The 57,671-nt window shown below is 70.3% G+C and carries 48 protein-coding genes and 3 tRNA genes (2 of these 51 only partly in view); 23 read left to right on the top strand and 28 right to left on the bottom strand.

Annotation, left to right across the window (positions count from 1 at the left end):
- Window positions 1–340, bottom strand: the 5' portion of a protein-coding gene (locus tag SK854_RS01090; RefSeq protein ID WP_319973041.1) for a hypothetical protein. Its footprint begins 275 nt before the window's first position; the window shows 340 of its 615 coding nt (coding positions 1–340); it begins with the start codon at window positions 338–340; the stop codon falls past the left edge of the window.
- 19 nt (window positions 341–359) lie between these two features.
- Here SK854_RS01090 and SK854_RS01085 point away from each other — a divergent pair, with 19 nt between their 5' ends.
- Complete coding sequence (locus SK854_RS01085) at window positions 360–518, top strand: hypothetical protein (protein WP_319973040.1); 159 nt, start codon at window positions 360–362, stop codon at window positions 516–518.
- Here the strand turns inward: SK854_RS01085 and SK854_RS01080 are convergent.
- The gene (locus SK854_RS01080) at window positions 469–1,836 is read right to left on the bottom strand and encodes an MFS transporter (protein WP_319973039.1); all 1,368 of its coding nucleotides are present in this window, start codon (window positions 1,834–1,836) and stop codon (window positions 469–471) included. The two genes, SK854_RS01085 and SK854_RS01080, sit on opposite strands and share 50 nt — an antisense overlap.
- A gap of 82 nt (window positions 1,837–1,918) precedes the next feature.
- On the opposite strand from SK854_RS01080, the gene SK854_RS01075 reads away from it, so the two are divergent.
- From SK854_RS01075 to SK854_RS01065, 3 genes are all read left to right on the top strand, one after another.
- Complete coding sequence (locus tag SK854_RS01075) at window positions 1,919–2,473, top strand: TetR/AcrR family transcriptional regulator (protein ID WP_319973038.1); 555 nt, start codon at window positions 1,919–1,921, stop codon at window positions 2,471–2,473.
- 98 nt (window positions 2,474–2,571) lie between these two features.
- Complete coding sequence (locus tag SK854_RS01070; RefSeq protein WP_319973037.1) at window positions 2,572–3,492, top strand: ArsR/SmtB family transcription factor; 921 nt, start codon at window positions 2,572–2,574, stop codon at window positions 3,490–3,492.
- 17 nt (window positions 3,493–3,509) lie between these two features.
- Entirely contained in the window at window positions 3,510–4,820 is a 1,311-nt protein-coding gene (locus SK854_RS01065; protein ID WP_319973036.1) for a tetratricopeptide repeat protein, read from the top strand.
- Between the two features lie 46 nt (window positions 4,821–4,866).
- Here the strand turns inward: SK854_RS01065 and SK854_RS01060 are convergent, their stop codons facing one another.
- The 8 genes from SK854_RS01060 to SK854_RS01025 form a co-directional block, all read right to left on the bottom strand.
- The gene (locus tag SK854_RS01060) at window positions 4,867–6,672 is read right to left on the bottom strand and encodes an SWIM zinc finger family protein (RefSeq protein ID WP_319973035.1); all 1,806 of its coding nucleotides are present in this window, start codon (window positions 6,670–6,672) and stop codon (window positions 4,867–4,869) included.
- The gene (locus tag SK854_RS01055) at window positions 6,669–7,772 is read right to left on the bottom strand and encodes a VWA domain-containing protein (RefSeq protein WP_319973034.1); all 1,104 of its coding nucleotides are present in this window, start codon (window positions 7,770–7,772) and stop codon (window positions 6,669–6,671) included. The genes SK854_RS01060 and SK854_RS01055 overlap by 4 nt, the downstream gene beginning before the upstream one ends.
- Complete coding sequence (locus SK854_RS01050) at window positions 7,769–10,012, bottom strand: DUF5682 family protein (protein ID WP_319973033.1); 2,244 nt, start codon at window positions 10,010–10,012, stop codon at window positions 7,769–7,771. Before SK854_RS01050 ends, SK854_RS01055 begins: the two co-directional genes overlap by 4 nt.
- On the bottom strand, window positions 9,970–11,040 hold the full coding sequence (locus SK854_RS01045; RefSeq protein ID WP_319973032.1) for an ATP-binding protein: 1,071 nt from the start codon (window positions 11,038–11,040) through the stop codon (window positions 9,970–9,972). The genes SK854_RS01050 and SK854_RS01045 overlap by 43 nt, the downstream gene beginning before the upstream one ends.
- The gene (locus SK854_RS01040) at window positions 11,037–14,777 is read right to left on the bottom strand and encodes a DUF4132 domain-containing protein (protein ID WP_319973031.1); all 3,741 of its coding nucleotides are present in this window, start codon (window positions 14,775–14,777) and stop codon (window positions 11,037–11,039) included. Before SK854_RS01040 ends, SK854_RS01045 begins: the two co-directional genes overlap by 4 nt.
- 115 nt (window positions 14,778–14,892) lie before the next feature.
- Window positions 14,893–18,411 carry a WGR and DUF4132 domain-containing protein gene (locus tag SK854_RS01035; RefSeq protein ID WP_319973030.1) on the bottom strand — a complete coding sequence of 1,173 codons (3,519 nt, stop codon included), beginning with the start codon at window positions 18,409–18,411 and terminating at the stop codon, window positions 14,893–14,895.
- Between the two features lie 86 nt (window positions 18,412–18,497).
- A complete protein-coding gene (locus SK854_RS01030; RefSeq protein WP_319973029.1) occupies window positions 18,498–21,917 on the bottom strand; it encodes a DUF4132 domain-containing protein in 3,420 nt (1,139 codons plus the stop codon).
- A 91-nt stretch (window positions 21,918–22,008) separates the two neighbouring features.
- Window positions 22,009–23,550, bottom strand: a complete 1,542-nt coding sequence (locus SK854_RS01025) for a glycoside hydrolase family 13 protein (RefSeq protein ID WP_319973694.1) — start codon at window positions 23,548–23,550, stop codon at window positions 22,009–22,011.
- A 302-nt stretch (window positions 23,551–23,852) separates the two neighbouring features.
- Between SK854_RS01025 and SK854_RS01020 the strand changes: the two genes are divergently transcribed.
- From SK854_RS01020 to SK854_RS01010, 3 genes are all read left to right on the top strand, one after another.
- Window positions 23,853–23,925 (top strand) — tRNA-Gln (locus SK854_RS01020).
- A 2-nt stretch (window positions 23,926–23,927) separates the two neighbouring features.
- Window positions 23,928–24,004: transfer RNA gene (locus tag SK854_RS01015), tRNA-His, on the top strand.
- Window positions 24,005–24,076 (top strand) — tRNA-Ile (locus SK854_RS01010).
- Here the strand turns inward: SK854_RS01010 and SK854_RS48180 are convergent.
- Entirely contained in the window at window positions 24,033–24,761 is a 729-nt protein-coding gene (locus SK854_RS48180; RefSeq protein WP_406601724.1) for an inositol monophosphatase family protein, read from the bottom strand. The two genes, SK854_RS01010 and SK854_RS48180, sit on opposite strands and share 44 nt — an antisense overlap.
- A gap of 69 nt (window positions 24,762–24,830) precedes the next feature.
- On the opposite strand from SK854_RS48180, the gene SK854_RS01000 reads away from it, so the two are divergent.
- Both SK854_RS01000 and SK854_RS00995 read left to right on the top strand, forming a co-directional pair.
- Window positions 24,831–25,805, top strand: coding sequence for an ArsR/SmtB family transcription factor (locus tag SK854_RS01000; RefSeq protein WP_319973027.1), 975 nt, complete (start codon window positions 24,831–24,833; stop codon window positions 25,803–25,805).
- Window positions 25,802–26,542, top strand: a complete 741-nt coding sequence (locus SK854_RS00995; protein WP_319973026.1) for a DUF1684 domain-containing protein — start codon at window positions 25,802–25,804, stop codon at window positions 26,540–26,542. The genes SK854_RS01000 and SK854_RS00995 overlap by 4 nt, the downstream gene beginning before the upstream one ends.
- Here the strand turns inward: SK854_RS00995 and SK854_RS00990 are convergent.
- Together SK854_RS00990 and SK854_RS00985 are read right to left on the bottom strand one after the other, a co-directional pair.
- Window positions 26,539–27,237: an aminoglycoside 3'-phosphotransferase gene (locus SK854_RS00990; protein WP_319973025.1), complete on the bottom strand. Its 699-nt coding sequence runs from the start codon at window positions 27,235–27,237 to the stop codon at window positions 26,539–26,541. The two genes, SK854_RS00995 and SK854_RS00990, sit on opposite strands and share 4 nt — an antisense overlap.
- Entirely contained in the window at window positions 27,234–28,112 is an 879-nt protein-coding gene (locus SK854_RS00985) for a hypothetical protein (RefSeq protein WP_319973024.1), read from the bottom strand. The genes SK854_RS00990 and SK854_RS00985 overlap by 4 nt, the downstream gene beginning before the upstream one ends.
- A 334-nt stretch (window positions 28,113–28,446) precedes the next feature.
- Between SK854_RS00985 and SK854_RS00980 the strand changes: the two genes are divergently transcribed.
- On the top strand, window positions 28,447–29,787 hold the full coding sequence (locus SK854_RS00980) for a pyridoxal phosphate-dependent decarboxylase family protein (RefSeq protein WP_319973023.1): 1,341 nt from the start codon (window positions 28,447–28,449) through the stop codon (window positions 29,785–29,787).
- Here the strand turns inward: SK854_RS00980 and SK854_RS00975 are convergent.
- On the bottom strand, window positions 29,768–30,784 hold the full coding sequence (locus tag SK854_RS00975; protein WP_319973022.1) for a LacI family DNA-binding transcriptional regulator: 1,017 nt from the start codon (window positions 30,782–30,784) through the stop codon (window positions 29,768–29,770). The genes SK854_RS00980 and SK854_RS00975 overlap by 20 nt on opposite strands.
- A gap of 155 nt (window positions 30,785–30,939) precedes the next feature.
- On the opposite strand from SK854_RS00975, the gene SK854_RS00970 reads away from it, so the two are divergent.
- The gene (locus tag SK854_RS00970; RefSeq protein ID WP_319973021.1) at window positions 30,940–33,657 is read left to right on the top strand and encodes an AfsR/SARP family transcriptional regulator; all 2,718 of its coding nucleotides are present in this window, start codon (window positions 30,940–30,942) and stop codon (window positions 33,655–33,657) included.
- Here the strand turns inward: SK854_RS00970 and SK854_RS00965 are convergent.
- Together SK854_RS00965 and SK854_RS00960 are read right to left on the bottom strand one after the other, a co-directional pair.
- Window positions 33,643–34,116 (bottom strand): hypothetical protein, encoded by a 474-nt coding sequence (locus SK854_RS00965; RefSeq protein ID WP_319973020.1) that lies wholly within the window; start codon window positions 34,114–34,116, stop codon window positions 33,643–33,645. The genes SK854_RS00970 and SK854_RS00965 overlap by 15 nt on opposite strands.
- 53 nt (window positions 34,117–34,169) lie before the next feature.
- Window positions 34,170–35,642: a sigma-70 family RNA polymerase sigma factor gene (locus tag SK854_RS00960; RefSeq protein ID WP_319973019.1), complete on the bottom strand. Its 1,473-nt coding sequence runs from the start codon at window positions 35,640–35,642 to the stop codon at window positions 34,170–34,172.
- Window positions 35,643–35,981: 339 nt separating this feature from the next.
- On the opposite strand from SK854_RS00960, the gene SK854_RS00955 reads away from it, so the two are divergent.
- Together SK854_RS00955 and SK854_RS00950 are read left to right on the top strand one after the other, a co-directional pair.
- Window positions 35,982–36,278, top strand: coding sequence for a YiaA/YiaB family inner membrane protein (locus SK854_RS00955; RefSeq protein ID WP_319973018.1), 297 nt, complete (start codon window positions 35,982–35,984; stop codon window positions 36,276–36,278).
- A gap of 174 nt (window positions 36,279–36,452) precedes the next feature.
- Entirely contained in the window at window positions 36,453–39,032 is a 2,580-nt protein-coding gene (locus SK854_RS00950) for an ATP-binding protein (protein WP_319973017.1), read from the top strand.
- On the opposite strand, the gene SK854_RS00945 is transcribed toward SK854_RS00950, so the two are convergent.
- The 4 genes from SK854_RS00945 to SK854_RS00930 form a co-directional block, all read right to left on the bottom strand.
- The gene (locus SK854_RS00945) at window positions 39,025–40,254 is read right to left on the bottom strand and encodes an RNA polymerase sigma factor (protein WP_319973016.1); all 1,230 of its coding nucleotides are present in this window, start codon (window positions 40,252–40,254) and stop codon (window positions 39,025–39,027) included. The two genes, SK854_RS00950 and SK854_RS00945, sit on opposite strands and share 8 nt — an antisense overlap.
- Window positions 40,251–40,574 (bottom strand): YciI family protein, encoded by a 324-nt coding sequence (locus SK854_RS00940; protein ID WP_319973015.1) that lies wholly within the window; start codon window positions 40,572–40,574, stop codon window positions 40,251–40,253. The genes SK854_RS00945 and SK854_RS00940 overlap by 4 nt, the downstream gene beginning before the upstream one ends.
- A gap of 25 nt (window positions 40,575–40,599) precedes the next feature.
- Window positions 40,600–41,220, bottom strand: coding sequence for a dihydrofolate reductase family protein (locus SK854_RS00935; protein ID WP_319973014.1), 621 nt, complete (start codon window positions 41,218–41,220; stop codon window positions 40,600–40,602).
- Between the two features lie 103 nt (window positions 41,221–41,323).
- Window positions 41,324–41,797 (bottom strand): group II truncated hemoglobin, encoded by a 474-nt coding sequence (locus tag SK854_RS00930; RefSeq protein ID WP_319973013.1) that lies wholly within the window; start codon window positions 41,795–41,797, stop codon window positions 41,324–41,326.
- 63 nt (window positions 41,798–41,860) lie between these two features.
- On the opposite strand from SK854_RS00930, the gene SK854_RS00925 reads away from it, so the two are divergent.
- The 5 genes from SK854_RS00925 (at window position 41,861) to SK854_RS00905 (ending at window position 47,350) form a co-directional block, all read left to right on the top strand.
- Window positions 41,861–42,175: a winged helix-turn-helix transcriptional regulator gene (locus SK854_RS00925; RefSeq protein ID WP_319973012.1), complete on the top strand. Its 315-nt coding sequence runs from the start codon at window positions 41,861–41,863 to the stop codon at window positions 42,173–42,175.
- On the top strand, window positions 42,172–42,759 hold the full coding sequence (locus SK854_RS00920) for a hypothetical protein (protein ID WP_319973011.1): 588 nt from the start codon (window positions 42,172–42,174) through the stop codon (window positions 42,757–42,759). The genes SK854_RS00925 and SK854_RS00920 overlap by 4 nt, the downstream gene beginning before the upstream one ends.
- Before the next feature lie 121 nt (window positions 42,760–42,880).
- Window positions 42,881–43,873, top strand: coding sequence for an IS481 family transposase (locus SK854_RS00915; protein ID WP_319973693.1), 993 nt, complete (start codon window positions 42,881–42,883; stop codon window positions 43,871–43,873).
- Between the two features lie 99 nt (window positions 43,874–43,972).
- Window positions 43,973–44,524 (top strand): RICIN domain-containing protein, encoded by a 552-nt coding sequence (locus SK854_RS00910; RefSeq protein ID WP_319973010.1) that lies wholly within the window; start codon window positions 43,973–43,975, stop codon window positions 44,522–44,524.
- Window positions 44,525–44,593: 69 nt separating this feature from the next.
- Window positions 44,594–47,350, top strand: coding sequence for an AfsR/SARP family transcriptional regulator (locus SK854_RS00905; RefSeq protein WP_319973009.1), 2,757 nt, complete (start codon window positions 44,594–44,596; stop codon window positions 47,348–47,350).
- A 2-nt stretch (window positions 47,351–47,352) separates the two neighbouring features.
- Here the strand turns inward: SK854_RS00905 and SK854_RS00900 are convergent, their stop codons facing one another.
- Window positions 47,353–48,000 carry a MarR family winged helix-turn-helix transcriptional regulator gene (locus SK854_RS00900; protein WP_319973008.1) on the bottom strand — a complete coding sequence of 216 codons (648 nt, stop codon included), beginning with the start codon at window positions 47,998–48,000 and terminating at the stop codon, window positions 47,353–47,355.
- Window positions 48,001–48,113: 113 nt separating this feature from the next.
- On the opposite strand from SK854_RS00900, the gene SK854_RS00895 reads away from it, so the two are divergent.
- Genes SK854_RS00895 through SK854_RS00885 form a run of 3 tightly spaced genes read left to right on the top strand, consistent with a single transcriptional unit; the run spans window position 48,114 to window position 50,100 of the window.
- Window positions 48,114–48,641, top strand: coding sequence for a redoxin domain-containing protein (locus tag SK854_RS00895; RefSeq protein WP_319973007.1), 528 nt, complete (start codon window positions 48,114–48,116; stop codon window positions 48,639–48,641).
- Between the two features lie 30 nt (window positions 48,642–48,671).
- On the top strand, window positions 48,672–49,208 hold the full coding sequence (locus SK854_RS00890) for a carboxymuconolactone decarboxylase family protein (protein WP_319973006.1): 537 nt from the start codon (window positions 48,672–48,674) through the stop codon (window positions 49,206–49,208).
- Between the two features lie 49 nt (window positions 49,209–49,257).
- Window positions 49,258–50,100 carry an alpha/beta hydrolase gene (locus SK854_RS00885; RefSeq protein WP_319973005.1) on the top strand — a complete coding sequence of 281 codons (843 nt, stop codon included), beginning with the start codon at window positions 49,258–49,260 and terminating at the stop codon, window positions 50,098–50,100.
- Here SK854_RS00885 and SK854_RS00880 read toward each other — a convergent pair.
- From SK854_RS00880 to SK854_RS00860, 5 genes are all read right to left on the bottom strand, one after another.
- Window positions 50,097–50,963, bottom strand: a complete 867-nt coding sequence (locus SK854_RS00880) for a CU044_5270 family protein (protein ID WP_319973004.1) — start codon at window positions 50,961–50,963, stop codon at window positions 50,097–50,099. The genes SK854_RS00885 and SK854_RS00880 overlap by 4 nt on opposite strands.
- Complete coding sequence (locus tag SK854_RS00875; protein WP_319973003.1) at window positions 50,956–51,525, bottom strand: RNA polymerase sigma factor; 570 nt, start codon at window positions 51,523–51,525, stop codon at window positions 50,956–50,958. The genes SK854_RS00880 and SK854_RS00875 overlap by 8 nt, the downstream gene beginning before the upstream one ends.
- A gap of 93 nt (window positions 51,526–51,618) precedes the next feature.
- On the bottom strand, window positions 51,619–52,137 hold the full coding sequence (locus SK854_RS00870) for a DUF305 domain-containing protein (protein ID WP_319973002.1): 519 nt from the start codon (window positions 52,135–52,137) through the stop codon (window positions 51,619–51,621).
- On the bottom strand, window positions 52,137–53,171 hold the full coding sequence (locus SK854_RS00865; RefSeq protein WP_319973001.1) for a DUF1996 domain-containing protein: 1,035 nt from the start codon (window positions 53,169–53,171) through the stop codon (window positions 52,137–52,139). The genes SK854_RS00870 and SK854_RS00865 overlap by 1 nt, the downstream gene beginning before the upstream one ends.
- Before the next feature lie 76 nt (window positions 53,172–53,247).
- Window positions 53,248–53,871, bottom strand: a complete 624-nt coding sequence (locus SK854_RS00860; protein WP_319973000.1) for a TetR/AcrR family transcriptional regulator — start codon at window positions 53,869–53,871, stop codon at window positions 53,248–53,250.
- 30 nt (window positions 53,872–53,901) lie between these two features.
- Here SK854_RS00860 and SK854_RS00855 point away from each other — a divergent pair, with 30 nt between their 5' ends.
- The gene (locus SK854_RS00855) at window positions 53,902–54,597 is read left to right on the top strand and encodes a hypothetical protein (RefSeq protein ID WP_319972999.1); all 696 of its coding nucleotides are present in this window, start codon (window positions 53,902–53,904) and stop codon (window positions 54,595–54,597) included.
- Here SK854_RS00855 and SK854_RS00850 read toward each other — a convergent pair.
- On the bottom strand, window positions 54,563–55,798 hold the full coding sequence (locus tag SK854_RS00850; RefSeq protein ID WP_319972998.1) for an RNA polymerase sigma factor: 1,236 nt from the start codon (window positions 55,796–55,798) through the stop codon (window positions 54,563–54,565). The genes SK854_RS00855 and SK854_RS00850 overlap by 35 nt on opposite strands.
- Window positions 55,798–56,187: a YciI family protein gene (locus SK854_RS00845; protein WP_319972997.1), complete on the bottom strand. Its 390-nt coding sequence runs from the start codon at window positions 56,185–56,187 to the stop codon at window positions 55,798–55,800. The genes SK854_RS00850 and SK854_RS00845 overlap by 1 nt, the downstream gene beginning before the upstream one ends.
- A 365-nt stretch (window positions 56,188–56,552) precedes the next feature.
- Here SK854_RS00845 and SK854_RS00840 point away from each other — a divergent pair, with 365 nt between their 5' ends.
- A protein-coding gene (locus SK854_RS00840) for a hypothetical protein (RefSeq protein WP_319972996.1) crosses the window boundary here: on the top strand, window positions 56,553–57,671 show its 5' portion. The gene runs 66 nt beyond the window's last position; 1,119 of the gene's 1,185 nt are visible here — the first part of the coding sequence; its start codon is at window positions 56,553–56,555; the stop codon falls past the right edge of the window.

Below are 57,671 nucleotides of genomic sequence, written 5' to 3'. Positions count from 1 at the left end.
TGAGCGCCGCGTCCTCCATCTCGCGCGTCACCTCGTGGTCGAGCTGCCGCAACCAGGCCCGCTGCCCGTACTTGTCGTGCCACGTCACGACGGCGTCGCGCAGGTCGTGCAGCTGAGCGCCGCGCTGATGGGTGCCCGACCACATGTCCTTCAAGGACTTGCCGAGTTCGGCGTGCCACATCAGCGGCGGCATGTCGTCGATCACGATCGCCATGCCGACGTGGTTGACCGGGCTGTTGGTCATGGCCTGGATCGCCCGGTCCGCCGCGCTGCGCCCGCGGAACACCCACACGTCGCCGGTGCGGGTCATCTCGACGGCTTTGTCCAGTGTTGTCGCCATGACCGACTAGCCTAGGCACATGAAGCTCTGGAAGCTGCTCGGCATCGCCGCTTTCGCGGGAGTCGCGGCCAGCGGCGCGGTCGTCGCCCGGAACCAGCGCCGTCGCGAGGCCTACACGCCGGACCAGATCAGGGAACGGTTGCACGAACGGCTGGCCGAGGCGTCCCGCTCGGAATGAGCCGGTAGGCCACGAAGGCCGCCACCGCGAGCAGCGCCGCCGCCACCAGCGCCGTGCCCTGCATGGCCTCCGTGAACGTGCCGGTGGCGGCCCACGCCGACAGCATGGTCCCGAGCACCGCGATGCCCAGCGCCGCGCCCAGTTCGTACGCGGTCTCGGACACCGCGGATGCCGCGCCCGCCTTGTCCGCGGGGACCGCCGACACCACGGCGTCCGTGGTCAGGGTCAGCGCGAGCCCGACACCGGCGCCGATGACCACCAACGCCACCGCGATCGCGCCGTACCGCGCCGAGAAACCCACGATCGCCAGGCCCGCCGCGCTGACCAGCAGCCCGGCGGCGATCGCGCGGCCCACGCCGAGCCTGCGCACCACCGGCCCGATCACCGCGATCACGAGCATGCCCGCGACACCGAGCGGCAGCTCCCGCAACCCGGCTTCCAGCGGCGAGTAGCCCAGCACGTTCTGGAAGTACTGCGACAGGAAGAACACCAGCCCGGTCAGCGCGAACACCGCGATCATCGTCGCGCCCACGGCACCGCTGAACGCCGGGCTGCGGAACAGCGCCACGTCGATCATCGGATGCGCGGACGACTGCTGCCGCCGCACGAACAACCACAGCCCCGCCACGCCGACGAGTCCGGCCAGCAGGGCGATCCACGTCGGGCCGACCAGCGCGACCTCCTTGATCGCGTACACGAGCGGCACCACGCCGACAGCCGACAGCAGTGCGCTGACCAGGTCGAACGGTCCGGGGTTCGGGTCACGGGTCTCCGGCAGCCACCAGGCGCCGAACACGAGCAGCGCCGCCATCACCGGCAGGTTGATGATGAACACCGAGCCCCACCAGAAGTGCTCCAGCAGCACACCGCCGACCAACGGTCCGAGCGCCGCTCCGGCCGTGGCCGTCGCCGCCCACACCGCCACCGCCCGCCTGCGTTCGGCGGGGTCGGTGAACAGGTTGCGGATGATCGACAGCGTCGACGGCATGATCGTCGCGCCCGCCACGCCGAGCAGGGCGCGGGCCGCGATCAGCCACTCGGCCGACGGCGCGAACGCGGCCAGCAGCGACGCCGCCCCGAATCCTGCGGCACCCAGGAGCAGCAGTTTCTTGCGGCCGATGCGATCGCCGAGCGTGCCCATCGTGACCAGCAGACCGCCGAGCACGAACGAGTAGATGTCGCCGATCCACAGCACCTGTGCGGCGGTGGGCGCCAGTTCGTGCTGAAGCGCCGGGATCGCCAGTGCCAGCACCGTGCCGTCCACCGCGATCAACAACAACGCGAGCGCGAGCACGCCGAGCGCTGCCCACTTCCGCATGACGAACCCCCTTGGCCGACCATCTGGTCTGCAAATAACGTACCGTCTGGACGGTCGGCTAGGCAACCGCTAGGTTGATCACATGCCCGGAGAGCAGCGCAACGCGCCCCGCACCCGCCGTGAGGTGCTCGCCGCGGCCGCGCGCGCGTTGAGCGAGCAAGGCCCGAACATCAGCCTCGATGCCGTGGCGAAGGAAGCGGGCGTCTCGAAGGGCGGCCTGCTGCACCACTTCCGCACCAAGCAGGCGTTGATCGTCGGGTTGATCGAGGAGTGGTTCGACCACTACGACGCGACGGTCGAGAGCCTGCTCGAACCGGAGGACACGCCAGGCCGCTGGACCCGCGCGCACATCAGGGCGACCTTCGTGCCGGACGACCTGTGGTCTCACCCGTCTGTCGTAACGGCGTTGCTGGGTGTCCCGGAACTCCAGCAGCGCCTGGACGTCGCGGCGACCCGCTGGCGTCAGCAGACCGATTCGGACGGCCTGCACCCGCAACGGGCGGACCTCATTTCCCGTGCACTCGATGGAGTGACGCTGGCGGATCTCCTGTGGCGCGGCCAGGAGTCGGACGAAGAACGCGACCGCACCCGTGACCTGCTGCTCAAGCTCACCGAGCAGGCGGGGCCGCTCGTCTGAGAGTTTGTCCGCAGAACGTTGTCAAGTGGAACAACGCTGACACCGGACAACGAAGTCTGCGTACCGTCGGAGGTGGGGGGCACTCCGGGGGGAAGCACATGCCGATCGTGATGTCCGAATCCGTGCCCAAGGGGCGCGGACTGACAATTCTGTTCGAGTTGGAAGATCTGGCGCGCACGCGGTTCGCGTCGGCTCCACTGCCGATGTACGAACTGGTGTTCACCATGCACAGCGGCAACTGGGACCGCCTGCTGCTGCCGCAGATCCGCCCGCTCGCCGAACTGGTCAGGCCAGGCCGGTTCATTCCCGACTTCTTCAACTCCGCGCGGCCCGACTTCGACGACGCCGTGCGCCAGGTGCTCGAAGTGCCGTCGACACGGGTACGCGACCAGATCGCGAGCATGCTCGGCACGACGTCGCCGTGGCTGCGGTCGTTCGCGGCCGGCACCCCGACCTCGCGCCAGGACCTGAGGTCCGCGTTCCACTCCGGTTTCCGCGACCTGCTCGGCCCGAACTGGCCGCAGACGCGGCAGGGGTTCGACGCAGAGGTGCGCCTGCGGTCGTCGCAGGCCGTGACGCGCGGGCTGGGAGAGCTGCTCGGCCACCTGCACCCGTCGATCTCGTGGACCTCGCCCGCGTTGCACGTCGAACTGGGCTGGGACACCGAGATCTCGTTGCGCGGCACGGGGATGCTCATCGTGCCGGTGCTCAACGGGCTGACCCGCCCGGCGGTGTCGATGTTCGCCGAACCGCAGCCACTGCTGTTCTACCCCGTCACGGCACCTCAGCCGAGCGGCGCCAGCCTCGAACTGGCGCTGGGACGCACCCGGACGCTGGTGCTGCGGGCGCTCACCTCCGAACGCACCACCACCGAGCTCGCCAAGCACGTGGGCATCAGCCTGCCCACGGCGTCGCAGCACGCCACCGCGCTGCGCACGGCGGGTTTCGTGTCCACCCACCGCAACGGCAGGTCGGTCCGCCACCGCCTGACCCGGCGCGGCTGGGAACTGCTGAACTGACGATCAGGGAGGCCAGCATGACCGCGATGCCGCGGTACCGCACCGACCCGAGTCCCCGTGCGCTGGCGGTCCGGCTGCGCGCCCTGCGCACCGCCCAGGTGCCAGTCGCCTGCGGCGTCTACGCCGGACTGTCCGCTCCCGGCACGACTTCCGCGCTGCACGCCCGCATCACCCACGCCATGGCCCGTGCGTTCGTGACGGGCGTCTCGGCGGGCGTTCCGCGCTTCGACCAACCGCCGTCCGCCCAGCTGCGGCTGCTGACGGCCGCGAGCTGGGGCAGGCTCGACGGCGTCGGTTCGGACATGACGGAGTTCCCGGTCGACCTCGCCTCCGAACTGTGGTGGCGCGTGCACGAACGAGCGCTCGGCTCGTTGCGCACGGCCGAACGCCGCCTGGCCTGCGACCTGTTGCTGCGCCTGGGATATCCGCAGCGCGCGGCCTCGGTGATCGGCCTGAGCGTGATCGACCCGCGCAAGCACGTGTTCTCGCCCGAACTCGCGCTGGAACAGCTCGCCGTGCTCCGCTGCCACCTCCCGTCGTCCGCCGTGGAGGCGATGGCGTTGCGCGGCGCCAGGTCCGGGCTTCCTCCCGAGACGCGCCGCGACCTGGCGTTGTTCGTGGTGTTCCGCAACGCCGCCCGCGGCGCCGACTCCACGTCCCTGCAAGCCGGTGCCGCTTTGGCGACGAAGGCCGCGTCCGAGCTGCCGCAGAACGGCTTCACCGCCGCCCTGCACCGAGCGCGACTGCACCGTGCGATCGCCGCGGTTCCGTTCGTGCGGCACGACATCGTCGAGACGCACCGCCTTCTCGGCCGCGCACTGGAATCGCTGACCTCGGCGACGCCGGGCACGGCCGAGATGGACCGGCTGGCGTGGGCGGACGAGGCCTACGCCCTCTACTCCTTCCTCGTGCAGACCCACGTCGCCGTCGGCCTGGGACAGCGCGCCGTCGGCTACGCCGGCGAACTGGTCGAGCTCAGTCCCGGTGACCACCGGACGTGGGCATTGCAGGGCGACGCGCTGGCAGCGTGCGGTCAGCTGGAGGCTTCCTTGGAGGCCTACGGCCGTGGGATCGCACTCGGGGGTTGGGGCGCGGCTCGTGCGGCCTATCTGCGCGGCTTCGTGCTGGAACGGCTTGGGCGGGTGGCCGAGGCCGCCGAGGACTACGTGCTGTCCCAACGCATCGACCCGACCTCGTCGGTGGTGGCGGCTCCGGTTGTGCCGGTGGGCGGCCATGACCGGCGGCTGCCCGCCGAGGCGGGTGGCCGCGGACGGGGTGTTGGCGCACGCCGTGCTGCTGAACGGGTCCGTGCCGTGCAGGTGCGTTGAGACGGAACCGGCCACCTCGGTGGAGTTGGTCGCGGGTGCGGCCTCCTCAGCGAGAGTCGGCCGTGACCAGTAATCGCAGGTGCGCGGCGAGCCAGGTGGCCGAGGCCGGGCCGTCGGCGAACGCCGTGACGCTGGCCGCCGCCGTGCGCAGGCCCGTGCGGTGCAGGTGCGCGCCTACCTCGCGCACGCGGGTGAGCAGGCTGTCCGTCAGGTGGTCCAGGCCTCGATGAGAGGCCTCGGCCAGCACCGTCAGCGCGCTGTCGACCGCCGCGCTCAGCGGATCGGACGTCGTGACTCCCGGCGACAGGGGTTGTGGCGTCGTGTCCGTCGCGAGGTCCACGACCACCACCCCCGCCGGGGTGTGCACGGCCAGCGGGTCGACGACCAGGGTGCCTCGATGTCGCCGGACGCTGCCGGTGATCGTCGTGGGGTTGGCGCGCAACGCCGCTGTCAGGGCGTCCAAAGACTGTGGTGCGACGGCCCGGTGTGTTGCCTCCAGGAGGCACGACGTGCCCGTCGGGTCGTGCAGGGTGGCGGTGAGGCGTTGCGCGGCCGGGTCGTAGGCGAGGCCGGACACCTCGGTGACGCGGATCGCGCGGACCAGTTCGGCCTCCACCCTCGCGCGGACCTGGCGCGGCGGCAGTTCGGCCAGGTGTGCGGCGGCCTTGGCGTAGTCGTCGATCACCAGGGCCTGGGGCAGGTGGTCCCAGGCCGTGCCGACCGGAGTGAGCGAGGTTTTGGCCACCCTGCTCGTCTTCAGGGTCACCGCTCGGCTCGCGCTGCGCGTCGCCGACTCGGACACCACGTTCGACGCCGCCAGCCGCACGCCGGTGCGCAGGGGAGTGTCGCGCTGCACCAGGACGACGTCGCCCGAGGCGAAGTAGACGTCGGCCGCGTTCTCCGCCCGCAGGCGGGCGCCCAGCGCGGTCAGCCTGACTCGCTTGAGCGGTGTTTCCGCGGGCTCGTCCGGGCCCAGGATCTCGGCGCGGGGGCCCGTGGCGGTGGTTCGCGCGTGCAGTTCGGTCAGCAGTGCGGCGAACTGTTCGGCCTCGTAGTCGGCGCTGCGCCTGCGATATGCGGTGAGTTGCGCGAGCAGGTCGGTGATCACTGCGGCCGGCCAGTGCAGGCGTTGCGCGGTGAGGTCGCGGTGCAGGCGCTGCCACGCGACGTCGAGCACCTCGCTCGCGTTCGTGGCGCCGTCGAGCAGCAACTGGTCGAGCAGATCGGTGACGGCGGTCAGGTCCGTTGCGGTGGTGGGAGATCCACCGACGTCGACCGTGTCGGCTCCCTGTGCGTCCGCCTCGCGGAACGCCCACACCGCCAGTGCCGTCGCCTCGTCCTTGTTCACCGCGTCGGTGTGGACGTAGGACAGGTCGCCGGGGACCAGGAACGTGACCGTGCAGGTGGGGAGTTCCGCCTGTGCGGTGTGGTCTTCCGCGGCCGGGCGGCGGAGCTTGGCTCGGTAACCGGCCTGGAAGGCCCTGCGGGCGCGGCGCAGCGTGCGTTCGCCCATCAACGCCACCAGGTCGGTGTCCGTCACCGCGCCCGGCGACCACAGCTCGGCCGGTGCGGTCGTCTCCTGAGTGCGTTGGTACGCCAGGACGACGGCGATGCGGTGCCGGCAGACGCCCGCCGCGCCGCAGCTGCACCGTGCCGCGTCGAGCGCGATGCCCGGCGGCAGCGTCGTCGTGGTGCCGTCCGGGAACTTGCCCTGGACGGCACCGGCCGGATCGGTGTCGAGCGCCGGGACGACGCCCGCGTCGAGCTCCTTGACGGCGCGTTTCACCAGACCGCGGTTGGCCAGCGCCGCGAGGGCGTCCGGGGTCAGTGCCATCAGGTCTGGTCTGGTCACCTGAGCTTCTCCGCAACGAATTCCGCGAGCTGTCCTGGGGTCATCGCGCCGACGTGCGCGCCGACGTTCGCGAGGCGCTGGCCCAGCGCCCGGTCGTAGTCCGGGTTCGCCTCGTCGTCCAGCGCCGCCAGGCACAGCACGTGGGTGCCCTGCTCGCACAGGTCCTTCACCGTGCGGACCAGGTGCGCCGCGCTGCCGCCCTCGTAGAAGTCGCTGATGATCGCCACGATCGACCGGCGCGGGCTGTCCACGAGGCCGGCCCCGTAGGCCACGGCCTTGGCGATGTCCGTGCCGCCGCCGAGCTGCACCTTCATCAGCAGCTCGACCGGGTCCGTCACGTCCGAGGTCAGGTCGACCACGTTGGTGTCGAAGGCGACCAGGTGCGTCCTGAGCCCCGGCAACCCCCACAGACAGGCCGCCGTGACGGCCGAGTGGATCACCGAGCTGGTCATCGACCCGGACTGGTCCACCAGCAGGATCACCTGCCACTGCTCCAGGTGACGTTTGGTGCGGGAGACGAACTTCGGGTGCTCGATCGCGAGCTTGCGCTCTTCCGGTTGGTAGCGCTGGAGGTTCGCCCTGATCGTGGAGCGGAAGTCGAAGTTGCGCGAGTTCTTGTGAATGCTCGGCCGCCGCGACCTCGTGCCGCTGAACGCCGTGCGCACCTCCGTCTTCAGCTTCTCCATCAACTGCTTCACGACCGCTTCGACGATCTTGCGCGCCAGCGCGAGCACGGCAGGGTTCATCAGGTGCTTGGTCCGCAGCACCGCGCGCAGCAGCGCCGGGTTCGGCTCGATCCGTTGCAGCACTTCGGGATCGGTGACGACGTCGGTGATCTCGTACCGCTCGACCGCGTCGCGTTCCAGCCGTTCGATCGTCTCGCGCGGGAAGAGAGTGTGCACCTCGTCGAGCCAGTCGACGGTCTGCAGCACCGAGTCCTCGCTGCCGCCCTTGCGCACGCCGCGTTCGGCCAGCTCGGGATCGCGGCCGTAGAGCCATTCCAGCGCCGTGTCCCGGCGGGCCGCGTCGCCCTGCACCCCTCCGGTGCAGCGCGACGCGGGTTCACCCAGGATCAGCCGCCAGCGTTCCAGGTCCGTCATGCGAGCCCGCCCTTCACCAGCAACGCGTCCACGCGCTTCTCGATCGCCATCGCCTCCGCCACGACCATCGGGTCGACGGTGAGACGGGTGACGCCCTTCGCGCTGCCCTCGGCACCGCGATGGTGCAGGACGGTGGCCGCGATGGTCTCCCTTTCCCTGGGCGGGAAGTAGCTGAAGGCGAGCCGCAACGCGGGCAGCGCCACCAGGAACTCGTCCTCGGTCATCGCGCTGACCAGCTCGTCGAGCACCCCGACCAGGTCGGAGCTTGCCAGTACCTCTTCCCGCGCGACCGCGAACAACCCGGCGAGCCAGTCGCCGAGCGCCTCGATGTTGCGCACCTTGCGCACGTCCAGCTGGGAGCCCAGCGTCCAGGCGAGCCCGAGTGCGGCGCCGCGCAGATCCGGCGGTGCCTCCACGTCGTTGCTCACTCGGGTCGCGACGCCGGTGACGTCCGCGACGTCCAGCGAGAGCGCGGACTTCGCGTGCAGCACCGCGTCCCTGGTCGCCGCCATGGCCTTGAGACGGTGCGGGTCGGCCGGAGCCGGGCCGCCGTGCAGGCCCTCGACCAGCCAGAGCACCCGCGCCGTGCCCGCGTCGATCACCGAGCCCAGCAGCGGATCCCTTCTCGTGCCGAACAACCTGTCGTGCCGCCACAGTCCGAGCACACCGCCGAGCACGGACCCGAGCGCCGCGAGATCGCCCGTCGCCCGGACGCCCTCGTTGAGGGTCTGCTGGACCTGTCCGGACAACGCCGAGATCCCGCAGAGCACCGCGTCGAACAGGATGGTCGCCAGGTGCTCCAGCTGAGCGTCCCGGGAACGGCGTTCCAGCACCGCCCCAGCCGCTTCCTCCAGCGTGGCGCCGTTCTCGGCGGCCTCGATCAGCGCTGCCAGCCGTTCCTCGGCCGGTCGCAGCGTCCACTGCTCGTCCAGCTGCGGCGCGGCGCCCTCGGACGGGCCGCTCGTGCGTTCGAAGCCGGGAATCCGCAGCACCCGCAGGCGGTGCAGGATCCTGCTGCGCTCCAACGCCTCCGCGTCCGTGAGATCGAGCGCGACCTTGCCCTCCTGGTCGAGCCCGTGCGTCCGCAACAGCTCCTGCACGGCGTTGACCAGCGGCGGTGCCGGCGTGTCCGGGTGCAGCCTGCCGACCTTGCTGCCCCTCAACGCCCCGATCATCTCGATCAACGCCGGGTGCGCGCCGGGCTGCAGCGTGCCGCGCCGGGTCCACGGCGGCGGCTGCGTCAGGTCCTCGGAGATCAACGCGCTGGTCAGGCCGTCGAGCACGTCCGTGCGCGCCAGGTTCTCGTGACCGCGCAACCGGGCCAGCGCCCCGGCCTGCGTGCGCGCCGCGATGAGGTCGGCCGTCGACACCGGCTGCAGCCGCCCGCGCAGCCGCGTCGCCACCGACTCGACCAGCCAGTCCGCCGCGCGCTGCGACCCCGCCTCCCAGACCTGCTGGTAGTAGCCGGGCGACGGCATGCCCGACTGGTAACCGGTGAACGCGTCCAGCCGTGCGTGCGAATACGGCACGAGATAGCTCGCGCCTCTCTCCCGTTCGGGAACCTCGGGCCACTCGGTGGTGCCTTCGAGCTTCGCCTTGAGCGCGGCCGTGTGGAAGCCGCCGGTGATCACGACGACGGGCCTGTCTCCCGCGTCGTTCACCGCGGCCCGCACCCAGCGCGCCATGTACTCCTCGCGAGCCGAGTCGCCCTCGTCCGCGGTCGCCGTGCCGCGCAGCAGGTCGAAGTACTCGGCCATGCCCTTCGGCTCGGTCTCGCACTCGAAGAGGTGGTCCCAGAGCGCGTCGACGTTGTCGACCGCGAACTCCCGGCACAGCCGCTCGACGACCTCGGTGTAGCGCAGCTCCGCGTCCGCGTACCTGTTGCTGACGTCGCGGAACGCCTCGTGCCACGCGGGCAGGTCGATGAACCTGACCTCGGCGCCGCACCGGCGGGCCTCGGTGATCGCCACCCACTCCGGCGAGTAGTCGCAGAACGGCGACCACGACGCGTGCTGGTCGGAGTAGCTGAACAACGCGACGGGCAGCTCGTGGCCGAGCAACAGCTCGTCGATGCGCTCGTTGAAGTCGGCGGGACCTTCGACGAGCACGTACGCGGGCTGGTGCTCGGAGATGGTGGCGGCGACCAGCCGGGCACAGGCGGGACTGTGGTGCCGGACGCCGACGAACACGGCCCCCATCAGCCGGGCAGCAGGTGCCGGGCGCGGTGCAGCTCCTGCCACTGCTCGCCCTTGCGCCGCGACGCGTGCTGCTCCAGGTACCGCCGCAGCCGCGCCAGGTCCTCCGCGTTGTCCTTCGCCGCCGTGCCCGCCAGGCACTCCACGACGTCCGCTGCCGACCCGACCTCGCCGCGCAGGAACCAGCCTCGCAGTCCCACCGCGTGCGCCACCGACACCGCCTCGGCCGTGCTCATCACGGTGGTGAGCCGGTCGCCGCCCTCGCGCAGATCGCGGAACGTGCGGACCAGGACCTCCAGCACGTCACGCCTCGGCGCGAGCTCGACGCCCGACTTCTCCAGCAGCTTCGCCGCCTCCTGCTCGACCAGGGCGAGCTCGGTGTCGAAGTCGGCGATCGGGAACACCGTCTCGAAGTTGAACCGCCGCTTGAGCGCGGCGCTCATCTCGTTCACGCCCCTGTCCCGCGTGTTCGCCGTGGCGATCACGTTGAACCCGTCCTGCGCGAACACCATGCCGTCCGGGCCGTTCAGCTCGCCGATCGCCATCACGCGGTCGGACAGCATCGACAGCATGCAGTCCTGGACCTCCAGCGGGCAGCGGGTGATCTCCTCGAACCGCACGATCTTGCCCTCGGCCATGCCCCGCAGCATCGGCGCCGGCACGAGCGAGCGCGGCGACGGCCCCTCCGCGACGAGCAGCGCGTAGTTCCACGAGTACTTGATCTGGTCCTCGGTCGTGGCCGCGCCGCCCTGGATCGTCAGCGTCGACTCGCCGCACACCGCCGCCGCGATCAGCTCGGACAGCAACGACTTCGCCGTGCCCGGCTCACCGACCAGCATCAGGCCGCGGCTCGTCGCGAGCGTGACCAGCGCCCTGTCCACAAGGGACGGATCGCCGACGAACTTCCTGCTGATGCCCCGCTTCTCGTCACCCACCACGAACCGGCGCGCGGCTTCGAGGCTCAGCGCCCAGCCCGGCGGCCTGGGCGCCGTGTCGGTGTCGCGCAGCTTGGCGAGCTCGTCGGCGTAGCGGACCTCGGCGGGAGGACGCTGCATCGTCTGGGTGCTGGTCATGACTGCAAGGACTCCAGTTCGGAGAGGAGCTCGGAGACGGTGATCGGGTCGATCTCGTAGGTGGCCGGCGCGTCAGCCGGAGCGGACCACGCGCCGTGACCGTTGCGCGAGAACCACATGTCGCTGAAACCGACCTCGGGGAAGACGTCCATGGCGCCCACCGCGATGCCGGGTTCGAGCCTGGCGACGAGCGCGCCGCCGTCGGGGAACGGCCGGGTGATCCAGCACTCGACGCCCGCGTCCTGCGGGGTGCCGCGCACCCAGCCCTTCTTGGTCAGGCCGAGGATCTTGCCGATCGGGTACGGGGTGTCGCAGTACTTCTTCGCACGGGGGAGAAGGTCGCCGGCCGCGCCGAGCAGGTGAACCGGGCGGCCCAGCTGCGGGAACGGCTGGAGGATCTCGTAGTCGGCGAAGACCTCGCCCCACGCCGCCGACGCCTCCCGCAGGTCGACCGCGTGCGCCACGCGGACCGCGGTGCTCTCGGACAGCGTGAACTCGTCGTCGTGCTCGTCGGCCAGCGTGCGGTCCTCGGCCAGGCGGAACGAGGTGCCCTCGTCGGTGATCCAGACCAGGCGGCGGACCAGGTGCCACAGCAGCGGATGAGCGGCGAGGACCGTCAGGAACTCCTCGGCGCTCCACCTGCGCTGGTCGACCATCGCGCGTTCGAGCCGCTGGATCTGGTCGGACGCGATGGTGCGGACGTCCTTCTTCAGCGCCATGAACCGCTTGTGCTCCAGCGGTGCGAGGTCCTGGTCGTCCTTCGCGCCGGGCTTCGGCAGATCCTTGCGGCGCTTGCCGTCCGGGTCGAGCACGAACGGCTTGAGCTGCTCGTCGAAGCCCACGGTGAACTTCCGGGGGCCGTAGTCGATCACCAGGGTTGCGGCGTCGTCCAGGCCCAGGCGCGGGACCAGCCGGTCCGACAGCTGGTCGCGGGACAGCCCGAGCTCGGCCGCGATCTGGGCGACCTTCTCCTGAGCCCTGGTCTTGAGGCCCTTGAACGACACCTTCTCGGCGATGCTGTTCAGATGCGACAGCGCCACTTCGGTGCCGATGTCGGCGAGCACGTCGAGCCCGCTGACCGCCCTGGCGTGCTGGCTCTCGCCGGGCCAGTTGCGGATCAGCGGCGACAACCTGCGCACGGTCTCGTCGTCGCCGAACCAGCCGAGCGCGTTCAGCACCCAACTCTCCTTCGGCGGTGCGCCTGCCTGCTCCCAGGCCTGGAAGGCGGCCCACGCGAACTCCGCCAGCGAGCCGGGGTCGAGTGCCTCACGGGCGATCGGCAGGCCCGCGTAGAGCTCGCCCGGCTTGGACAGCGCGGCCGTCATCAGCAGATGACCGGCTACTTCGGAGGACAGGGCGTGCTTGCGGTCCGCCAGCAGCACCTGTGGCAGCAGCCTGGGGTCCGCCCACTCGCCGATCGACGGCAGCTTCGCGGGCAGCACGTCGACCGGGTCGACCGCGAGCACGACGTCGATCGCGGCCTCGGCACCGCACTCCTTGGCGATGGCCGCCACGTCGACACCGAGATTGTTCAGGTGCCGCAACGCCGCCTCGGCGTTGCGACGAGGGACGCCCGCCTTGCCGGCCGCCGCCGGGATGAGGAGGCGGACGGCCCGCTCGCGATGCCGGGCTAGCCAGTCGAGGCCCCAGCGCCGGGCCGCCTTGGTGCGGGCGAACCAGTCGGCCATCTGCGTGGCCACCTCGACGGTGGCGAACGGCAGCAGCACCATCCCGGTCCCCGCGGCCGCGGACTGGACGTGCCGGATGAGCGCCGGTGCGGCGTCGACACCGAACCGGGCGGCGATGTTCTTGCCCCACTCCTCGACGCCGTAGCTGTAGACCGGCTTCCAGTCCGCGAGCAGGTGCCGCACCTCCTCCTCGGGGGCGAGGAGGAACAGGTCGTTGTCGTAGTAGCCGATCAGGCCGGCGTTGTACTCCTTGAGCAGGTTTCGCCAGTCGTGGCGGTCCTGGACCCACTCCGAGCCGGACGCGAGCCACTGCTCGTGCTCGCCCGGCTCCCAGATCACCGCCGCCTCCGGCACCGGAAGATCCGCCAGCACCACGGGCTTCACCGGCTTTTTGCGACTGAGCCACGGTGGGGAGGCCAGCAGCGCCGGCAGCTGGTCCGCGGTCGCCTCCGGCATGATCGCCTCGGCGGACTCGGCGAGCAGCGTGGCGACCTCGTCGGGCACGGTCAGGTGCGGGTTGCTCCGCAGGTGGATGTGCAACAGCCGGCGCGCGTGATCACTCGACGACGCGCGCTCGGCCAGCAGCCGCGCCGCTCGCACGGGAAACGCCCTCATCGCGGACACCACCGCGGGCCGCACGTACTTCCCGTCCAGCCGGTCGAGCAGGATCGAGAACGCCTCGTCCGTCGGTAACGCCGCCAGCACGGTCAACGCCTGCTTGCGGCCGCCCGTGCGCTGGTGGTAGCTGTCGGAGTCGAGCTCCTCCGCGAGCAGCGGCGCGACGGCCGGCCCCAGCACGTACACCGCGGTGTAGAGCAGGAACGCCGATGTCGTGACCGACTCGCCGCCCTTCCTGAAGTCCTCGAGGCTGCGGGCGCTGCTCGGCAGCATCCACCACCGGCTCGGCGTGTAGCCCTGCTTGCGGACCTGGGTGAACCAGTCCGCCCGCTCGGGCATCAGGAAGGACCGGAGTTCCTTCTCGGTCTTCGACTTGCCGATCTTCTCCAGCACACCCTCGGCGGCCGCGCGGTCCTCGGGGCCCGCGACGGCGATCGCGTACCGGAGGGCGGTGAGCATCAGGCCTTCCGGTTCGCCGATCGACGTCTGGAAGCCGCCGCGGTCGTACTGCAGGCAGATGCCGGTCCACTTGGCGCGCTTGTCGTCCCACTCGTCGGAGAAGGTCAGGCTCGTGAGCTCGATGACCGCGGTGGTGGCGAAGGCCAGGCCGTGGTCGGCGATCCAGGCGTGCACGGCGGGCCCGCCCGGCTTCGTGATGGCCGCGATCGCCGCCGCGCCGACCGGGGTCGGCTGCCCGGCCAGGTGCTCGCGGGCCGCGCTCACCAGTTCCGGTTTCGAGTTCTTGGCGGTCAGGGCGGTCTCGATCTTCTCCGCCTGCTCGACGATCTGCTGCCGCGCCTGCTCCGCCTTGGCGGGGTCGACGGCGAAATCCAGGGCCGGGTCGAAGTCGCGCTGTCGCACCGCGTCGCGCAGCCAGGCCTTGGGGATCACCCAGGTGTCTTCGTCGATGGGGGCTGCGGGAGTGGTGGCAGGTGGCGCAGCGGTGGGCTCGGTGGCGGGGCGCTGGGTGGAAGGCTTGGTGGTCGCCGGAGATGCGGCGGCGGGTGGAGAGACTGCGGGCTGCTGGGCGGCGGGCGACTGGGCCGCGTGCCCGGCGGCGGGCTGCGGCGCACCGGACGTGGTGGTGGCGCGCTCTTGGGCGGCAGGGTCGGTGGCCGTCTTCTGCCCGGCGGCGAGCTCCTGGGCCGGGTGCTGCGAGGCCGTGTCTTGCTGCGGTGCGGGTCGGGATGCGGGCTCGATGGCCGCGGGCTGCTGGGGCTCGGTGGTGGGTTCCGGTCTGTAGCCCTTCTTCTCCTTCTCCGCCACCAGCTTCGCGACGTGCGCGTCGGCCGCCTCGGCGGAGGCCAGCTCCTTCGTCTGAGTCTGGCCGGTGGTGCCCAGCCGTCCGAACCGGACGGTCACCGTCGCGCCGTCCTGTCCGATCTCCCAGAACTTCGCGGAGCCGTTCGCGACGAGTTCCCACCTGCGCACTGCTGTACCTCCTGGGGCCACACAAGGGAGTTGATGTGCACGGACGTTACTCAGGGGGTCTGACAATTCTTTACGGTGAGCTTAAAGAGCTGTTCAGACCCCCTGATTCACGGTGTCACGAGTGCAGTGACTCCAGTTCGGACAGGATTTCGGAGGCCGTGATGGCGTCTGCCTCCAAGGTGGCCGATCCGTTGCGCTGGGACGACCAGTAACCGTGCCCGTCGGCGGAGAACCACAGTTCGGTGAACTTGATCTCGGGGAAGACGTCGATCGCGCCCACGGCGATGCCGGGGTCGAGCGACGCGACCAGGGCGCCGCCGGACGGCAGTGGCCGGGTGATCCAGCACTCCACGCCGCCGTCCTGGGGCTCGCCGCGGATCCAGCCCTTCTTGGTGAGACTGAGGATCTTGCCGATCGGGAGGTCGACGTCGCAGTACTTCTTCAGCTGGGGCAGGAGGTTCTCGCCGGCCGGCACCAGGTGCAGGGGGCGGCCCAGCTGGGGGAACGGCTGGAGGATCTCGTAGTCGGCGAAGACCTCGCCCCACGCCTCCAGTTCGGCCTGGAGGTCCACCGGGTGCGCCACGCGGACGGTGGCGTCCTCCGGGAGCGTGAACTCGTCGTCACCGGAGTCGGCGAGGGTGCGGTCCTCTGCCAGCCGGAAGGAGAGGCCGTCGGTGGTGATCCACACGAGCCGGCGGACGATGTGCCAGAGCAGCGGGTGGCCGGCGAGGACGGTGTGGAACTCCTCGGCGGTCCAGGTGCGCTGGTCGACCATCGCCCGTTCCAGCCGGTGGATCTGGTCGGACGCCACCGTGCGGACGTCCTTCTTCAGGGCCGCGAACCGCTTGTGCTCCAGCGGGGCCTGGTCCTGGTCGTCCTTCGCACCGGGCTTCGGGAGGTCCTTGCGGCGCTTGCCGTCCGAGTCGAGGACGTAGGGCTTGAGCTGTTCGTCGAAGCCGACCGTGAACCGGCGGGGGCCGTAGTCGATCACCAGGCTCGCGGCGTCGTCGAGACCCAGGCGCGGCACGAGACGGTCCGCCAACTGGTCGCGGGACAGGCCCAGTTCGTCGGCGATCTGTGCGACCTTCTCCTGGGCCTTGGTCTTGAGGCCCTTGAACTTCACCTTCTCCGCGATGCTGTTCAGGTGCGACAGGGCGACCTCGGTGCCGATGTCGGCGAGCACGTCGAGCCCCGTCACCGCCCTGGTGTGCTGGCTCTCGCCCGGCCACACCCGGATCAGCGGTGACAGCGCGCGGACCGTCGAGTCGTCGCCGAACCAGCCGAGCGCGGTCAGCGCCCAGCCCTCCTTCGGCGGCGCGCCGACCTCCTGCCAGCGCTGGAAGACCGCCCACGCGAACTCCGCCAGCGAGTCCGAGTCGAGCGCCTCGCGGGCGATCGGCAGCCCGGCGTAGATGTCGCCCGGCTTGGACAGCGCGGCCGTCATCAGCAGATGCCGTGCGGCTTCGGGGGACAGGGCCTGCTTGCGGTCGCGCAGCAGGACCTGGGGCAGCAGGCGGGTGTCCGCCCACTCACCGATCACCGGCAGCTTGGCGGGCAGCACGTCGACCGGGTCGACGGACAGGAAGGCGCGCAGCCCGTCCGCCGCTTCCGGGGTGGGTGCCAGCGCCGCCACGTCGACCCCGAGACCGTGCAGGTGGCGGATCGCGGTCTCGGCGTTGCGCCGCTCGGCACCGGGCTTGCCCAGGGCAGCGGGAATCAGGAAGCGCGCGGCCGTCTCGCGGTGCCGGGCGAGCCAGCTCAGCGCGGTCTTGCGGACCTGCTTGAGCCGCACCAGCCAGTCCGCCATCAGCGCGGCGACCTCGGGCGAGACGAACGGCAGCACGATCACCGCGGCGGACGAGTTCCCCTCCACGATCCGGAGCAGGGGAGACAACGCGTCGAAGCCGAACTTCGCGGCCAGCCGCTTGCCCGCCGACTCCGCGCTCCAGCCCAGCCTGGGCTGCCAGTCGGCGAGCAGGTGCCGCACCTCGTCTTCTGGCGCCCCGATGAGCAGGTCCGCCATGCGGTAACCGATGCGGCCGGCCTTGTACTCCGCCAGCCAGTGCTCCCAGGTCTTGTAGGCGTGGGTGTCCCAGTGACCGTCCTTCAGCCACTCCTCCCTCTCACCCGGCTGCCACGTGAGCGACGAGGCGGGCACCGGGAGATCCGGCACGACCACCGGCTTCACCGCGGGCTTGCGGTGCAGCCACGGCGGCGACGCCAGCAGCGGCGGCAATGCCTCGGCCGGTGCTTCCGGCACCCCCTCGGTGTCGACCTCGACGAAACCGGCGGGCGCGTCCAGGTGCGGATACGTCCGCAGGTGCACGCTGAGCAGTCGGCGGAACTCCTCGTTGCGGGCGGAGCGTTCGCCGAGCAGCCTGGCCGCTCGCGCCGGGTACGCCGTCATCATGGACAGCACGGTCGGGCGCACGTACTTCGTGTCGATCCGGTCGAGCAGCAGCGCGAACGCCTCGTCGGTGGGCAACGCGGCGAGCGTCTTCAACACCTGCTTGCGGGTGTCCGCGCGCTGGTACTGGTGGTCGAGCGCGTCGGCGAGCAACGGCGCGATCGCCGGACCCAGCACGTACAGCGTCGTGTGGAGGACGGTCGAGTTGCCGGCCACCGAGGAGGGCGTGTTCGCGAACTCCTCGTAGGTGGTGGCACTGCAATGAAGGATCCACCAGCGGGTGCCGGTGTGCGGCGTCTGGCACGCTTCCTGGAACCAGTCCGGCCTTCCTGGCATCAGGAACGCCCGCACCAGCTTGGTGTTGGGCTCGTCGATCTGGTCGAGCCCGCTCAGCGCGGCTTCCGCCGCGTCGCGCTCGGCGTCACCCGCGATCGCGAGCGCGTAGCGGATCGCCAGCAGCATCTTGCAGTCGACGCTGCCGATGGTGATGTGGGAGTAACCACCGCGGGACGCCAGCCGTTCGTGGCCGTACGTGCGCTGCTGCGAAAGCCACTCGCGTGCGCACATGACCCTCATGTACTCGACGGTGGCCTCCGTCGCGAACACCAGGCCGTGGTCGGCGATCCAGGCGTGCACGGACTGTTCGCCGCTGGCGACGATGGCCGCGATCGCCGCCGCCCCGGCGGGATTCGGCCGGCCGGCGAGGTGCTCACGTGCCGCCTCGACGAGATCTGGGTCGGAGGCCGGTTCGGAGAGGATCCGCTCGATCGTGTCCGTCTGCTCGCCGACGCACCGCCGGGCCTGCTCCGCCAGTTCGGTGTCGACGGAGAACTCCGGGGCGGGGTGGAAGCCCCGCTGCCGCACCACGTCGCGCAACCACGCCTTGGGCATCACCCAGGTGTCCTCGTCGAGGACGGCGGGCTTCTCGGCGGGCGTGGTGGCCGCGGGAGCGTCAGCGGGCTGTGCGGCGTCGGAGGTGGAGACCGGCTCGTCGCCCGACCGAGGCGCGGCCACCTCGGCGGAACCGACCGCGCGGTAGCCCTTCTTCTCCTTCTCCGCCACCAGCTTCGCGACGTGCGCCTGCGCCGCCTCCGCGGACGCCAGCTCCTTGGTCTGGGTCTGGCCGTGCGTGTCCAGTCGTCCGAACCGGACGGTGACAGCGGCACCGTCCTGACCGATCTCCCAGAACTTCGCCGCGCCGCCCGAGACGAGCTCCCACCTGCGCACTGACTGCTCCCCGCTTCCGATCCGAAGTGTGTTGGTGACCGTGCCGAGCCGGTCTGACGTTGATCGACGACCAACCGTTCCCGCGTTCACGCGTGCAGTGATTCCAGTTCCGAGAGGAGCTCGGAGGCGGTGACCGCGTCCACGTCGAACGTGGACGGACCACCGTCGCGGGGTGCGACCCAGTCGCCCTCTCCGCTGGCGGAGAACCAGAGTTCAGCGACCCTCATCTCGGGGAACAGGTCGATCGCGCCCACCGAGATGCCGGGATCCAGATTCGCCACCAGCGCGCCGCCGGACGGCAGCGGGCGGAGCAGCCACGGCTCGTGGCCGTTGTCCTGGGGCTCGGCGCGCATCCAGCCCCGCTTGGTGAGGCCGAGGAACTTGCCCACCGGCACGTCCTTGTCCAGGTACTTGTGCAGCTGGGGGACCACGTCGCCCGGCGTGAAGGCGTGGACGGGACGGCCGAGCTGCGGGAACGGCTGCAGGATCTCGTAGTCCGCGAACACCTCGCCCCAGGACGGCAGCGTGTCGGCCAGGTCGACCGGGTGGGCCACCCGGACGACGGCCTCCGCGGGCAGCGTCACCTCGTCGTCGGAGGCGTCCGCCAGGGTGCGGTCCTCGGCGAGGCGGAAGGTCAGGCCGCTGTCGGTGATCCACACCAGCCGCCGGACCAGGTGCCACAGCAGGGGATGGCCGGCGAGGACGGTGCGGAGCTCCTCGGCGGTCCAGGTGCGCTGGTCGACCATCGAGCGTTCCAGGCGGTGGATCTGGTCGGACGCGATGGTGCGCACGTCCTTCTTCAACGTCGCGAAACGCTTGTGCTCCGCCGGTGCGAGCTCCTGGTCGTCGCGCGCTCCGGGCTTGGGAAGGTCCTTGCGGCGCTTGCCCTCCGCGTCCAGGACGTAGGGCTTGAGCTGCTCGTCGAAGCCCACGGTGAACTGACGCGGTCCGTAGTCGATCACCAGCGTCGCCGCGTCGTCCAGGCCCAGCCGGGGCACGAGACGGTCGGACAGCTGGTCGCGGCTCAGGCCCAGCGCGGCGGCGATGTCCGCCACCTTCTCCTGGGCCTTCGCCTTGAGGCCCTTGAACTTCACCCTCTCCGCGATGCTGTTCAGGTGGGTCAGCGCCACCTCGCTGCCGATCTGGGCGAGCACGTCGAGGCCCGTCACAGCGCGGGCGTGCTGGCTCTCGCCCGGCCAGGAGCGGATCAGCGGCGCCAGGCGGCGCACCGTCTCGTCGTCGCCGAACCAGCCGAGGGCGGTGAGCACCCAGCCGTCCTTGGCCGGGGCGCTCACGTCCTGCCAGCGACCGAACACGGCCCAGGCGAACTCCGCCAGCGACGCGCGGTCGCACGCCTCGACGGCCAGCGGCAGTCCGGGGTAGACGGCGTCCTGTTTGGACAGCGCGGCCGTCATCAGGAGGCTCTTCGCGGCCTCGGCGGACAACGCGCCGCCGCTGTCGGCCAGCAGGACCTGGGGCAGCAGCCGGTGATCGGCCCAGTCGCCGATCACCGGCAGCTTCGCCGGAAGGACGTCGAGGGGGTCGATCTCGATCAGCGTGCGGATCGCGGCGCCCGCCTCGGCGCTGTGCGCGGTGGCGAGAGCGATGACGTCCACCCCGGTTTCGAGGTGGAGGTGACGCAGGGCGATCTCGGCGTTGCGGCGCGCCGGTCCCGCCGGGCCGAGCCCGGCCGGCAGCAGCAGACGGGCGGCGGCCTCGCGGTGGCGGGACAGCCAGGAGACCGCGAACGCGCGGGCGGTCTTGAGGCGCGCCAGCCAGTCCGCCATCAGCCCGGCGACCTCGGCGGTGGCGTAGGGGAGCAGCACGACACCGGACACGTGCGGGTTGCTCGCCGCGAGGCGGAGCATCGCGGGCAGGGCGTCCATGCCGAACCGGGCCGTGATGCGCTTGCCCCATCCCTCGCTGCCCCACGTGTCGCCTGGCGTCCACTCGGCGAGCAGCGGGCGGGCGAGCTCCTCCGGACCGCTCTCGAACAGCCGGTGGTCGTGGTAGCGGCTGCTGTGGCCCGCGCGGATCGCCGTGGCCATCGCCTCCCAGTGCTCGACGCGCCCCGTCCACCAGCCGGTGAGCGTCTCCCACTCCTCGCGCTCACCCGGCAGCCACGTGATGTGGGCGGCCGGCACCGGGAGGTCCTTCAGCACCACGGGTTTCGGTTGCGGGCGCCGATGCGTCCACGGCGGTTCGGCCAGCACTCGCGGCAGCGCCTCCGCCGGTGCGTCGGGCGCGGGCTCCGCCAGGAGATCGGCGACACCGGACGGCAGTTCCAGATCGGGATGTGTCAGCAGGTGGGCGCGCAGCAGGTTGCGGACGTCCACGTCGGTGATCGCGCGACGTGCCATCAGCCGCACCGCCCGCGCCGGGAACGCTGCCATCGCGGACAGCAGCGCGGGCCGCACGTACCGCTCGTGCAAGCGGTTGAGCAGCATCAGGAACGCCTCGTCGGTCGGCAGCACCGACAGCACCTTGAGCGCGAGCTTGCGGCACTCCGCACCCCACTCGACCTTCGCCCGCAGCTCGGCGTCGAGCACCGGCGCGATGCCCGGGCCCAGCACGTGCAGCGCGGTGAACACGCTCAGCGGCGACCAGATCAGGTGGCCGTGCTTCAGGGCGCCGAACTGCTCGGCGGTGGTCGCCGAGCAGTGGATCATCCAGGTCGGCGCCCCGGACTCGTTCGCCTCCTCGAACCAGTCCTGCCGCGTCGGGGCAAGGAAGGCACGCGCGGCCACGCCGAACCACGTGGTGCCGACCTTGTCCAGCTCCGCGACCGTCGCGGCGTAGGTCTCGTCGTCCGCCACCGCCAGCGCGGTGCGCACGTCGATCAGCGCGAGGGCGTCAGCGTCTCGGTCCGCGCTGTGGTGCGGGAGGTAGACCTTCAACGTGCCGTAGCCGTCGATCACGGTCGCCATGTGCACGGCCGCCACGGCAGCGAACGGCAGCCCGTAGTCCTCGATCCACCAGTGCACCGGCGAGGTGCCGTACTCGTACCCGATCAGCGTCAGGAGCACCGCGGCGCCCAGCGGATCGGGCCGGCCCTCGTGGTGGTTCCGCAACGCCCGCACCAGATCCCGCTCGTGCTGCGGTGCCGTCAACGCCCCGTCGATCTTCCCGGAGTGCGCGGCCACGTGGTCGCGGAAGCGCTGCGCCATCGCGGAGTCGAGGGTGAACTCCGGCAACGGTCCGACGTCGCGTCTGCGCATCGCCTGAGCCAGCCACTCCGCGGGCATCACCCACGTCTCCTCGTCGCGAGGAGGAGCCTCCACGACGGGGGCGGGCACTACTTCGGCGACGGCCTGGTAGCCCTTCTTCTCCTTCTCCGCCACCAGCTTCGCGACGTGCGCCGTCGCAGCCGCCTCCGAGGTCAGCTCCTTGGCCTGGGACTGCCCGGCGGTGCCCAGCCGTCCGAACCGGACGGTCACCACGGCACCGGCCCGGCCGACCTCCCAGAACTTCGCCGAGCCGCCGGAGACGAGCTCCCACCTGCGCACCACAAGACCCCCTGAATCCGACCTGGAGCTGATGTCCACGGACCGTACTCAGGGGGTCTGACAGTTTTTGTTGATCAGATGAAATCGCTGGTCAGAGCTTCCACCACAGCGCGGTGTCCGGCGGCAGGAGCAGTAGCCCGTCGCGCACTCCGTAGTACGACGAAGCGAGCAGCACCGAGCCGGGATCGGGCAGTTCCACCACCGCCCCGGACAGGTTCACCGCGCAGGCGACCCCGTCCCGCTCGAACCGCAGCACGCCTTCCGGAGCGTCGACCCACGTGAGGCCGGCACCCAGCGCCGGGTTCTCGCGACGCACGCGCAAAGCGGTGCGGTAGAAGGACAACATCGAGTCCTGGTCGCCCGCCTGCGCCTCCACGGACAGCTTCGCCCAGTCCGCCGGCTGCGGCAGCCACGAGCCGCCGGTGCCGAACCCGAGCGACGGTCCGGAAGACGCCCACGGCAACGGCACGCGACACCCGTCACGACCGCGTTCGGTGTGACCGGACCGCTCCCACATCGGGTCCTGCAGCACCTCGTCCGGCAGGTCCAGCACCTCGGGCAGCCCCAGTTCCTCGCCCTGGTACAGGTACACCGATCCCGGCAACGCCAGCATCAACGCCAACGCTGCGCGCGCACGCCGCACACCGGTCTCACCGCCGCCGTACCGTGTCACGTGCCGTTGCACGTCATGGTTCGACAGCACCCAGGTAGTAGGCGCCCCAACAGGTTCGACGGCGGCCAGCGACGAGTCGATGACCGACCGCAACGCCTCGCACGTCCATTCCGCCGTCAGGTAGTGGAAGTTGAACGCCTGGTGCATCTCGTCGGCACGCAGGTACATCGCCGTCCGCTCGGCAGAAGGCGTCCACGCCTCCGCCACGAGCACACGCTCGCCCTCGTACGAGTCAACGACCTCACGCCACTCGCGGTGGATCTCGTGCACGCCGTCCTGGTCGAAGAACGGCAACGGTTCCGTGCCCAGCAGCTTGAGCTGGTCCGCGTGACCGATGTCGGGCAGCCCCGGCGCCTTGATCATCCCGTGCGCCACGTCCACCCGGAACCCGTCGACGCCCAGGTCCAGCCAGAACCGCAGCACGTCGCGGAACTCCGCGCGCACCTCGGGCAGCTCCCAGTTCAGGTCAGGCTGCTCCGGCGCGAACAGGTGCAGGTACCAGGACCCGTCGGCCACCCGCGTCCACGCCGGCCCGCCGAACACGGACTCCCAGTCGTTCGGCGGCTGGTCCCCGACGCCCTCGCGGAACAGGTAGCGCTCACGGCCACGTCCGGCCAGCGCCTCCTGGAACCACGCGTGCTGGTCGGAGCTGTGGTTCGGCACGATGTCGACGATCACCCGGATACCGAGCGTGTGCGCGTCGTCAACCAACGCGCGCACGTCGTCGAGTCCGCCGAACTGCGGGTCGACCGCGCGGTAGTCCGCCACGTCGTAGCCGCCGTCGGCCATCGGCGACGCGTAGAACGGTGTGATCCAGACCGCGTCGACGCCCAGGTCGCGCAGGTAGGGCAGGCGTGAGCGGATGCCGGGCAGGTCGCCGACGCCGTCGCCGTCCGAGTCGGCGAAGCTGCGCACGTAGACCTGGTAGATGACGGCGTGGCGCCACCAGTCCTGGGACATGTCCATGCCTTCCGATGGGGTGTGTCAGCGGTCCAGGAAAGACGTTGCAAAAGTTTTCCGCAAGTCGGCTTGAGGATTACTAAAGATGTTGGCCATGATCTGCAAACTTTTGCAGTCTGGGATATTGCGTTGCAAGCCCGCCACGCCATCCGTCAGAGTGGATCCCAACAGACCGGAGAAAGGAGCCAGCCGTGATGCAGCAACACATGAACCATCAGCACGACTGGTGCTCCTCGGCATGAGCTGACCCTCATGTCTCCGGGGAGCCGTCCCGTCGCCGTCGCGACGAGGCGGCTTTTTGATGCCCGTTGGTCCAATTGGCACGGACGCCGCGCTCTGGACGCGGAGATCGAGGTTCGAGTCCTCGACGGGCAGCTGTGACCGAAGCCGAAGCAGTCGAGGCGCCAGGTTGTGGTCCTGGTCGAAGCCGGTGCGAGTCCGGTCGGTCACCCCACGCGCGGGATCCGGCGATCACTCAGGCCTCATAAGCCTGGGGTGCCTGGTTCGACACCAGGACGCGCGACCAGCAGGGCGAGGAAGGCGTCGTGCAGGACACCGTTGGTGGCCAGCACGACGTCCTCCTCGACCACCGTCACGCTGCCGCCCGCCTCCTCGACCAGCACCGGCAGGCAGGCCAGGTCGAACTCGTCCAGTCCGGCGCCCGCCGCGATCACCGCGTCCACCTGGCCGGTGATCAGGTCCAGCACAGATGTGGAACCGTCCACGACGACACACTGCTCCAGCATCGGTTTCCTCTTACCGTGCAAGCACACGCGCGCACCGTCGACAGTGTCGCGTGAGGACACACGAGCGATTTCCTCTTGTTTGCCGCGGAAGACTCGGCAGCCGATGCCCCGCCCGGCTGCCATCGTGATGTCCAGCGACGGCATCGCGGACACCGCGAGGGCACCTTCCAGTGCCAGGTCCACCGAGTACGTCGGCCGTCCGGCCACGAAGTCGGCGGTGCCGCTGATCGGATCGACCAGCCACCGCCGCCCTGAACTTCCCGAGCGCTCAGGACGTTCCTCGCCCACGACACCGTCTTCGGGCACCGCCTCCGCGAGCAACAGGCGCACCAGATCCTCGACTTCAAGATCAGTCGAGGTGACCTCGCTGCCGTCTTCCTTGAACCGCACGTCGAGGTCGCCCGCGGTGAACGCCCGTTCCGCCACCTCCGCTGCCTGGTAAGCGATTCGCAACGCCAGTCGCATGTCGTTCCACATGGTCGCGAAGCCTGACGCGGGCGCCGCGCGGGCGTAACTGATGTAGCGTTGTGCTACATGATCGAGTTCGTGCTCGGCGAGTCCGACCTGGTGGACGTGCGGTTCGCCGTCTCGCCGCTCAGCGAACTCACGCTCAGCCTGCGCGTGCTGAAAGACCCGGCCAAGTACCCGTTGCACGTGCCGTGGATGCGCCGGATCCGTGACGTCGACACGGAGGTGCTGCTCGCCCTGTCCACCGACCGCGGCTGGACGCCGGACTTCCTGAGCCCCCGCCCGCTGACGCCGTTCACCCGGATCGAGGACGAGTTCGCGGCGCTGCGCGAGATCCCCACCCGTACCCTGCGCCGCGACCTCCGCGCCGTGCTGGGTGACGTGCCGGCCGTCCTGCGCGACCGCGGCCGGATGCACGACGCGCTGGAGAACTACTGGCACGCGGCCCTGGCCCGCCAGTGGGACCGGATGCGCGCGGTGCTCGAAGCCGACATCGCCCATCGGGGTCGGGAGATGGCCCAGCACGGCCTGGCGACGATGCTCGCGGGAATCTCCGACCGGATCACCTTCTCCAGTCCCGTGGTGCAGGTGCGGATCGTGGGTGCCGAACCGCGGCGGGTGCAGGCAAGGGGACAGGGGCTCACCCTGATTCCCAGTGTGTTCGCGCGGCGCACGGCCGTGCCCGTCGACCCCGGTGCGCCGCCGCTGCTGATCTACGCCGCCCGCGGCGCCGGCACGGTGTGGGAGACGGGGCTGGTCCGCGGGCCTCACGCGCTGGCCGGCGTCCTCGGTCAGTTGCGGGCGGATCTGCTGGCCGAACTTGCGCAGCCGTGTTCGTCCACGGACATCGCACGACGCACGGGCGTCACGGCCTCGGCGGTCAACCAGCACCTGCGAGCGTTGCGCGACGCCGGTCTCCTGGCCTCGCAACGCCACGGCCGCAGCGTCGTCTACGCCCGCACGGAACTCGGCGACGCTCTTGTTTCCCACTCAGTGGAACAGGGAAGCGACGACGTGAGTCCGTCGTTGCCCAGGACATGAGCTTCGCTGAGGACTGGCAGACCTGGAAGACGGAGCGCGAGACCACCCTGGCCGACCCGTACGGGTGGCTGGCGCTGGTCTCGCTCGATTGGCTGGAGACGGTCCCACGCGCCTATGACGGCCTACCGGGCGAATGGTGGCAGGACGACGACGCGGCCTACTGGCGCAACGACGGGGAGACCAAGCGGTTCGAACTCGTCCAGAGCGGCGGCGGTGAGCGTGTCGTGGCGGGCGACGTCGAGATCGAGATCGCCCGGCGCGGTGGCTACCTGATCCGCGTGCACGACCCGAAAGCCCCGGTGCTGCACGACTTCAAGGGCGTGCCGTCGTACGAACCGCACGAGAAGTGGGTGCTGGAGGGCGAGTACGAGCCGTTCGACGCGCCCGTCCCCACGACCGTCGGCGCTGTCGTCGAGGGCCTCAGCCACGTCTACGAGGCACCGGGCCGCGTGAGGTTCAGCTTCAACGGCACCGAGCACACCCTGACGGCGTTCAACGGCCGCAACGGCGGACTGAGCATCCTGTTCACCGACGAGACCAGTGGCGTCACAACCTATGCGGCGAACCGGCAGATCGCCGCCACACCGCACGATGGCAAGGTCGTGCTCGACTTCAACCGCGCGACGAACCTGCCGTGCGCGTTCACCGACTTCGCCACCTGTCCGCTGCCGCCCGCGGGCAACCACCTGTCGTTCGGCGTCGAGGCGGGGGAGAAGACGCCGTACGAGCGGGGTTAGAAGAACTCGTCGAGCAACCGGTACCAGGCGAGCATCTCAGGGCGGGGGGTGAGGCCGTAGGCGCGGTCGAACGCGGCTACGGCCTCTTCGCCCAGTGCCCGGTGCGCCAGCGCGAGGTCGCGATGCCGGTCGGACACGCCCAGCCGCGCCACGTCGATCAGCACGGTCGAGCCGTCTGGACGCAGCAACACGTTCGGCGGGCAGAAGTCCCCGTGTGCCACGACGAGGTCCTCGGCCGACGGAGCCGTGGCGACCAGCCGGTGCAGCAACTCCTCCGGTGTGGCGCCGAGGTTGTCGTCGTCGAAGTCGCCCACGTCCACCAGACCCGCCTCGACGTTGTGCCGAGCCTTTTCCAGCATCACGGGAATCGTGGCGTCATAAGGACATGAGGCCACCGGCAACGAGTGCAACGACCGCAGCACGGTGCCCATGACCGTTCCGGCGAGCACGGGATCGGCCGAGGTCAGCGAGGGCGCGCCGACATCGGCCAGCACCAGCCAGTCCTCGGCGAACGCCCTGATCTCCGGCACCTCGAAGTGCCGGCCCAGCCACAGCAACCGGTCGCGCTCGTCCACGCCCGCGCGCTTCACGTAGCTGGACCCGACCCGCCAGACGTCACCGGAGCGACCTTCGTGATCAGCGGACCACACGGCGTCCGGGCCGACCGCGTGCAGGACGTCCTCGGGGATCTTCACTCGCAGGCCGTGCCGTCCTTGTCGTTGTCCAGGCCGTAGACGTCCGTGCCGATGACCTGGATCGGGCCTCGCACGTACGCGGGGCCGTTTCCGGTACCGCCTGCGCAGTCCACATCGGACGCGATCGGCACGCAGCCACTGTAGTTCTTGTCGCACGCGGGCTGCGGCGCGGGCTGTGGCTGGGGATTCGGCTGCGGGTTGGGCTGAGGCTGGGGTTGCGGCTTCGGCTGCGCGACGGCCGCAGGAGCAGTGGTCGTCGTAGTGGTCGTGGTGGTTGTCGTGGTCGTCGTGGTGGTGCTGGTCGGCGGTGCAACGGTCGTGGTCGACGTCGTGGTGGGCGCTGCAGTCGTCGTGAGGCTGGACGCGTTGCTCTTGTTGGACGGATCGCCACCGATGGCGGCTCCCACGATGCCGATCACGAAGAAGAACGCGAGCAGGCTCGCCGCGCTGATGGCCACCGGAGCCACCCACGACTTGCGCGCCGTCACGACCGGAACGACCGCGCCACGGGGAATCTCGCGGGGCATCCGCAGGAAGATCTGCAACAGCCCGTTGTCGCCGAGCTGGACGTACGCGGCGCATCCCGTCGCCCCGCCGCCGGACTCCACGTGCATCAGCACGGGCGCATACCGTTGCGACATCAGGAAAGTCAGCTCGCCCACGCGGTATCCGTCGAGGCGCACCTCGATCCCGCGCTGACCCCGGTGCTTGCCGGCGGCGATCATGCACCACGTCAGGTTCACGGCGACGTGCCGCGTCACACCGCCCGGAACGGCGTAGCGGGAGAGCACGTCCTGGTGGTGCTGCTCGCCGGTGACGGTCACCGTCACCTCGCCGGGGACCATCACCAGACCGGCGGCCGAGTTCTCGATCACTGTCGCAACTCCCTCGGGTGGGGTTCGTACGGCCAGACCATCGAAGGCCCACTCCAGGTGTTACTGACGGTGCCGCGAAGTTGTGCTGAACGGGTGAAAATCGGCCAGATTCGTCACGGACGGTCGATGATCACCGATGTAAATCCTTTCCACAGAGCCCGGCTGAGACACGGAACTCCCGAGAGAGCGTTTCCACGCTACGTTGAGCCAAAGGGCGCAACACCTTCACCCATGGGAGGGCGAATGGCGCTGGACACGCCGTGGCGGGCGTAGCGCGAACTGCGCGACGGATTCCCGCGAGCACACGGCAGGGCGGACTTCGTACGGTGTGCTCATGCTGCAGCCGGACCGCGAGACCAGGGCCGAGTGGACGAAGACCGTGACAGCCTTCGTCGAGGATTTCATCGAGGGACTGGAGGCCGCGCCCGCATCGTCGCCGGGCACGGCACTCCTTCCTCCTCCGCCGGCGGAGACCCCCGGCGAACTCACCGACCTGCTCGCCCGGTTCGGCGACGCGGCCGGCCAGGCGGTGGAGACCGCGGGCCCGCGCTACCTCGCCTACTTCCCGGCGGGCGGCCTCTACAGCTCGGTGCTCGCCGAGTTCCTGGCCCAGGCCACCAACCGCTACACCGGCGTCGCCTCCACCGCCCCCGCGCTGGTCGCGCTGGAGCACAGCGTGATCCGCTGGCTGTGCACCGAGTTCGGCCTCCCGGAAGGCTCCGGCGGCATCTTCACCACCGGTGCGTCACTGGCCACTCTCTCGGCCGTGCACACGGCCCGACAAGACCGCCTCGGCGCCCACGATCCCAACGGCACCATCTACGTAACGCCGCACACGCATCACTGCGTCGCGAAGGCCGCGCACATCACCGGCTTCTCGCCCGAACGGATCCGCGTCGTCCCCACCGACGCCGCGCTCCGAATGGACGCGGCACAGGCACAAGCCATGATCGCCGAAGACCGCGCGAACGGCCTGCGCCCGTTCCTGATCATCGGCACGGCGGGCGCGACCAGCACCGGCGTCGTCGACCCGCTCGACGACATCGCCGCACTGGCCGAGCGGGAATCCCTGTGGTTCCACGTGGACGGTGCGTACGGCGGCGCGTTCCAGCTGACCGAACGCGGCCGCGCGATCCTCACCGGCATCGACCGCGCGGACTCGATCGCGTGGGACCCGCACAAGAGCCTCTTCCTCCCGTACGGCACGGGCGTCCTGCTCGTCCGCGACGAGGCCAGGCTCCGCGCCGCGCACGTGGCGGACGGCGACTACCTGCAGGACCTCGACCACGGCACCGGCCTGCCCGACTACGCCGACCTCGGCCCCGAGCTCACCCGCGAGTTCCGCGGCCTGCGCGTCTGGCTGCCGCTGCACCTGCACGGCGTCGCCGCGTTCCGCGAGGCGATCGACGAGAAGCACGACCTCGCCGACCACCTCCGCGCCGAGCTGAAGAAGATCGATGGCATCGAGGTGCTCCCGTCCGGCCTCAGCATCGTCGTGTTCCGCAGCGCCGACAGCGAGCAACTCTTCAAGCGCCTCAACGAGTCCCGCAGGTTCTTCCTGTCCAGCACGAGGCTCGGCGGGAAGTTCACGCTGCGGATCTGCGTGCTCAGCCACCGCACCCACCGCGAGCACGTGGACGAGGTGATCGACCTGATCAGGCGCTGGACCGCTTGATCAGGGTGGTCGGCAGCAGCAGCGACGGCGGCAGCCCGTCCTCGCCCGCGAGTTCCGCGAGCAGCCGCCACGTCATGGTGCGGCCCAGCTCCTCGACGTCCTGCCGGATCGTCGTCAGCGGCGGCGTCGCGGTCGCGGCGAACACCGAGTCGTCGAACCCGACCACCGCGACGTCCTCGGGAACGCGTTTGCCCTGCGCGTGCAGCACCTGCAACGCGCCGAGGGCCATGATGTCCGCGGCGACGAACACCGCGTCGAGGTCGGGAGCCTTGCGCAGCAACACTTCCATGGCCCGTGCGCCGCTCTCCGGCGTGAAGTCGCCGTGCGCGACCAGGTCGCTGGAGAGCTTGGCCTCGCTCAGCCCGCGCTTGAACCCGCTGAGCCGGTCGGCGCCCACGGCCATGTCCTTCGGGCCTGCGACGGTGCCGATCCGCTTGCGTCCCAGCGACGCCAGGTGGCGCGCGGCTTCCAGGGCACCGGTGAAGTTGTCGGCGTCCACGAACGGGACCGGTGTGCCGAGTGGACGGCCGCCGGAGACGACCGGCAGGCCGATCTCGGCCAGCATCGGCACCAGCGGGTCCTCGCCGTGCAGGCTGACCAGCAACGCGCCGTCGACGTGGCCGCTGCTCAGGTACGTCACGAGGTCGCTGGTGTCGGACGGCTGGCTCATCATCAGCAGCAACTGCATGTGGCGGCCGGCGAGTTCGGCGTGCACGCCCCGCAGCACACCCGCGAAGAACGGGTCGGACAGGACGCGGCCGGTCGGCTCCGAGACCACCAGGGCGATGGCGTTGGCCCGGTTGCCGGCGAGCGACCGCGCGGCCTGGTTGGGGGAGTAGCTCAACTCCGCGATGGCGGCGTGCACGGCCTCCCGGGCCTTGGCGCTGACGTACTGCTCGTCGTTGATCACGCGCGAGACGGTCGACTTGGACACTCCCGCGACCCGCGCGACCTCTTCGATCCGGGGGCCGGGACGTCGCTTCGCCGTCTCGGTCATGCGGTCATCCTAGGCTGCTTGGCCGGACCATGATCTGCTCAGGGCCATCTTCGTTCCCCCTCTTCACAGCGGCGTCGGCCCAGTTTTCAAGATCGCCCGCACAAATTCCGCACAGCACCCCCGAGTTCTGGCACCATGCCCCTCGAGGAGGGTCAGTGCGGTATCGGCTTCTTGGGCCGCTGCAGATCTGGCGTGGGGGCGTGGAACTGCGGCTGGGCGGGCCCCGGCAACGGGCACTGCTGGCAGCGTTGGCACTGCACGCCAACGAGACGGTCAGTTTTGAACATTTGAGCGAAGCGGTGTGGGAATCTCCACCCGCGGCTCCTGAATCGAACATCCGAACCTATGTCGCCGCCTTGCGCAAGCTCGTGCTGGACGACCTCATCACCGTCCCCGGCGGATACCGGCTCAAGGTGCCGGACGGAGAGGTCGACGTCGCCGTCTTCGAGCGGTCGTGCGCGGCCGGCGACGAGGCGTTGAAGCAGGGTGACCACCGGGCGGCGGTCACCGAGTACGAGCAGGCGCTCGCGTTGTGGCGTGGCCCGGCGCTGGACGGCCTCACCGTGGGGCCACGGCTCGAAGCCGAGCTCGCGCTGCTGCAGGAACGGCGGCTCACGGTCGCCGAGCAGCACGCGCGGCTGTCGATCGAACTGGGGCAGGGCGAGCGGCTGATCCCCGAACTGCGGCGGCTGACCAAGCAGTTCCCGCTCAGGGAACAGCTCTGGTTGCAGCTCATGCACGCGCTGCAGCGCGCCAACCGGCCTGCCGAGGCGTTGCAGGCGTTCGAGGACGTCCGGGTGCTGCTCGCCGCCGAACTGGGCGTCGATCCCGGCAACGAACTGCGGGAACTGCACGCACGGCTGCTGCGCGGGGACGAGCCACGGCCCGCCCTGAACACGCTGCCCCGCGACGTCGCCGACTTCACCGGCCGGGCGTCCGAGATGGAGCGACTGACCAGGGCCGTCACCGGAAAGTCGGCCGTCGTGATCTCCGCGATCGACGGCATGCCGGGTGTCGGCAAGACGACGCTCGCCGTGCACCTGGCGCACCGTCTTGAGTATCCGGGCGGTCAGCTGTTCATCGACCTGCACGCGCACACCGCGGGTCGTGCGCCCGTGGAACCGACAGACGCGCTCGACGTGCTGTTGCGCGCGCTCGGCCTGGACGAGATCCCGGTCGGCCTGGACGAACGGGCCGCGATGTGGCGCGGCGAGCTGTCGAAGCGCAGGTTGCTCGTCGTGCTCGACAACGCGGTGAGCGCCGAGCAGGTGCGTCCGCTGCTGCCGGGCGTGCCGGGCTCGCTGGTGCTGGTCACGTCCCGGGCGCGGCTGGTCGAGCTGGAAGGCACGTCGACGCTCACGCTGGACGTGCTGTCCGAGGCGGAGGCGCTGCAGCTGTTCGCCACGATCGTCGGCGACGAACGCGGCACGGACCCGGCGGCCCGCGAGGTCGTCGAGCTGTGCGGCAGGCTGCCGCTGGCCGTGCGCCTGGCCGCCGGACGGCTCCGCAGCCGTCCGACCTGGAACACCGCCCACCTCGCGACGCGGCTGCGCGAAGGACGATTATCCGAGCTGGACGCGGTCTTCGCGTTGTCGTTCGGCCAGCTCCCCACCGGTCACCAGCGGCTCTTCGGCCTGCTGGGCCTGCACCACGGCACGGACTTCGACGTCGACCAGGCCGCGGCGCTGGGTGAGCTCGATCTGCTGGAGTGCGACGGGATGCTCGAAGATCTCGTCGACGTCCATCTCCTGGAGGCGACCACGCCCGGCCGGTACCGGATGCACGACCTGCTGCGGCAGTACGCGCAGTCCAAGGTGCACGCCACCCGTGAGCCGCTGACCAGGCTGCTGGACCACTTCCTGGACACGGCGAACCAGGCGACGAGGCTGATGTCGCCCGCCGCGCGCAAGTACGAGGTCGACATCACCTACCGGCCGGAGTCGCGGCTCGTGCTGCGCGACTACGACCACGCCGTCGAGTGGCTGGAGACCGAACGCCAGACGCTCGTGGCGGCCGTGGCGTTGTCGCTCGACGGTGACTGGCGCACGCACACGTGGCAGCTCGCGCGCGCGTTGACGTTCTTCTGCATGGTGCGCGGCCACACGCGTGACTGGGCCACGATCAACGAACTGGCGTTGGAGGCCGCGAAGGACGAGCCGGTCGCCCTCGCGATCACGACCAAGAACTACGCGATGGTGTTCTGGCAGACCGCGCAGTACGCGAGGGCCATCCACCACAACGAGCGCGCGATCGAGATGCTCCGCGAGCTGGGCGACCTGCAGGGCGTGGCGGGCACGCTGAACAACCAGTCGCTGGTCTACCGGTCCCTCGGCCGGCACGCCGACGCTGCCGACCTGCTGGAACAGGCCATCACGGTGGCCCGTCAGCTCGGCGACCGGCACCTCGAGTCGCAGGCGATGAGCAACGTCAGCAACATCTACAGCGCGCTCGGCCGGTACGACGAGGCGCTGCAGGCGTGCACGTCCGCGCTCGCGTTGATGCGCGAGATGGGCAGCCGCCGCGACGAGGCCGACACCCAGAGCGCGCTGGGCATGATCCTGCACGCCATGGGCCGGCACTCCGAAGCGCTGGAGGCGCTGGAGTCGGCGTTGGCGGCCGTGCGCGCGATCGGTGACGTCACAACGGAAACCGTGGTGCTCAACTACCTCGGCGAAGTGCTGACGGCGGCCGGACGTCCCGCTGAGGCCCTGGCGCCGTTGCACGAGGCGCTGGAACTGGCGGAACGGATCGACGACCGGCGTGAGGCCGCGAACGCGCACAAGCACCTCGCTCGCGCGGTCGCGGATCCCGCCGAGGCGGCCCGGCACCAGAAGGAGGCGGACGAGCGCTTCGCCGCGCTAGGCGCCGACTGAGCGGGGGCCCGGCCTCCCACCGGGCAGCACCGCGCCGCGCGGCAGTCCGTCCCGCAGCAACGGCAACAGCCTGGGGTGCTTGCTCATGAGCACCGCGGCTGTGCCGTTGCGCTGCTGGATCCTGCGGCAGAAGTGGGGAGACAGCGCGACCCCGAGGTAGGCCTCCGCGCGTGGCCCGTAGACGACGGCGGTGCCGAGCCCGCACCACGCGGCCGCGACCGCCTGGCCGTCCGCCCAGAGGTACCCCTCGACGTACACCCCGCCGTGGTGACGGCCCGCTTCGCTGAAGGCGTCGCTGAACGTCACCTGGGGCTGCAGGCGCGTCTGGTCGTCGGCGGACCACCAGCCGCCGACGTCGAGCACCAGCCCCTCGACGCTCGCGTGCGCCCACTGCGAGTCGTCGACGAGCGTGCGGAACGGCGCTTCCAGCTCCTGCAGCGCCGCCGTGAGCTCCTCCACCCGTTCATGGTGCGGTGCTCACGCCGATCGCGCTGTCCGAAGTGGACTCAGCTCTAGGACTGGGCGATCGTGATGGTGATGCTCACCTCGACCTGCCCCGCCACGCCGGTGATGACCCCGTCCCCGGCCTTCGGACCCGCCTGCAGCCGTGCCCGGAACGTCAGCGTCTGGCCTGGGGCCAGCGGCTCCCCGCCCTCGCACGTCACGGTGCCCTTGCCGGCCGGGCACCCGACGAATCCCACCGACATCTTGCCCGCTCCGACCGTCTTGACCTTGTCGGGCATGGTCAACGTCAACGTTGGCAACGTCGTGGGGGACGCGCCGTTGTTGGTGATGCTGATGTTCATCTCGTTCGGCGGGCCCTCGGTGGTCATGGCGATGGTGCCGGGCGCGGACGCCGACAGGTTGGCCGACGCGGGCGAGATCGTCTTCTCGTCCTCCGGCACCTCGGGTTCCTCGGCCTCGGTCGTCACGGTGCCCGGCGCCGAACCGGCGGCGGTGCCCTTCGTCGGCGTGCTGCCGGCGCTCTGCGTGGTGCCGGGCTGTGAGGTCTGCCCGGATTCCGCCGAGGCGCTCGTGCTGGTCGCCGGAGCGGCGCCGATCGTGGTGGAGGGGCTGTCGGAGGTGACGACACCGCTGGCGGTGACCACGACGACGGCCGCGGCCGAGGCGGCGACGCCCAGCCACGTGGAGGCGCTCAGGGTCACCACGGCGCCCTTGGTCGCCGCAGCCGCGGCGGCGAGGTACCCGGTGGTGCCCGCGCCGAGCACGATGGGGGCGACCAGCCCGCGCAACGCGCCGTTGACGTCGGACAGTTCACGGGCGAGCTTGCGGCATTCCGCGCAGCTGTCCATGTGCTCGTCGAGGTGGACGGCGTCGCGGCCCTTGAGCCCACCGCGTGTCCAGGCGCCGAGCTTCGTCACCGTGGCGCGGCACTTCTCCGCGGGCTCCTGGTTGACGTGCGCCTGCAGGAACGCCTTGCGCAGACCCTCGCGCGCACGGAACGCCATCGCGGACACGCCGTTCGCGGTCAAGCCGAGCAACGGCGCGATCTCGCCGGGCGACTGACCCTCGATCGCGGTGTGCCACAGGACCGTCTGCCACCGCTCGGGCAGCGTCGCGAACGCCGTCGCCGCCATGGCCTGGTCGAGATCCTCGACCGCCTTGTCGCGGAACGGCACGCTGGTCGCCTTGGTGGCGCCGGGAACCTCTTCGATGTCACCGGCCAGTTCGACCCGCTTTTCCTTGCGGGTGCGGTCATACGCCGCGTGCCGCACGGCCGTCAGCAGGTACGGCCGGAACGAGGCTCCGGGACCGCCACCGCCGCGCAGTGCGGCCAGAACCTTCGCGAACGCTTCCGCCACAAGGTCATCGGCGTCCGAGGACGACGAGGACAGCTGCATCGCGAGCATGTTCGCCGAGCGCACGTGACGTTCGTAGAGCTTGCCGTACTCCTCGACCTTGCCATCTCTGACGGCATCGATGAGATCGGCATCCGACGGCGGTCGTCCACGCTGCCCGATCAAAGAAAGCCGCCCTTAACGTGATGCCCTGTGCTGATACGCGGACCCTATCGAGATGTCCCAACGCGAACAATCCACGCATACGAAACTGATGCAATAAAAGAGGTTCCGGAACTGGACGGTCCAGGCCAACAGAGGCCGGAAGGCCCTAGCGGTGGCAACTTCGCTGTGACGACTCACCGTTTTGTTCGCGAAACTAATCGGTAGCGGATGTCCATTTCCCTGACCATTCGCAAAAGGAGCAGCTTTCGTTAGGGCAAATGCACGCACATCCATGCGGATGATCTCGAGTTGAGTAGCCGTACTCATGACAGACCCGGTGTCACACAGGAATCTCGGATCATGACGTCCACCGCGCCCTCGCACACCCCGACGACCGGTGCCTTCTACGTGCAGGCGGTCCTCTCGTTCGGGCTCTCGCTGACCGCAGTCGGCATCGGAGTCGTGTTCCTGCCCGTCGACGGATGGGTCCGCGCGTTCCTGGGGATCGCGATGCTCTACACGGTCACCTCGGCGTTCACCCTGGCCAAGGTCCTCAGGGATCGGCAGGAGGACACCTACATCACCAGCCGGGTGGACAGAGCCCGGCTAGACAAGCTGCTGACCGACCACGACCCGTTCAAGCTCGACGTGCCGTGAGAAACGAAGACCGGTTGCCGCCCCCGTCGCGGCAACCGGTCCTCTCGGAAGGTGGCCGTCCCCCGGATCCCGTACCGGCCACCTGAACTGACACTCATTCTTTAGCCCGAACGGCGGTGGCAACAGCGACAACCCGCACAACCCACCGATACAGTCGGCGTAGGGGAGGGCTGTGTGGACGGGTCGTTCGGCGCGTTGCTGCGCCACCACCGGCTGGCGGCGGCGCTGACTCAGGAAGCGCTCGCCGAGCAGGCCGGAATCAGTGCTCAGGCCATCGGCGCGCTCGAACGCGGAGTCCGCCGGTACCCCCACCGCGAGACCGTCACACGGCTGGCCAGAGCCCTGCGCCTGAGTCAGGAGCAGCAGTCGGGCCTGGTCACCGCCGCGTCGCGCCCGTCCGTACCCCGTGCCGAACTCGAACCGTCCGGTCAGGTCGTGGCCGCGCAACTACCCGCGAGCGTGCAGGGCTTCACCGGACGCGAGGGCGTTCTGCTGACCATGGACGCGTTGCTCGCTCACGAGTCGAACGCCGTGGTCGTGTCCGCCATCGCGGGCATGGCCGGCATCGGGAAGACGACGCTCGCGGTCCACTGGGCTCATCGCGCCCGGTCGCGGTTCCCGGACGGGCAGCTGTTCCTGAACCTGCGTGGGCACGGCGGCGGCGCCCCGGTGACACCGCTCGAAGCGCTGACTCACCTGCTGGTAGGCCTCGGATTGGAACGCGCCAAGGTCCCCGCCGACGCCGAGACCGCCGCCGCCACCTACCGGACGTTGCTGGCGGACCGGCGCGTGCTGGTCGTGCTGGACGACGCGGTCGACGCCCGCCAGGTCCGGCCGCTGCTGCCGGGCTCGCCGGGCTGTCTCGTCCTCGTGACCAGCCGGTACCGCCTGGACGGCCTGGTCGCGCGCGACGGCGCCCGGCGGATCCAGCTGGAGCAACTGGATCCGGACGCGGCGCGGGACCTGCTCGTCCACGTGCTGGGGGAGCAGCGGATCGCGGCCGAACCCGACGCCGTCACCGACCTCGTGGGGTTGTGCGCGGGGTTACCCCTGGCGTTGCGCATCGCCGCCGCCCACCTGCTCAGCGGCCGGACGATCGGCGGGTACGTGGCCGCGTTGCGCTCCGGCGACCGGCTCGCCTCGCTGGCGGCGCCCGGCGATCCCGACACCGCGGTCGGCGCGGCGTTCGACCTGTCGTACGAGGCGCTCGAACCCGCCGCGCGCAGGGTGTTCCGGCTGATGGGGCACATGCCGGGCCGGGACCTGACCGCGGACGCCATCGCGGCGCTGACCGCGCTGGACCCGGCCGAGACCGAGCGCTGCCTGCACCTGCTCACCGCCGCGCACCTGGTCGACGAGCACCGGCCCGGCCGGTACACGTTCCACGACCTGCTGCGCCTGCACGCGGCCCAACTCGCCGACACCGAACGAGAAGCCGCGGCCGAACGTTTGTGGGGCCACTTCGCGCTGACGTTGCTCAACGCCGGTGAACGGGTCGATCCGCGCACGTACCGGCACGTGCTGGCCGAGGACTACCGCCACACCACGTTCATCGACGACATCATCGCGAACACGTGGATCGACGTGGAGACCGAGAACCTCGTCGCCACCACGCACGCCGCCGCGAAGGCCGGCCACACCCGGCTCGCGGTGCAGTTGCTGATCGCGCTGCACTCGCAGTTCGAACGCCACCGCATGGAGGTGGTGTGGCTCGACACCGGCACGGCGGTCCTGGAGGCCGCCCGGCGCAGCGGCGACCTCCTCGCCGAGGCGCACGCGTTGCGGATCATCGGCGACGCGCACTGGTGCGGGTGCGACTACGAGCAGTCGCTGACGTTCCTCGGCAAAGCCCTCACCGCTGCCGAAGAGCTGGGGCACAAGGAGTTCTTCCGCGTGGTGCTCTGCGCGCTGGGCCGGACGTCGATCTCGATGGGACGGCCGCGCGACTGCGCCGACTACTACCAGCGGGCGCGTGAGCTCTGGCGGCGGGACGGACGGCCGACCGTCGGCTCGCTGGTCCTCGGCGACGCGTACTGGGAGCTCGGCGAGCTGGACCGGGCCTACGAGCTGCACACCGAGGCCATCGAAGTCTCGCGGGACAACGGAATCCGCTTCGGCGTGCTGCTCGGCGAGACGCACGCGGGCCGTTCCTGCCAGGCGCTCGGCAGGCTGGAGCGGGCGATCGAGCACTACGAGGCCGGTCTGGCGTTGTGCCGCGAGTTCGCCGAACCAGCGGAGGAGGCCGGCAACCTCGCGAACCTCTCCGGCGCCTACCGCGACCTGGAGAAGTACGACCTCGCCCTGGACACGGCACGGGAGGCGCTGGAGATCGCGACGCGCCTGGGCATGCGGCGCACCCAGATCAGTGCGTGGCACGTGCTCGGCAGCACCCACCTCCTGCTCGGCTACGACGACGCCGCGCGGACCGAACTGCGCACCGCGCTGGACCTGGCCGTCGCCACGTCCCATCAACGCGGCCGGTGCGACGCCCTGATCTCGCTGGCGGCACTGCACCTGCGGCACGAGGAGCACGACTCCGCCCGCACGTTGGCGGAGGAAGCTCTGGAGATCAGCCGTGGCACCGGGCACCGGCTGATCGAGGGGGAGAGCCTGCGCGTGCTCGCCGAAGCAGACCTCGCCCAAGGTCGGATGGACGCGCGGCGCCGCGCGGAGGAGGCGGCGGCGTTGCACGCGAGATCCGGCTATCGCCTTGGTGCGCAACGGGTCGCGGACGTCCTGCGCCGCATCACGTGAGCAGCTGGTCGCGGCGCCGGATCAGGTAAGCGACCTCCGCGGTGTTGCCCGCCAGTTCGATGGCCCTGTCGTAGGCGGCTCGCGAATCCTGGCTGCGACCCAAGCGGCGCAACAGGTCGGCGCGGGTGACGTGGAAGGCGTGATAACCCGCCAGCCTGTCCTCCAGGCGGTCGACGGCCGCCAGCGCCACCTCCGGGCCGTCGAGTTCGGCGACCGCGATGGCCCGGTTGAGGGCGACGACCGGCGAGGGGTCGACGCGGACGAGCTGGTCGTAGAGGGCGAGGATCTGCGACCAGTCGGTGTCGCGCATGTCGCGGGCGGAGGTGTGCACGGCGTTGATCGCGGCGAGGATCTGGTAGCGACCCGGAGCCACCCCGGCGGCCAGACGTTCTCGCACGAGCCCGTGGCCTTCGGCGATCAGCGCGGTGTCCCAGGCGCCGCGGTCCTGTTCGGTGAGGGCGACCAGTTCGCCGCCGGGCGAGACGCGGGCGGACCGGCGTGCCTCGGTGAGGAGCATCAACGCGAGCAGCCCGGCCGCCTCGCCGTCGTCCGGGAGCAGGGCGCGGATCAGACGGGTGAGCCGGATCGCCTCAGCGGTCAGGTCGTGCCGCAGGGGGTCGGTGCCGGGACCGGTGGCCAGGTAACCCTCGTTGAACACCAGGAACAGCACGGTGAGCACCCCGGACACGCGGGCGGGGAGATCCTCGGCGGACGGCACGCGATAGGGGATGCGCGCCGCCTTGATCTTGGCCTTCGCGCGGGTGATCCGTTGCCCCACGGCGCTTTCGGCCACCAGCAGGGCGCGGGCGATCTCGGGCACGGTCAGACCCCCGACCAGGCGCAGCGTCAACGCCACGCGTGCCTCCGCCGCCAGCGCCGGGTGGCAGCAGGTGAAGATCAGCCGGAGCCGGTCGTCGTCGATGGCACCGAGAGGCTCGTGCGGGGTGTCGTCGTGCACCGTCCGAGCCTCCTCGTGCTTGTCGTCGCGCTTGCTCTCCCGGCGGATCCGGTCGATGGCCCTGCGGTTCGCGGTGGTGGTCAGCCAGGCGCCGGGGTTGGCCGGCACACCGTCGGCGCGCCACCGTTCGACGGCGATCGCGAACGCCTCGGCCGCCGCCTCCTCCGCGATGTCGAGGTCACCGAAGCGCCTGGTCAGGGCGGCGACCACCCGTGCCCACTCCTCGCGGTGGGCGCGGATGACCGCCGCTTCGGCGTCGTTCACTGAAATGGCCGCACCTCGATCTTGCGATCGCAGACCCTCGACGCCTCGGTGGCGAGCTTGAGCGCCTCGTCCAGATCGGCGGCCTCCCACACCCAGACGCCGGCGAGGTACTCCTTCGACTCCACGAAGGGCCCGTCGCTGAACAGCGTCTCCGCGCCCCGGTTGTCGACGACCGTGGCCGAGTCGGTGTCCGCGAGCCCGCCCGCGAACACCCAGTGGCCGTCGGCGATCAGCCGTTCGTTGAACGCGCTGATGGCAGGCCCCCTGTCGGTGCTGCCGGGGTTGGTCTTGTCGTCGATCACGGAAACCAGGTACCGCATCGGAGGCTCCTCTCCTGTGGGTGATTCAGTTCGGCCAGTACGACGGGCGTCCGGTGGGCCGGTAGACCTGGATCGCGACGCCGTTCGAGTCCACTCGCGACTCGACCACGCCGAGCGCGAGGTCGGGGCCGTTCTCCGGGAACAGCCGCAGGCCCTGGCCGACCACCACCGGGACCACGATCAGCGTCATCTCGTCGACCAGGTCGTTCGCCAGCAACCACCTGATCAGCGTGCCACTGCCGTGCACCTGCAGCTCACCGCCGGGCTTGGCCTTCAGGTCCGCGACGGCGGCCGCGAGGTCACCGGACAGCACGGTGGTGCCCGACCACGCCGGGTCGGCGAGCGTCGTCGACGCCACGTACTTGGACTGCGCGTTCAACGCCCGCAGGACGGGCTCCGAGCCGGGGACGTCCGCTTCCGTCAGGGTCCCCCACGAGCCGGCGAACAGGTCGTAGGTGCGCCGGCCGAACAAGAACGCGTCGGCGCGCTGGTAGGTCTCGTTGATGAACGCCCTGGTCCCGGCATCGCCCTTGCCGCGGGCCCAGCCACCGCGCTCGAACCCGTTCCCGCGGTCCTCCTCCGACGCGCCGCCGTTGCCCTGCACCACTCCGTCGAGCGTGATCTGGGACATGGTCGTCAGCTTCATGATCGCGGTTCCTTCGCTTCGGTGCCGCTCTTTTGCGGCCTCACCTCAGCTACGAACGCCCCGATCCCGATCCGACACCCTCACCAGAATTGTTTTCGAAGAGTCACTTCTCGACGTACGGCGGCGCCTCTCCCCAGCCCCACTTCGGCACGGGCGCTCCGTGGAAGGGCTTGGCGTCCGGCGCGGAGTTCTGCACCGCCAGCCGCGTGCCCCACTCCAGGTAGGACACGAACGCGGCGCGGAACTCGGGGTCGTCCGGCAGTCCCACCTCGTCCGCCGCGTCCATGATCAGGTTCAGCCAGCGCCGGCGTTGCTCCTCGGTGATGGCCCGCCCGACATGCTTGGCCAGCATGAACTCGTAGCCGCCCCGCTCGGCGGTGTAGGCGGCGGGCCCGCCGAACACCTCACCCAGCCACAACGCCACGTAGCGGGCATGCCCGGGATCCATCCCGGCGAACACGGGCGCGAGCACCGCGTCGTCGGCGACGCGCCGGTAGAACGCCTCGGTCAGCTTCAACAACGCCGCTGAACCACCGGCCCAGGTGTAGAGAGAAGGTGTTGACTGTTCGTTGATCACGACGCCCACTCCAGCACCAGGCGAAAAGCCCGGCAAGTACGCACCTTTTGGTGAGGAGCGCCCATGTACCACTGTCCGGTCGAGCTCGCCCTCGACGTCATCGGCGGCAAGTGGCGCGCGGTCGTCCTCGCCCACCTCAAGGAAGGCCCGCACCACTACGGCGAGCTGCGCCGCAAGGTGACCGGCATCAGCGAGAAGATGTTCGTGCAACGGCTCCGCGAACTGCAGGACGCGGGCCTGGTGGCACGGGTCGAGCGGCCTCCGCACGTCGAGTACTCGCTCACCGAGGAGGGCCGGACCCTGGGACCCGCTCTGCAGGCGCTGTACGACTGGGGCGTGCTGCGTGCCGCCCGCACCGGTGTGATCATCGCGTCGTGAGCTTCGACAACGGGGCGGCGCTGGGTGCGGCCGCGGCGGACTTCCTCAGACGGCACCTGATCAGACCCGGCGTGCGCGACGGCGTCGCGTTGGAGCCCGGCCTGACCGACGCGGAGTTCGCGGAGGTGGAGGAGGGCCTCGGGTTCGAGTTCGCCGACGATCACCGAGCACTGCTCGCCGAGGTGTTGCCGACCGGGAGTTCCTGGATGGATTGGCGCTCCGAGAACCTCGACGTCCTGCGCAGGCAGTGCGACTGGCCGGTCCGCGGTGTCCTGTTCGACGTGGAGAACAGCGACTTCTGGCACGAGAGCTGGGGCGTGCGGCCGTCTGACGTCGCCGAAGCCGTCGAGTGCGCGAAGGAACACCTCGCGACCGTGCCGCGGATGATTCCCGTGTTCTCGCACCGTTGCCTACCGGCCGGGCGTGGCACCTTCGGCAACCCCGTGCTGTCCATGCACCAGACCGACATCATCTACTACGGGTTCGACCTCCTCGACTACGTCGCCGCGGAGTTCTACATCCGCGACCCGCAACGACCGTGGCGCACTCCCAAGCCCATCGCGTTCTGGGACGACCTGCTCTAGTTGTACTGACCCGAGACGTTGCGAACGGTCCGACACGTAGTCGGATGATGTTGGAATGAGGGAGGGCCTCCGGGTTCGGTGTGGATTGCGACATCTGCACCGGCTAGCCAGGAGGCCCTCGATTACTCACGCTAACGCACCACTGACCGAGCTGGGCAGGCTGCGCCTGGCCCGGTGCGTCGTCGATGACGGGTGGCCGCTGCGGCGGGCTGCGGAACGTTTCCAGGTCTCGGTCAGCACCGCCTGGAGGTGGGCGAGCAGATATCGCGTGGACGGGCCGGCGGGCATGACCGACCGCTCATCGCGGCCTCTCACCAGCCCAAACAGAACCTGCGCGCGTCTGGAACGACGCATCGTCAAGGTCCGGCTCGACCGTCGATGGGGGCCGGCCCGGATTGCGTACCTGCTGGATCTCACCCCTTCGACCGTGCACCGCGTGTTGCGCCGTTACCGGCTGGCGAGGCTGCGTCACCTGGACAGGGCCACCGGTGCGCCGATTCGCCGCTACGAACACCCCGCGCCAGGGGATCTCGTGCATGTCGACATCAAGAAGCTTGGCAACATCCCCGACGGCGGAGGGCACCGCGTCCACGGCCGCCAGATCGGCGATCGCAACAGCCAGCGCACCCCCACTGCGAAGCGCAACGCCTACCGCAACCCGCTGCTGGGTTACGGATTCCTGCACAACGCGGTCGATGACCATTCCCGGCTCGCCTACACCGAGATCCTGCCCGACGAAACCCAGCACACCGCTGTCGCGTTCTGGCAACGAGCACAGAAGTACTTCCACAGCAACGGAATCACCGTCGTCCGAGTCCTCACCGACAACGGATCCTGCTACCGCTCACGCCTCTGGCGCGACACCCTCACCACCGCCGGCATCAGTCACAAACGCACCCGGCCCTACCGGCCACAAACCAACGGCAAGGTCGAACGCTTCAACCGCACCCTGCTCGAAGAATGGGCTTACGCCCGGCCATACAACTCCGAAGCCGAACGCCGAGCGGCGTTGCCGCGATGGCTGCACACCTACAATCACCACCGCGGCCACACAGCACTCAATGGCCTACCGCCAGCCAGCCGCGTTCCTAACCTCTCGGGTCAGTACATCTAGTCCCGCGCTGACCAGCGCGCTCAACCGCTGCCAACGAACTGCCCGTGCACCGGTGGCAAGGCTGTGCCCGTCACACAGCCCTTGCCTCTTGGAGGACGGATGAGAATCGGGTTACGGAAGGCGTTGGCGCTCGCGATGACCGCGGCGGCGGCGCTGTTCCTGACGCCGGCCGCGGCGGTTGCGGTGGAGCAGCAACCGGCGGTGCAGGGCATCAATCCGGGCACGTACCAGAACCTGATCAACAACTACCACCGCAAGTGTCTCGCGGTGAACTCGGCGGACAACCGCAACGGCAAACCGTTGATCCACTACGACTGCTACTCGTCGTACACCGACCAGTACTGGGTCTTCGAACCGATCGCGGCCGCGCCGGGGTACTACCGGCTCCGCAACCAGAACACCGGTCGTTGCGTCGCGGCGGCCAATCCCAACAACGGCGCGAAGGTCGTGCAGTACGACTGCGTCGACGGCTACTACGACCAGTGGTGGTTGCCCGAGCTCATGCCGGACAACGTCCACTACCGGCTGCGCAACTACAAGAGCGGCCGTTGCCTGGCCGTTCCGTCGAACCAGGGCCAGAACGGCGGAAACGCCGTGAGCTACAACTGCATCCTCGGCTACAACGATCAGTGGTGGCAGATCTGGCCGTGACGTGACTTCCTCCCCGTTTCCCCGGTATGCATGGAACATGGTGCTGGGGGCTCGGGGAGGGCACGCCGGATGACTGTGCGGTTCCGCCTGCTCGGCGACGTCGAGGCACGGGTTCACGGTAGTCCGATCGCGATCGGCTACGCGCAACTTCGTTCTGTGCTGGCAGTGCTTCTGGTCGAGGCGAACCAGGTGGTGTCGGTCGACCAGTTGGTGGACCGGGTCTGGAGCGATCGGCCCCTTCCCCGCAAACCGCGTGCGGCCGTGCAGCACAGCATGACCATGCTCCGCGGCGCGTTGACGCCCGCAGGCGTGACGATCACCCGCAGGTCAACCGGTTACCAGCTCTCCGTGGACCCGGAAAGCGTTGACCTGCACCGGTTTCGTCGTCTCGTCGAGGACGGGCGCGCCGCCGGTGACGACGGCCGGGCCGCCGCTCTGCTCGAGGAGGCGCTGAAGTTGTGGGGAGGAGAACCGTTCGCGGGTCTGGACACCGCCTGGCTCGACTCCCTGCGCGCCACGCTGATCCAGCACCGGCACGCGGTCCGGCTCGAACTCGTCGACATCCAGCTCCGCCTCGGTCTGCACGCGGCGCTGCTGCCCGACCTGTCGGCGTGGGCGGCCGGCAACCCGTTGGACGAACGCCTGGCCGGCCAGCTCATGCTCGCGCTGTACAACTGCGGTCGCCCCGCCGACGCCCTTGAGCACTACCAGGAGGTGCGCAAGCGGCTGGCTGACGAACTCGGCACCGATCCCAGCCCGCCGCTGCGGCAGTTGCACGAGCGGATCCTCGCCACCGACCCCGCGCTGACGGCGCTCGTCAGGCCGCACAGCACCGTTGTGCCGCACCAGCTTCCAGCCCGGCCGCGTCTGTTCAGCGGCCGAAGCCGTGAACTGGCCGATCTCGACGCCGCGCTCGGCGAGGACGACGCCGCGGTGATCTCGGCCGTCGGTGGGCTCGGCGGCATGGGCAAGACCTGGCTGGCGGCGCAGTGGGCGCACCAGCACCTGGACCGGTTTCCCGACGGCCAGCTGTACGTCAACCTTCGCGGCTTCGACCCCGCCGGGCAGCCGATGTCCGCGGAGACCGCGATTCGCGGCTTCCTCGACGCGCTCGGCGTCGCCCCCTCCGCCGTCCCGGTCGACGTGGACGCGCAGGCGGGGCTGTACCGCAGCCTGGTCGCGGACAGGAAGATGCTGGTGTTCCTGGACAACGCGGCCGACAGCGCCCAGGTGGTACCGCTGTTGCCCGGCAGCCCTGCCTGCGTCGTGCTGGTCACCAGTCGCCGTCAGCTCAACGGTCTCGTCGCCGCGCACGGCGCGCGGGCGCTGAACCTGGACCGGCTCAGCGACGACGAAGCACGCCGGCTGCTGGCGACGCACCTCGGCGAGGACCGGCTCGCCGCCGAACCCGGTGTGACAGCAGAACTTCTGGCCTGCTGCGGAGGCTTGCCACTGGCGATCAGCATCGTGGCCGCGCGTGCCGGCACGCACCCCGGCTTCCCACTGTCCGTGCTGGCGGACGAACTGCGCGAGCAGAACGACCTGCTGGACGCACTGGACGCCGGCGAGGACCTCGTGAGTGTTCGCGCTGTGTTCTCCTGCTCCTACAACGCTTTGCCCGCCGAGGCGGCCACCGTGTTCGCCGCTCTCGGTCTCGCTCCCGGCACGGATATCGGCCTGCCCGCCGCCGCGAGTCTCACCGCGCTGCCCGTCGCCCGCGTTCGCGCCGCTCTGCGTGCACTGGAGCAGGCGAACCTGGTCGGTCAGCACGCCCCTGGCCGCTACCGGATGCACGACCTCGTCCGGTTGTACGCGGGTGAACGCGCCCATCACGACTCCGACGCGGTGCGACGAGTGGTCGACTTCTACGTGCACACCGCGTTCGCCGCCGAGCGAGTGCTGGACCCGCTGCGCGAACCGCTCGCGATCGGGGCGCCCGCACCGGGATGCGTCCCGCTGGGGTTCGAGGACGAGACAGCGGCGACCGAATGGCTGGCCACCGAGTTCGCGAACCTCCTCGCCGTGCAGGAACTCGCCGCCGGTCAAGGCCTGCACGACCAGGTGTGGCACGTGGGCTGGACCCTGAACACGTTCTTCCGGAGACGGGGCGACTACCACGACGCCGTCGCCGTGTGGCGGGCCGGCGTGGCCGCCGCTGACCACGCCGGCGACAGGATCGCGCAGGCTCAGACCAGAAGACACCTCGGGGACGCGTGCAGCGGACTGGGACTCCAGTCCGACGCCTTGCGGCACCTGGGCGACGCTCTGCGGATCAGCGAGCAGGCGGGCGATGTCCCCGGCCAGGCCCACGCCCATCACCTCATGGCCTCCATCTGGGAGGACGTGGGGGACGACCGGCGGGCGCTGGAGCACGCGACCCCAGCGCTACGCCTGTTCCAGGACCTCGGCATGACGGTCTGGGAGGCCTGGGGATACACCCAGGTGGGCTGGCACCAGGCTCGGCTGGGGCTCTACGAGCAGGCACGCGTCCATTGCGAGGCCGCCCTGGTCATGGCTCGCCGGCACGGCGAGCGTGAACTGGAGGCGACCACAGTGGACAGCCTCGGCTACATCGCCCACCACACGGGCCACCACGCCGAGGCGCTCGACCTCTACGGACAGGCACTCGACCTGCTCCGCGACCTCGGGTACGACCACCACGAGGTCGCGACCCTGGAACGCGTCGGCCACACCCATCGCGCGCTCGGTCACCACGACAGGGCTGAAGCGGTGTGGCGGCAGGCTCTCGAGCTGTGCCAGGCGCAGCATCGAGCCGAGGACGCCGGTCGAATCCGGCGGCTGCTGACACCAAGCCCGCACGGCTGAGCTCACTGAGCGGAGGTGCGCTGCTTCCGCCGGCCGGCCGGAGAGTGGGACGGTTCCGGCTCGTGCTCCGGGCAGTCCGTGCGCAGGCCCGCGAGCGGCAACGGGGTGCGCAGCAGGTGGCAGTGGTGGGGCACGGCCGGGTCGGGATGTTCGTCGCGGCCGAAGAAGCGGCACGTCGTGCACATGCGCGTCACGCTCACCACGCTCGCGCGTTGCAGGTCCGCGATCACCCGCAGCAGCGTGTGCAACGTGGTCGCGCGGTCGGCCTCGGGAATCCCGGCGAGGGCGTCCGTCAACGGATCGTCCCAAGAGGACAGACCTCGCGCCACCTCCTGGCCGGCGTCGGTCAGCGTCAACGACCGGCGGCGGCCGTCCGCGCCGGGTGAGCGCGTCACGAGTTCCTTGCGTTCCAACGCGGTCACGGCGTCGGACATGGTCGGTGTGGTGACGTCGAACTCGGCGGCGAGCGCGGCGACCTCACGACGTGTCTGCGGGTGCCGGGCCAGTGCCAGCACCGCTTGCTGCTGCAGCGGCGACAGTCCGTGCTCCCGTGCCGTGCGCTGCGCGAGTGAACGCATGCCGTGCCCGAGTCGCTCGAGCGCGTCGGCCAGCCGCCGGTCGAGCCCGGCCGTGCCGTCGGTGTCAGTCATGCGATCCGCCTGCCAGTAGAACTTCCACGGCGATGGTACGTGCTGCCGAGGGTGAGACCTGGATCACGAAGAACTAGGTAGGAGTCCTACCTAGTTTGTGGCAGGGTGAGGACATGAACCTCCTCCTGCCCACGTCGAACGGACTCGCGACTCCCGCGATGCCCTGGGAGACAAGCGAATGGTTCAACAGTGAACCGCTGAACCTGGCCCGCCTGCACGGCCGCGTGGTCGTGCTCGAGGCGTTCCAGATGCTGTGCCCCAGCTGCGTGACGCACGCCCTCCCACAGGCCACGCGCCTGGCCAGGACGTTCGGCGACGACCTCGCCGTCATCGGTCTGCACACCGTGTTCGAACACCACGCGGCGATGACCCCGGTGAGCCTCAAGGCGTTCCTGCACGAGTACCGGATCACCTTCCCCGTTGGCGTCGACGCTCTCCGAGGCGCGCACCCGGCGCCCGTCACGTTCAGCCGCTACCGCATGCAGGGCACGCCCACCACGGTGCTCATCGACCGCGACGGCATGCTGCGCGCCCAGAAGCTCGGCCCGGTCGACGACATGACGCTGGCCTCGGCCGTGACGCGGCTGCTCGACGGCGCCGTGCCACCCGCGGTCTGCGCGATCGACGGCACCTGCACCTGACCCACACCCATCACCAGAAGGAGAACCACCATGTCCCGCATCGACCTCACCGACCCCGACCAGATCACCGACGAGCGCGCCGAGACCCTGGCGCAGATCAAGGGCGCCTTCGGCCTGGTGCCCAACATGTTCAAGGCCGTGGCGAACTCACCCGCCGCGCTGCGGAGCATGTGGGCGCAGTTCGGCGCACTGGGCGGCGGCACGCTCGGGGCGAAGATCGGCGAGCAGATCGCCGTGGCCGTGGCCGACCAGAACCGTTGCGACTACTGCCTTTCCGCGCACACCATGCTCGGCAGGAAGGCAGGGGTCACCGCGGCGGAGATGAGGAACGCCCAGAGCGGCAAGTCGGACGACCCGCGCACCGCCGCCGTCCTCGCGCTCGCCACCGCCCTCGTCGAGAATCGCGGCCAGATCGCCGGCTCCGACGTCCAGGCCGCGCGTGACGCGGGCCTGAGCCAGGAGGAGATCGTCGAGACGGTCGCGCACGTCGCCCTGAACGTGTTCACGAACTACATCAACGTCGCGCTCGACGTGCCGGTCGACTTCACGCGCGTGTCCCTCACCTGAGAAACCAGTCCGCGAGGGCACCAGGGACGCGTTCAGTATCGTCCCTCCGATGATCCGAGCATGGGTGCGACGCTGTGCCGTGGCCGCCTGCATCGCGGTGCCGCCGGTGCTGCTTCTCCTCGGCTGGGGCCCTTTGAGCAGCGCACATCCTGCCCATCTCGTGTTGCTCGCCGTGGTGGAGGCGGCCGGGATCGCGATGGCCCTGTGGCGGCGCGGCCCGGCGTGGCTCGCGGTGGTGCTCGCCGTGCTGCTCATCGCTCCAGCGGTGTACTTGCAGCCGTTCGGCGCGACGACGATCGTCATGGCGGAGAACACCGCCACCACGGCGGTGCTGCGCCCCGACGGTCCGGTGCGCGCCGGGCTGGTCTTCCACCCCGGCGCCAGGGTCGACCACCGCGCGTACTTCCCGCTCCTGCGGCGCGTTGCGGCGGAAGGGTTTCTCGTCGTGGTGGTGAAGGAGCCGCTGGGGATCGCCCTGCTCGGCGGCGACACCGCGGAACTGCGGCGGAGTCATCCCGACGTGCCGGTGTGGGCGGTCGGTGGCCACTCGCTCGGTGGCGTCGCGGCCGCACGGGATGTTCCCGCCGACGGATCGGTGCGCGGGCTGGTGTTGTGGGCGTCCTATCCGGTCGACGACCTCTCCACCCGCGACGGCCTCACCGCCTGGTCGATCTCGGGTGAACGCGATGGTTTCACCACACCGCAGGACGTCGCCGAGTCACGGAAGCTGTTGCCTGCGGGCACCCGCTTCGAGGTCGTCTCCGGTGCCGTCCACGCGTACTTCGGTGACTACGGCGACCAGCCCGGCGACGGTGTGCCGACCCGATCCCGTGCCGAGGCACAGGACCGGATCGTCGAGCACACCGTCGCCGCGTTGAACGACGTGATCTAGATTCGGTCGCCCACCTGGTCGACGAACCCGGACGCGTCCTGCGGCCTGTTCTTCGTGCCGAGGTACTCGTAGGTGTCCTTGTCGAACACCATCACCACCGGCTGGGCCGACGGCAGCGACCCCTCTGGCACCGGCCAGCTGATCCCGATCCCCGGCCGGCCGGACGAGACGTTCTCCACGACCGTCAGCCCCGGTACGCGGGTCGCCGCCTCGAACAACGCGGCCCGCTGCGGGCCCGGCAGGTACGAGTCGAAGACGAGGGACAGCACGTCCTTGCCGTACGAGTTGACCGGCCGGTCCTTCTCGTCGCCCTGCAGGACCTTCAGCATCTCGTCGGCCGTGGTGGGCAGGTCGTCCCGGTACGAGCGGCCCGGCGTGCACTCCTCGGTGCCGCCAGTCGGCTGGTCGTACTTGTCGAGCACCTTCCTGCGGCCGTCGACGCAGCCGGGCACGGGGATCGGCGGTGCGTTCCCGGCGAGGATCATCTGGCCGTCACGGGTGCCGTCGACGGAGAACCAGTCCTCCCGTTCACCGGTGCGCACGTAGTAGAACTGATCGGGCCGTGGCACCACGTCAGGCTTCGAACGGGCTGCCGCGGCGGCGTGGTTCAGCAGTTGCACGGCGGACTCCACCGCCGGTGCCGCGGTGTCGTGGTGGGCCGGGTCCGGGGAACCGGACGGCAGCACCAGCGCCACGCCGGCGGCCGCCGCCGCCACGGAGAGCGTGGCGATGGCGATGACCCCGGCACGACCGCGCCTGGGCGGTTTCATGCCCGCCACGAACTGGGCGCGGGCGGCCGCCAGCTGGTCGGCGGACTTGAGCGGGGTCTCGTCCAGTTCCCGGACGAGCTGAAGGTCATCCATTGTTGAGCAGCTCCTCGACCTCGGTGTGGTTGTCGGTTCCCAACGCTTCCCGGACCTTGCGGCGGGCGCGGTTCAGCCTCGACCGCACCGTGCCCACCGGGATCGCCAGCGCCTCGGCGATCTCGAGATAGCTGAGCTGTTCCCACGCGACCAGCAGCAGCACGTCCCTGTCCTCGGCGGACAGCGCCCCCAGCGCGCCGGTCAGCATCGACCGCATGGCCTGCGCGGTGACGTCCGCGGCCACCCGGTCGGCGTGGTCGTCCACAGAGGAGACGACCAGGTGCATCCGGTACCGGCGCACCTCCTCCCGCCGGTGCTGACCGACCAGGTTGGTGGCGATGCCGTACAACCACGGCCGGGCGTCCGGGCGGGAGGGGTCGTAGCGCCCCCGTTTCGAGAACGCCACGAGGAACGTCTCGGCGAGCAGGTCGTCGGCGACCTGCTGACCGAGGCGCCGGGCGAGATAGCGCTGGATGTGCGGTGCGTGCCGGTCGAAGATGACCGCGAACTTCTCGGTCACGCGCAGCGACGCCTCGATGAGCTCCGCGTCGGTTGCTGTCATGGTGGCCTTTCGAGCGAAGGGTCTTCGCCCTGTTATCGGCAGAACGCCCCGACCGGGTTCACGGTCGAGGCGTTCAGCAGATCAAACCACAGGTCACGGCGACTTCGGGGCGTCTCCCAGAAGCGCCAGGAACTCCGCTCGCGTGCTGTCGATCCGAGCACCCAGTTCCAGCACCTGCTTGTTCGTGCCCGACGACAGTTCAGCGCGGGCCACGGTGCGTGCTTCCTCGAACTGGGTCCGCAGCAACCCCGTCAACTGCTGGTCGAAGGCGGCTCCCTCGGCGAACCCGGCGGCGGCCAGTTCGGCGGCCGTGATCATGCCGGGCATGTCGTGGCCCTCGTGCTGATCGCTCTCCTGCCTGCCGGTCCGCGCCAGCAACTCCCGGACCTGCGCCAGTTCGTCCCGGTAGCGGTCCTCGACCTGGGCGGCCACCGGGCGCAGCGCGGAACCGGGACGGTTCGTCAGTGCGAGCGCGGCGAGCGCGGACTCGTTCTGTGGGATCACCAGATCCACGAACGCCAGATCGGTGGCGCTGAGGCCGGCCGGCGCGGCGGGCGGTGGGGTGCCACAGCCCGTCACCAGCAGGAGCGCCGCGATGAGGAGGACCCGCACTAGGGGCGGCCGTCCGGTCCGCACTTGACGATCCGGTTGATGCAGTCGCGCACGCGCTGTGCCATCTCGGCTTCCGGCCAGACGTTGAAGAAGTCGCCGTGCATCGTGAACCCCGGACCGGACGACAGCTTGAACCGCGCCGGGTCGCCGCTCGCCGGGTAGCGCAGCACCTGACGCAGCTTCGGCACGGGCACGGGGTGCGTGGCCGGGCAGTCGCCGGCGACTGGGTAAGACATGTGGCTCTTGTGGTCAGCGGAGTCGAGGTCCTTGCCGTTCCAGCACTGCGGGAAGTCCAAGTAGGACTCGATCATCGTGCCGGCCGGGCAGTTCACGAAGTCCTTGGACGCACCGACGTGCCCGGCGTGCAGGCACGACCAGCGCGACATCGTGGTGTTGTCCGGTGCGGTGGCCTTGGCGTTGCCGGCGACGATGCGCAGCCCGTACGGCAACGGCTGGATGCGCGCCGTCACGTCATCGCGCACGCCTTCACCGAGGTAGTAGAACGTCGTGCCGGTCGGCTCGACGGGCTGGCCGTCGACCAGCAGCGTCGGCACCCAGTACGAGGAGAGGTCGACCTTCGGATTGCACGTGCTGGCGGCCTTGCTCAGGCTCGTGACGTCCGAGTTGCCGTTGGTGGAGTCGTTGCCGAAGAAGCTGTGCATGTGCGAGGCGCCGGGCAGGTTCGGCAGGACGATCGGGTCGTCCGGCAGCCGGTGCGTGAACGGGCACTCGGCGACGAACTCCGCGACGCGCACCGCGTTCGGCGGGATCGGTTCCTGCGGCTTCACCGGAGCGACCACGGCGGCCTTCGTCGTCTCGGCCGTCTGCGTGGGCGTGCCGGCCTGCGTCGTGGTGCCCGCGGCCTGAGGTGACGTGGTCACGGCCGTGGTCGTCGACGTCGGACTCGCCAACGGCTGCACGGGCGGGGTGAAGAACATCGCGTTCGCGGTGACCGCGGACGCCGCGACGCCCGCCACGGCGAGAGCGGCGATCCACACGCGCCGCCGCAGTCGTGAGGTGAGGACGTGGGGCATTGAGAAACCTTTCGGCAGGGTTCAGGGGATCTTCTGACCAGGAGATGTCCCGCCCGCCCGCCGATAACAGAAAAAGTCACGGCGTTCTCAGGAGCTCCCGCGCCAACGCCTCGCCCCACCACTGCTCCACGGCGTCCGGGTGCCATTCTCGTTCGCTGGTCAGCGTCGTGTAGACGTCGATGTTGCACAGCGCCGCGTAGATGTCGGCTGCGGATCGCACGTCCACGCCGGGCCGGAGGGCCCCGGCGGGCCAGGAGTCGAACACCCGCAGGCGCGTCTCGTCGCCGCGCCGGCGGCCTTCGCGGTAGGCGGCGGCCAACTCGGGTTCCGTGCGCGCGGCCTCTCGCACGAGGGCGATGACGTCGCCCGCCCGTTCGAAGAGCCGCCGGTCGTAGGCCGCCATCGCCGCGAGCTGTTCGCGCGCTGTCCCGGCCTCCAGTTCGGCCAGCATCGTCATCGGGTCGGCGGACAGGTCGGCCGCGTCGGCGACGGCCCGCACAAGACCCGCCTTGTCGCCGTAGGTGGCGTAGATCGTGGGAACGGACACCTTTGCCTCGTCCGCCACCGCGCGCACGGTCGTGGCGGACCACCCGTGGGCGACGAACAGCGCACGAGCCGCACGGGCGATGTCTGCCCGTGTCTCACGTGCCTGTGCCTCCCGGCGCAGGGAGGCGTAACGCCGACTACCCGTTTCGTCCACGTTCTGGTTGCCTCTCGTTATATTGACTATATGATGGTTAAAGCCAATATAGCCGCAGAGACCGGGTTCCTTCGCGTCGCAGGCTTCGCCGGGATCGGTTTCGCCGCCGTGATCGTGCTGGCGAACGTCGTCCTGGTGCCGTCGGGCCTGCCGCCCACCGGTGCCGGGATCGCCGAGGTGGTCGAGTTCTTCGGCGCCCACCAGAACGCGCTCGCGGCAGCGTCGGCCCTCATGCCGGCCGCGTGGGTGCTGGCCCTGGTGTTCGGTGCGGGCCTCCTGTCCGCGGTCCGGCGCCGCGGGCACGAGGGGTGGGCACTGGTCGGCTTCGCGGGCCTCGTGCTGCAGAACGGCGCGTTCGCGGGCGTGGCGGCGATCCGGTTGGCTCTTCCCACGGCGGAGGGCGCCGTCACCGCGCTCTGGGCGTTGCACGACGCCCTGTTCACCCTCAACGGCGTGTTCCTGGCGACCGCCATGGTCGGCTTTTCGGCCAGTGGACTGTCCGCGGGGCTCATCGCGCGGTGGCAGGCGTGGCTCGGGTTCGTCTCCGCCGCGCTGCTGTTCTGCTCGGCGACCCTCACACCGCTGGTCATCGACCACACCGGACCGCTGGGGCTGCTGGGCCTGGCCGGCTGGCTGATGTGGGTCGTCTGGCTGGTCGCCTGCGGTGCCGCGCTGGTCGTCGAGAAGCGGATCACGACGACTCCAGGCGGCGGATCCGGGTGTTGAGATAACGCTGCTCGGGCAGGCTCGTGGTGAGCCGGGCGGCCTGCCGGTAGCTGTCGAGCGCTCCCGCCGGGTCGCCGCCCAGTTCCAGCAGATGAGCGCGCACGGCATGGGTGCGGTGGTGCCGCCGCATCGCCGGGTCGTCGAGCAGCGGGCCGACGAGAGCCAGGCCGTCCTCGGGGCCGAACGCCATCCCGACCGCGACCGCCTGGTTGAGCGTCACGATCGGGCTGGGGGCCACCCCGGTGAGCATGGTGTAGAGCAGGCTGATCTGCCGCCAGTCGGTGCTCTCCCAGGTGGCGGCCTCCGCGTGCACGGCGGCGACCGCGGCCTGGAGCTGGAACCTGCCGACGTGCCCGCGGGGCAGCACGCGCTCCAGGATGCGCACTCCTTCCGCGATGCGCGCCTGGTCCCACCGCGAACGGTCCTGTTCGGCCAGCGGCACCAGGTCGCCGCCGGAGGTCCGGGCGGTCGCGCGGGCGTGGGTGAGCAGCATCAGGGCCAGGGCGCCCGCGACCTCGTCGTGGTCGGGGATCGCCGCGTGCAGATGCCGGGTGAGGCGGATGGCCTCCTCCGCCAGGGTCGAGTCCACCAGCGCGTCCCCGGTGGAACGGGTGTGCCCTTCGGTGAACATGAGGTGGCAGACGTCGAGCACCGCGGCGATCCGTGCGGGCACGTCCGCCTCGGCCGGCCGCCCGAACACCGCGCCCGCCGCCCGCAACGTGGACCGCGCCCTGGTCAGACGCTGCGTCATCGTGCGCTCCGGCACCAGGTAGGCGGCGGCGATCTGGGCCGTGCTCAGGCCGGCGACGGCGTGCAGCGTCAGGGCGACCTGCGAGGAACGGCTCAGACTGGGGTGGCAGCACAGGAGGAACAGCTGCAACGTGTCGTCTCCGTGCTGCCCGTGGTCAGCCGACGGTGCGAGGTCGGCGTCGCCAGGCCGTGCCGCGGCCACGGCCTGTTCCCGCCCGGCCCGAGCGCTGTCGGCGCGCACCCGGTCGATCATCCGCCGGGAGGCGACCCGGATGAGCCAGCCGCGGGGATTGCCGGGCACGCCGTCGCGTTCCCACTGCGATGCCGCCGCCTCGGCCGCCTCCTGCGCCGCGTCCTCGCAGTCACCCAGGTCGCCGTATCTGCGCAGCAGGGCGGCGAGGACGTGGGACGACTCGCGCCGCCACACGTCCTCCACCACCCGCGAGTCCATCAGTCGTCACCGCCGGGCCACATGGCCGGCCGCAGCTCGACGGTCTCGCCGGGGCCGGCGAAGCGCGAGGTGATCTCCTCCGCGCGGGCCTGGCTGTCCACGTCGATCAGGAAGAACCCGGCCAGGTGCTCCTTGGCCTCCGAGTAGGGGCCATCGGTGACCAGTGGCTTCCCGTCGTCCCACCGGTAGAGCCGGGACGACTCGGGCGCTCCCAGCGCCTCACCCGTGAGCAGCTCGCCGCTGTCCCGCAGCTCGCCGAGCATCTCCTCGAACTCGGAGTAGAGCCGATCCCGCTGCTCCCGCGGCATGTCCTGGTAATCGGGCAGGTACTCCGGGGTCGGGTGCCCCCACGGCTGCGGGTTCGAGTGAATCATGATCACGTACTTCACCATCGGCTCCTGGTGCGATGTCGTGGACGCGTCCGGGCGACCCATCCTCACCCGAGACGTCGGAGCCGCGCCCGCCAGGTCGACATGCCCTCACAGATCAGTTCGGCGCGGCCTTGTCGGCCGATCGTCGGCGGACTGTCGGCCGACTGTCGACGGCCCCTGGCACCGTCCTCGGTGTTGCCCGATCCAGAGGAGGAACCATGCAGAAGATGTCGATTCGCAAGGCCGGGACGATCCGCCTGACCAGCCCGAGCTACTACTGCCCGTGCTCGGCCAGCTGATCTCGTGACGCGGGCCGGGGCTGGCCTGCGGATGGCGCGTCCAGCCCCGGCCCTGTCCACCTCTTCGTCAGAAAGGTGTGCCGCATGTCCGTTCGCCTGCACCGGCTCACGATGGTGGCGGAACGCGACGGTGTCATGGTCGGCCGCCCGGACACCGGTTCGTACGCGATGTTCCCGGAAGAGGGAGCGGAGACGCTGCGGCTGCTGGGAGCCGGGAAGCCGGTCGACGAGATCGCCGCCTGGTACGAACGCGAGTGCGGCACGCCGCTCGACTTCGACGACTTCTTCGAAGTGCTCGACGAACTGGGTTTCCTCGTGGCCGAGGACGCGGAGGCACCGGTCGCGAAACCGGTGCGGTGGCAGCGCGCGGGACGGTGGGCGTTCTCGTGGCCGGCCTGGTGCCTGTACGTCGCGCTGATGGTGGGCGCGGTCGTGGCGATGTTCCGCGTCCCGTCGCTGCGGCCGTCCTACGAGGTCTTCTTCTTCACCGACCACATCTCGCTGATCCCGATCGTGCTGACCTTCACGCAGATTCCGCTGGTGCTGCTGCACGAGTGGTTCCACGTGCTGGCGGGGCGCCGGCTCGGGCTGCCGTCGACGCTGGGCATCGGGCGCCGCCTCTACTACCTGGTCGCGGAGACCCGGCTGGACGCGTTGCTGAGCGTGCCGCGCCGGCAGCGTTATCTGCCGTTCCTGGCGGGGATGCTGCTGGACGCGATCCTGGTGTCCGCGCTGACGTTGACGGCCGGCTGGCTGATGGGCGAGGCGGTGCCCGCGTGGCTGCCGGGGATGCTGCTCGCGATCTCGTTCAGCACGTTGCTGCGCCTGGTGTGGCAGTTCATGTTCTACCTGGAAACCGATCTGTACCACGTGATCGCGACGGCGCTGCGCTGCGCGGACCTCCAGAACGCCACCCGGTTCCTCATCCGCTCGCGGACGCGGCGGTGGCTGCGGCGGCCCGCCCCCGTGCCGGACGCCGAGTGGACGGACCGGGACCTCGTGGTGGCCCGCTGGTACGCGCCGCTGCTCGTGCTCGGGTACGGGTTCTCGCTGGGCAGTCTCGCCTGGGCCGGAATCCCCACGGTGTGGCGGTTCTGGTCGACGGTGTTCGACCGGGTCACCGCGCCGGACACGCCGGCCTCGGAAGTGATCGACACGTTGGTCTTTCTCAGCATGGCCGTCGCACAGCTGGGTCTGCTGATC

The sequence above is a fragment of the Lentzea sokolovensis genome (genome assembly GCF_033949975.1).
GTDB classification, from domain to species: domain Bacteria; phylum Actinomycetota; class Actinomycetes; order Mycobacteriales; family Pseudonocardiaceae; genus Lentzea; species Lentzea sokolovensis.
This window is presented reverse-complemented; position numbering and strand designations above follow the sequence as displayed.

Coding starts and splice junctions, on each gene's coding strand:
- SK854_RS00935 (WP_319973014.1), bottom strand. CDS start 41,220: ATGAAGCTGACGACCATGTCCCAGATCACGCTCGACGGAGTGGTGCAG.
- SK854_RS01075 (WP_319973038.1), top strand. CDS start 1,919: ATGCCCGGAGAGCAGCGCAACGCGCCCCGCACCCGCCGTGAGGTGCTC.
- SK854_RS00875 (WP_319973003.1), bottom strand. CDS start 51,525: ATGACAGCAACCGACGCGGAGCTCATCGAGGCGTCGCTGCGCGTGACC.
- SK854_RS01080 (WP_319973039.1), bottom strand. CDS start 1,836: ATGCGGAAGTGGGCAGCGCTCGGCGTGCTCGCGCTCGCGTTGTTGTTG.
- SK854_RS00905 (WP_319973009.1), top strand. CDS start 44,594: ATGACTGTGCGGTTCCGCCTGCTCGGCGACGTCGAGGCACGGGTTCAC.
- SK854_RS48180 (WP_406601724.1), bottom strand. CDS start 24,761: ATGCGACTGGCGTTGCGAATCGCTTACCAGGCAGCGGAGGTGGCGGAA.
- SK854_RS00955 (WP_319973018.1), top strand. CDS start 35,982: ATGACGTCCACCGCGCCCTCGCACACCCCGACGACCGGTGCCTTCTAC.
- SK854_RS00890 (WP_319973006.1), top strand. CDS start 48,672: ATGTCCCGCATCGACCTCACCGACCCCGACCAGATCACCGACGAGCGC.
- SK854_RS00900 (WP_319973008.1), bottom strand. CDS start 48,000: ATGACTGACACCGACGGCACGGCCGGGCTCGACCGGCGGCTGGCCGAC.
- SK854_RS01055 (WP_319973034.1), bottom strand. CDS start 7,772: ATGACGGACCTGGAACGCTGGCGGCTGATCCTGGGTGAACCCGCGTCG.
- SK854_RS01085 (WP_319973040.1), top strand. CDS start 360: ATGAAGCTCTGGAAGCTGCTCGGCATCGCCGCTTTCGCGGGAGTCGCG.
- SK854_RS01025 (WP_319973694.1), bottom strand. CDS start 23,550: ATGTCCCAGGACTGGTGGCGCCACGCCGTCATCTACCAGGTCTACGTG.
- SK854_RS00975 (WP_319973022.1), bottom strand. CDS start 30,784: ATGACCGAGACGGCGAAGCGACGTCCCGGCCCCCGGATCGAAGAGGTC.
- SK854_RS00995 (WP_319973026.1), top strand. CDS start 25,802: ATGAGCTTCGCTGAGGACTGGCAGACCTGGAAGACGGAGCGCGAGACC.
- SK854_RS00865 (WP_319973001.1), bottom strand. CDS start 53,171: ATGCCCCACGTCCTCACCTCACGACTGCGGCGGCGCGTGTGGATCGCC.
- SK854_RS01065 (WP_319973036.1), top strand. CDS start 3,510: ATGACCGCGATGCCGCGGTACCGCACCGACCCGAGTCCCCGTGCGCTG.
- SK854_RS00880 (WP_319973004.1), bottom strand. CDS start 50,963: ATGGATGACCTTCAGCTCGTCCGGGAACTGGACGAGACCCCGCTCAAG.
- SK854_RS00925 (WP_319973012.1), top strand. CDS start 41,861: ATGTACCACTGTCCGGTCGAGCTCGCCCTCGACGTCATCGGCGGCAAG.
- SK854_RS00980 (WP_319973023.1), top strand. CDS start 28,447: ATGCTGCAGCCGGACCGCGAGACCAGGGCCGAGTGGACGAAGACCGTG.
- SK854_RS00940 (WP_319973015.1), bottom strand. CDS start 40,574: ATGCGGTACCTGGTTTCCGTGATCGACGACAAGACCAACCCCGGCAGC.
- SK854_RS00850 (WP_319972998.1), bottom strand. CDS start 55,798: ATGGACTCGCGGGTGGTGGAGGACGTGTGGCGGCGCGAGTCGTCCCAC.
- SK854_RS01070 (WP_319973037.1), top strand. CDS start 2,572: ATGCCGATCGTGATGTCCGAATCCGTGCCCAAGGGGCGCGGACTGACA.
- SK854_RS00855 (WP_319972999.1), top strand. CDS start 53,902: ATGATGGTTAAAGCCAATATAGCCGCAGAGACCGGGTTCCTTCGCGTC.
- SK854_RS00910 (WP_319973010.1), top strand. CDS start 43,973: ATGAGAATCGGGTTACGGAAGGCGTTGGCGCTCGCGATGACCGCGGCG.
- SK854_RS01045 (WP_319973032.1), bottom strand. CDS start 11,040: ATGACCAGCACCCAGACGATGCAGCGTCCTCCCGCCGAGGTCCGCTAC.
- SK854_RS00885 (WP_319973005.1), top strand. CDS start 49,258: ATGATCCGAGCATGGGTGCGACGCTGTGCCGTGGCCGCCTGCATCGCG.
- SK854_RS00895 (WP_319973007.1), top strand. CDS start 48,114: ATGAACCTCCTCCTGCCCACGTCGAACGGACTCGCGACTCCCGCGATG.
- SK854_RS01000 (WP_319973027.1), top strand. CDS start 24,831: ATGATCGAGTTCGTGCTCGGCGAGTCCGACCTGGTGGACGTGCGGTTC.